We start from the raw sequence: 40,518 nt of genomic DNA, 5'->3' as shown, positions 1-40,518 counted from the left end.
AGACGGTATTTTGGAGACAAACTCTTTGACAGACTAGTAATTGCGAATATAACAGGTGCATAAACGGATAATCAGAAAAAAAATTAACGCAATGAGAAAAACTATTTTTATCGCCATGATCATGGCGTGTATCCTATCATGTAAAAAAAATCTAGACGCTGTTATTGAGGAATCCCCAAAAGATTTGTCTAAGAATGTTGTTCAAAATGTCAAAAGCTTTACAGCTTTCTTGGAGAATAAAAAACAAGAAAACGTTCAAAATAGAAGTGTAAATAACGTTTCAGAGCTTCAAGTTCTTCCAGTTGGGGTTGATCAATATGTCGAAACACTTGATAGTTATTCTAATGAGCAATATCATCAAGTATACGGTGTAGTAAATCAAACTCCTGTTTCGGAGGAACTATTGCAGTATGATGTTGATCCAAATGTAACACCAGAACAGGCTATATTTGAAATTAAAAGTTCGCTTGGCTCTGTTTTAAATATAAATAATTTTACTGATCAACTGCCGTATGATAACTATCAGGTGTCACAAAATCTAGAAGTACTACAAGACAACATATTAAGTATCGCTAATGATGAGTTAGATAAGGTACTTCTACTTGATGAAAACATTAATGAAGATTTAGCTTCTGAGGAAGTTGAAACTAGACTTAGAAACCGTATCATGACTTCAATTAATGATCATGTTAGTTACACAAACTACAATTTAGCGTTAACATCACAGCAAAAAACGTCGATTGCAGTTAGTGCTTTATATGCCATGGAGACACTTAATACGGATAACCTTATGGCAAACATCGGTACAGCAGTTAGAAATTCATTAGATGATGTTATTCAGGTAAGTCTTGAAAAATACAAAGACCGAATGACTGACGGACTATTTAGCAAAATAGGTAATTTTTTGAAAAAGGTTGTTAAATCTGTCGCAGTCGTGGCATGGAGTGCTGTAGTGATCGTGGGTTCTGTAATTGTTGCTACAATTATGGATGATAAGAACACTCCTGAAATGGTGACTAATACACGAGCTGCGTTAGGGCTTCTTGCGGGTGTATCTTATGTCGCTTCACATTCTAAAAAATGGTGGCGATGGGCATTAAGTTAAAATATAGAGACATGAAAAAAAGAAAATTTATTTTAATCTTAGTCCTATTAGTAGTAAATCTGAACTCAACTTTCGCACAAGATGTCAAGTGGAGTAGACCAAATTTAGGCGTTGGTTATAAAATCGGTATTTCGGATGGCTCAACTAGTGGCTATTTTAGCTATCTACATATTATAGAATTACAGAAAAATTTTAACTTGGGAAAACCAATAACGCTTTTTGTTACAGGAAATTTTGTAAGTGCAAACTCTAAAGTAGCTTCAAATTTAAGCTCCGCTTCTTTGGGTGGCGGAATTTCACTTTATCCAATCTATTTTACCAAGGTGATATCAGGTTCTGAATATAATCCTGAAAATGACAATTTTCATGTTGATTTTGGATTTCATGCTCTCTTGGGTAGGTCTGACTTTGATTATTTATATGCACTCGATGTTAATGCATATTCATTTAAATTTAAAAATGGTAATAAGCTTTCTGGTAAATTAGGCTATAATCTTTTGCTTTCAGATGAAAAGGTGAATAAAAATCTATCTTATAAGGATTTAGAATACAATGCGGCTGGATTTTTTACTCTTGGCTTTAATTATTTCTTCTAGTTATATTCAATCAAGTAAAATTGTAGATTTGATTATCGTAGTTTATAGGATACTTATATAAAACCGAAGAAGCTGTATCAAGAATCGTGGTCAGCCTCTGTTTTATTTGATTTAGTAGATATTTGATAAAGATAATTTCGATCTTATCGATGTTCCGTGTCTCATCTTCATTAGTAGCGTAGATTTGGCTAAAATAAACGTATTAGTCGTGAAGCAGTTGTAAGGCTAATAAGTCGACTATAATAAAGCCAATTGACGACAAGGTGCAGAAATAACAACTGTTAGACACATAAGTACGGTACAGTGAATAACAATCTTGAGCATATGTTTACGCATCGATACGTTTAATTAAAACAAAAAAAGGACTGGTATTTAATCAGTCCTTTTTTCGTTTTATCATTTCTTCAGTTTAATAACGCCTTTGAAAGTTGTCTGTGGAACTCCTGTTACAGGATCGGTTGTGTAAAGACTTCCAACCAAAATAAGATTTTTCTCGCTATCTTCTACAATACCATGAGTATCTCCTAGTAGTTTATGACCATCTACAGGAAATGTAAGTTTGCTATTTTCATTCCCTCTTAACGTTGTGTACGCTAATGATGAAGTACGATATAAATCCTTTTTACTTACAGTTATTAGATTGTCCCCTTTTATTACGAACCCTGTTACAACCTCTCCATAATAAACTTTAGGAAACGTATCATCAATTGAACCATCAAGATTAAGACGAACCGCCCCTGAGTATAAATGATCTGTGTTGCCAGTCTTTACAACATTAAATCTTCCTCCAACTAAAATCTTTCCATCATTTTGGATTGCCAATACTGAACCATAAGCCTCAAGATTTACAGTGCCTGCATGGGAAAACAGCGACTTCTTAGAAAAGCTAGCATCTATAGTACCATTTGAATTTAACTTAGTCACTAAGAGAGAACCTATACTATTCACAACCATACCTGTAAAATAAACTTTGTTATCAGTAGATATTTTAATACAACGGATATCAGAAATACCATTGTATACAAAAGAATTATCATAAGCTCCGCTTGAATTTAATCTTACCAAGCTGTAAGCTGTAGTTACATCAAAGCCGTTTGGTGCCGTTGAGATTAGATAACAAAAGTCTCCTCCGATGAGTATCTTACTGTCACTATATACTGCAATTGATTTAATATCTTGTTTTTGTGCTTGGTTTGGCGTGTAAAATGTGGCTTGCGCAAATGTGTTGTCAATAGCTCCATCGGTATTTAGGCGTACAAGATATTTTTTGCTTACTCCATTATAAGACGTAAAGTTGCCACCAACTAATACCTTTCCGTCTGGTTGGATTGCTATGGCATGAAATTCTCCTGCATTAGTACTTCCGACCGCAAAGGTGTTGTCTAAAGAACCATCTTTGTTTAGCCTCGCAACCTGTGTTGCATTCGCAATCACCATTTTCCCGTCAGCTTGTAAAACAATCATGGTGGCAAGAGTTCCAGTTGCTTTAAATTCAGTGTCAAAAACGTAGTTACCGTTAGATGTAGGATTCGTAGGGTTAGTTGGATTTGTAGGATTAGGATTTGGTTTTTCTTCTGGCGTTGCACTTTCTTTTTTCCCACAAGAAGCAATTAAGAATAAGAAGAAAACAAAAGTAAATAAACGGAAGGATTTCATACTTTATTAATGTTACGTGTAAAGATTGAATTTGATAATTATTAGAGTTTAAGTAACCTCTGGTCGAGCGATTTTTCTCTGTCTGCCATTTCAACTAAAGCACTATAAAGTGGATTTCCCGACTGAAATGACATTGCTCTTTTCGCATACTCCTTCGAAAGGTCATACTGTTTTGCAATAAGTAATCCCACTGCGTAATTATAGTAGGCTTTGGCTTTCATATTATCCTTTAAAGAGCCGTTATCTGCTATTTCCTTTAAAATAGCTAAACCTTTTTCATTATCCTCAATTTTAAAAAAGCTAATAGCCTGTGGAAGTTTTTTAAAAGGATTTTTGAAAATCATTGTTGTTAATGGAGGGTCTTCAAACGTAAGTAGCAAATCTTCATTGTATGGGATTATTAGCTTTGCTATCTCGTCCGCTACCAAGGGAATATGTTGTTGAATAAGAATTTCATTATCAAACTTCTTAGTTATCTCACAAACTTTCGTAGAGTAGTTTATTTTTTTTAGTTGAACTGGGTTAGAATAAAGAAGCTTACCCGTCTTTACATCAATAATTTTTAACTGAACAGTGTAATTGGAAGTTGCTTCCCACCAATATCTTTTTGGGCACCCTGCGATACCACTTGGCTCTTCTTTAAGAGATTGTGTTATGATTTCATTTTGTAAGCGACCAGTAATAAGTAAAGCAGAATTAAGTTTTTTACTCAAGGCTGCGGTCGTTGTTTCGTTGATTAACTTGATATCTGTCCTCTTCTGTCCTGCTAATATTTCAACAAGAGCGTTCCTATCAACCACTTCAAAAGTTTGAGCATTAAATAGTTTTGCCGTCAGTTCATCGGATAAAGTCATCGAATTAGCATTTTTAGCTCCTACAGCACCATTTATGTCTCCAATCGCAACCTGTTTGTAAGTCCGAAAATCCATAACAGGACTACGCTTTTTAGTGATGGTTAGGTAAGTTTGGGCATTTAACATTAAGGGATTTAAAACCAATGTCAGCATTAGCAATCTCTTAGACAGTTTCCATTTGTTTACTTTCATATCTTGATATTTCAAATTACACTGGTCACTTAAGTTGTATGTTTAATCTTTTGGAGATTTATTTTTTAAAACATAAAACTGAATTAATATCCTATTGAGATTATAAATTCGTGTTATAGGATATTTTTTAAACAAAAATAAAATTAAAATTACAGGAAAATATAATCCTCAGTAAAATATTTTTATCCTAATATTTTAATTTATTAAATTCAAAAGACAAATTAAGCTCATTATCAGTGTTTTAGCTTTTTCTATCTTTGAAAATAAGAGGATGAAAAAACAGATATACAATAGAATAAAAGCATTTCTTGCACTAAAACATAAGACCAATAAGCAACTTGCCGAACACCTTAATGTTAGTCAACAGACTGTGTCAAAATGGTGTACGAATTATAGCCAACCATCAATTCCAGAACTATACGAAATAGCATCGTATTTAAAAGTGGAATTAAGTGACCTTTTAATTCCAGTAAGTGAAATTGAAAAAACGTCTTAAAGTATCTAGCATATATTTAATTATATTCTTATCTTCATCAGCAAAAATAACTTACTACTAACATCTTCTCAATAGTCACTATTGAGTGTTTTTGTTATCTTATGAAGCAAAACTTAAGCTACTGTGAATTGCTGAGAAAAGCTCAACAATACGAAATTGAGGAGCTTGGGGAGATATTGTCTTACGAGAAGCATAAATTCAATTTACCACAGGACAACTCTATTCCTAGCTATCTTGCGCCAGCATCATATATACTTGACTATACGAAGGGGAAATATGTTTACGCGACAAGTACAGTGAATAAATTCATAGACCATCCTTTAAGCAAATTCTTGGACGGCGGTGTAGAGTTCGGTGTAAGCTTGTTTCATAAACAAGATTTAAACGTTTATAGTAATAAGGTAATGGCTGGAAACTTAGATTTTTTAAATAAAATTCCAGTAGAGCTTCATCAAGATTATCTTTTTACTTGCAATTATAGGGTTATCAATAAACGTGGAGATTATCGAAACGTAGTGCAACGGTCTGTTTTCATAAAGTCCTCTGAAACTGGAATGCCATTAGCTACATTTGGTTTTCTTTTTGATATTACCAATTTTAGGAATGATAATCGTGTATATCATTCTATAGAAAATATTAGTGGCGAAGAAATGGGTAAAACACCATTAATAAGCAATATCTATTTTAATGATGAAAGGGATACACTTTTAAGCAAAAGGGAAATTGAAGTGTTGAAATATATATGTGATGATTTAGAGAGCGAGCAAATCGCTACTAAGCTGTTTATCAGTAGGCACACAGTGGATAATCATCGAAGAAAGCTACTTGAAAAGACTAATAGCCGTAGTTCAGCAGGTCTAGTCGCCTATGCTTTCAACAATGGATACATTTAGAATTTCATAAATAAAATCTGCAAGAAGTAAATTGAATTCTTCTGGTTTATCTAGCACAACTAAATGACCTGCATCTTCTATTAATTGTATTTTATCTCTCCATAAATTAAAATCTGCTCTTTCTAACAACTTAAGAACCCCAACACTATCTTTGCTTCCAAACACAGCCATTATTGGAACGTTGAAACCTTTCAGAATTGCAATCTCATCCGAAAATTTTCCTGATGCAACAGATGCAGGAAAATCAACTCTAAATAAACTATCTACTTTCAAGTAATCCATCATCAAACATCTTTGATTTGATTCGTCTAAATTTAATGAGGATTTTTTCAGATAGTTAGAAATTGAGAGCATCGAAGCGTTATCGGTAAACAAAACTTCTTGTACTAATGGATCGGCTATAACTTCTTCTGGTCGTATATTTTTACCAACTGGATTAGAACTAACTAAACAAATTCCTTTTGGTCTGTTCGTTAATGACGGAAGAATTTCTGCTATTATGTTTCCTCCTAATGAAAGTCCACAAAGCATATATGGCTTTTGTCTGCACACTTTATTAATCCATTTTGCTACTAAGTTGTAGATGCTCGGAAAGTAGTAGTCGCTAAGTGCAGATGATTGCCCATGACCTGGCAAATCCAAAGCTATCATTCTATATTTTTCCCAATCTGGATTGGAAAATTGATTATGCCATAAATTCGCAGAATTAGAATTTCCGTGAATAAATATGATTATTTCTTGGTTTTCTTCGCCTTGTTCTAAGTATGATATAGTTATATCTTCGAGAGTAAGTTCTTTACGTTTCATAAGCGGATTACCATTCTATTTTTAGCATTTCTGGCAGACCTTGTATAATACCAGTAGCGAGATTGTCTGATATTGTTTCAACAATCTGGTATTCAAAATCAATTTCTGGAATTTTCCTGCCGTTAATCCCTAACATGCCTCTACCTTCACCGAAATATTCTATAAGCTCTTTTTTATACGGCTTACTAAATTTTTCTGAGTATAAACTTCTAAAGAACGATAAATCCCACAACGTATTTTCCAATTCGACCCACGCATGACCAGCCCAAAGTTTAAACTTGCTATGGTCTCCATTAGACAGTTCAAAATCCTGTTTAAATATAAAATTCCCCTTGTAGCTTAAATTTCCCGTTACAAGTTTAACATCCAAGTTATAGCTGTCTTTCAAATAGGCATATAGTAAAGCCGACAGAGGCAGGCAAAAAAAAGGACGACTAGGTATACTCTTAAGTATCTCTAATGATACACTTTGTACTATATTCCTATTAGAACTATTCATATTCGAGCTTTATAATTTATTATGCGCAATATAAAATACTTTCAAAGAAAAACGAAAAAGGAGCAGCCGATTTCTCTGCTGCCCCTTTCATCTAAATTAACGCTCTCGCTCAAATTTATAAATAATATCTAAAACTCAGGTAGTATGCTGTAATTTAATATCTAACCGCAAATACCCAAAACAGCATTCAAAGCCTCGTCAACTTTTTTATGTGAAAAGTTTGATTGATATATCATTGTAGTACTCAAACTTTCGTGTCCGTAAAGCTCTTGAACAGTTCTTGGATGAATATCTAATTCTGCTGCCCGTTGAGCGAAACTATGCCTAGAAACGTGAGAAGAAGCTTTCTTATTAATTTCTAACTTCTGAAATACTCGTTCCATTTTTTTGTTTTGCCAATTCACAGCGTGAGAAATTCTCTTCTGTAGATTAAAAAGGTTATCCAGACTGTCTAAGCACTTTAACTCTGGAAATATTAAATCGTGTTTTTGCTCATGTTTTTTATATTGAGCCAATATTTTGTAGAACTTCTGAGGAATGGGGAATGACAAAGGCTTATTGTTTTTAGACATACAGTAATTCAATCTCCCATTTTGAAAATCACTCCATTTCAATAAAAAAACGTCTGTTATTCTCATTCCTGCAAAGTAATACGCAGTAAGCCAAATATTTTTGGCATGATTTAGAGTCTCGCATAATATAAGGTCAGAATTTTCTATCTTTTCTATTTCGCTTGATACCAAACCAACCTTTACCGATTTAGGAAGTTTGATTTGTATCTTACCATCTTCCCCAAACGGATAGTCCTTTGTTTCTGCCGCACCAGATTTTATTGCCCTGTTGTACAGAGTTCTCATAAGCAACAAGTGATTAACAACAGTTCTCTCACTTAGAGTAGACGGAACGCTTGTTTTCTTCTGGTTCTTGTTTTTACACCCTCTTAGATATCTTTGAAACTTTTCTAAAAGTCCAACCGTTATTTCTGCAAATGGAATATTTTTATTTGTAGTAAATTCAATAAATCTTTCTATACGTGGTTTATCCGCATTATAAACGTTATAATGCCCCTGTGCTAATTCCTCTTTCAAATACTGTTGAGCTATATCGTTAAAGTGTTCTGCTTTTTTAGGGTCAATTTTACGCTTGATAGCCCTTGCAGAAGTATCAGTTTTATTAATCTCCATTTGTAATGAAGTTTCTGTTGCTTCGGCAAGCTTTTGTAACAGCAAGCTGTTTAATCGCTTGTGGTTAGGATGTTCCTTTTTAACTCGCTGCGTTGTGTTGTCCCACAAATCACGACTACTCAACACATGGTCAGTAAAAATATAAGACGGGGTATGTCCTTTTTTAGAAATTTTTACTGCGATTGGAAACTGTCCGTCTTTATTTTCCCTAGACCAGACAACTAATTTAATTGAACTCATTTTTCGTGAATTTTAAATTTAAAAAATCAATTATTTCACGAAAGCAAGGTAGAGATTTTGTTAACGTATTGTTAACGAAAATGGCGGTTTGATACGGTTCAAAGTGTTTTCAAATGGGGTAAGAGAAGTATCAAAACATCATTTAAAACCATATTAGACCATATCACTTTTATCCTTTCAGGGTTCATAACCCTGAGGTCGGCAGTTCGATCCTGCTCCCCGCTACTAGGCAAAAGCTCACAGCAATGTGGGCTTTTTGCGTTTGAGACAATGTGATTTTCTCTCTATTTTAATGACAGTTGACTACGTAATTATTTCATTAACGCTAAGCTAACAAAGAAACATTTGGTTGATGACAACATCAATTATAGGGAATATCCATCACTATAAGCCGTTATCATCGTCTCTGTTATCAGCTTTGTCCCCACCAAATTGCTCGTCTACGCCTTCTTCTTGAGCATTATCTTCATGGGTGGAGATCATCTCACGCATGGTATCTTCTGTGTCGACTTCAATATCTTCATGCTGATGGTTGGTATTGATTTGTGCTTCTTCTTGATCTACATGTGCTTGCTGAGCTCTGGTGCTATTTTGAAGATCCATACCTAGACCGTCTTCCCGTTTATTTTTTTCTTGATGATTCATTTCGTTAAAACTTATAAGTAAATAAGTCTTGCAAAACGAAATGGTTTTAAATTGTTTATAAAAACTAGCAATGGGCACAAACTAATTACTTCTAAAAGTAGCCAAGTTGCTCACTGACGAAGGATTTTCTCCATTGCTCTACCTTTGGCCAATTCGTCTATCAATTTATCGAGATAACGCACTTGCTGAATTACTTTGTCTTCTATTTCTTCTACTCGATAACCACAAATTACACCTGTTATTTTTGAAACGTTGGGATGCAGATTAGCTTGAGCGAAAAAATCTTCGAAATTGGTTTTGTTGTCTATATGTTTTTGTAATGCAGCAACATCGTAACCTGTTAGCCAATGTATAATCTCGTCTACTTCTGCTTTTGTGCGTCCTTTTCTTTCTGCCTTAGTGATATAGTGTGGATATACACCAGCAAATGACATTTTATACACTCTTTCGTTGTTGCTCGCTTTCATTATATTGAGGTTTAATTCAAATTTAATGATTAAGCCGTAATTGGACTAAATTAGGCGGGATAATTTTCGGCATCATGCAGGAAACTGTATGGAGTTTTTAGCAGTTTGTTAAGTAATATAAACCCGATTGAAGTGTATGCCTATAATCCGATAGTTATTGGATTATAGGCAGCAGCGGAAAGCGGGACTGCCGCAACCTATGGAATAGGGAAAGTGCTTTTCAAAAAAATCAATTCTTTGATCATTTTTATTTGTATTAAATCTAAATAATATTAATTTTGCATAAACAATTAATAAACTGTGCAAAACACCAAAGAATTATCATTTCCTGTTGCCACATTTGAAGAAGTATTCGCTACGAAAAGCGGTGCTATCTTTCAATCGGACTCGGAGAAATGTTGGTACATTGACTTTGCTGGTAAATTAGCACGTTTTGATTACAGAAATCTTTTAAAGCTTAAAAAAGCTGTTTACAATGTAAATATTGAAGAAAAACTATTGAGCAGCGACAAATCTGCAGATGTAGAAATTATCTTCATTTGTGCTTGCGACCATTCTTACGTGGTTACCTTGCTTGAGCTTATCAAATTAAAAGAGCTACTACAAGGTACGTTTGTAATGTTGGATTTGAACCACATTATTCACGACCGTCTGTTTCGTGTCATTGCATAAACTAAGACTTAGACTCGTTCCGAATTACTAATATTTTCTTTTACAGAACATTATCGCTGTAACTTTGTAGTGTTCAAATAAGAGGAAATAAATCATGAAAGATATAATGAGAGTTAAAAGTTTACTATCAGAAGAGATAGAAACTTTGATTAACCAACAAATAAAAAAAGAAGCACATTCATCATCAATCTATTTATCGATGGCTTCTTGGTGCAATAGAAATGGCTACGATTTTTCTGCTGATTACTTTTTTAAGCAAGCAGAAGAAGAAAGACAACACCAATTAAAATTTTTCAAGTATGTGTTAGACATGGGTGGAAACGCAATTTCTCCAGATGTAACTAACATTAAACAGGAATACAACTCTTTCCGCGAAGTTTTTGAAGAGGCTTTAGAGCAAGAAATTAGCGTAACGCAATCTATTAAAAACATTGCTGCTCGTTGCCACAAAGAGCAAGATTATGTGACTTTAGAATTCTTAAACTGGTTCTTTAGAGAGCAACGCGAAGAAGAGTACAAAGCACGTAGAGCAGTAGAATTGTTCGAAGTAATTGGTGAAGAAGGTACTGGCAGATGGCAAATTGACAAGCACGTTGGCCAAATTTCTTACGACAGCGAAGCGTAAAAAGACAACAAAACAAAACAATAATAGAGAGGTGCGTACAACAAGTATGCGCCTTTTTTGTTTATTTTGAGGTTATAAATAAGCTACAGATGCACAGATAAATATTCTATGTACTGGACAAATCTGTACATCTGTGGCTAAAACATCAATATGTCTAAGAAAGATAAAAAGAAAAAAGGTTCGAAAGAGGATAAGAAGGACAAGAAAAAGAAAAACTGTTGCGAGAAGTACCTAAGAGGCAAAAGATGTAAAAACTGCCCTTTGGGATAAAGCTTCTTGTTCCCTTTGTATTCTTTTAATCTGAGTCATGTGGCGTTCGTTATGGGTTACTAAAAACACAAGTATATCGCCAAGGTTTAACTTGATAAACTTTGCAATCGAAATAGCAATTTTAGTCCTATTCAAATCAACTGTTTCAAAAGCTTTTAAGCATTTCAGCATTCGCTCTTGCTGATTGATAAACTGCGCTACTTCCCAATAAGCGTCCTTTACGCTTGGCTGATGTTGTTTTGCGGCTTTATAGCGTTTACTACTTTTGTTTCCATCCATCATATTCACAAAGTAAGTGCCTAGCCAACTTGGAGAATAGGCTTTTGATGATAATTCATGTGGCTGCTCCAAAACTGCTTCCATTTTTGGCAGGTAATAATTGCCATACGAATTAAGGTGTGAAAGTACCTGAGCAATATTCCAGCTATCGTTACTAGTAGAAAAATTAAGTGAAGCCTCTTCTAAATTCTGAAACTCCTTTACTGCTTTCTCGAGTATAGTTTCAGTTCTTTGGTAAAGGTCGGCGATGAAAGCTTTCTTGTCTATGCTGCTCATGTTACTACGATTTGATGATGCAAACTTAAAGCTAGTTCTTGCGATAAATGTTGGTATTTACCAAGATTAAATTTTTATGCTGTTCATCAACTTGCTGAAATTTGTAGCATCTATACCGAGATAACTGGCTAAATACTTATGCGGAACCAAAGTTAATATATGCGGACTTCTCTTAAGCAAGCTCCTAAACTTCTCTTCGGATGACATCAGTTGCAATTCGACCAACCTTTCTAACAAGCCACCCAAAGCCTGGCTAATTCCTACATTAATCATCTGCGCCACTTCTGTATTTTCCAACATCAACTTCTTCACTTCGGCAATTGGTGCCCGTAAAAAACTGGATGGTGTTAAGGTTTCGTAGTAATATTTAGAGGCTTGGGAAGTCATCATCGCATCCAGCACTCCACCGAAAGATGGTGAATAAGTAAAAACCAATGTTGCTTCCTTACCATCCTGATTTAATGCATAAATACGTTGCACACCTTCAATTATAAAGTAAAGATATTTCTCCTGCCCTCCAGCTTCGGTCAGTATTTCCTTTCTTAAAGCGTTAAAAGGCGACCAAAGTGCAGTAAATTCTTCAGTGCTTTTATCAGATAAAGCGAAGTACTTTTTAACGAATTGCGCTAACTGTTGGAGGCTATCTTCTTGCATAGGTTACTTCAACGCTTCCCACAAAATTTCTACCGGGTGCTTCGCTATTTTTTGCGTACCATCTTTAATCTGATGTCTGCAACTTGTACCCGCAGCAGCAATAATAGTGTCTTCTGCCGCATTTCTCACTGCTGGCAATAAAACCAACTCCCCTACCTGCATCGAAACTTCGTAGTGCTCTTCTTCGTAACCGAAAGAACCAGCCATGCCACAACAACCCGATGGTATCATTTCTACCGTATAGTTTGCAGGCATTCCCAAGATTTTCTCAGTTGGTGTAAGTGCATTTAATGATTTTTGATAGCAATGTCCGTGCAATTTCACCAACTGATAATCTGATGTGAATTGGTCGGTACTGATTTTCTTCGCTTCAAATTCTTGCAATAAAAACTCTTCAATTAAGAACGAATTTTGCGCCAAGTGTTTTGCCTTTTGCACCAAATGCGCATCTACCAATTCAGGATATTCATCTCTAAAAGTAAGCAAAGCTGATGGTTCTACACCCAACAAAGGCGCATCGATATTGACTAAATCAGCCAGTAAAGTCACGTTTTTATTTGCTAAAGCTTTGGCATCACGCAGTAAACCTTTTGATAAATAAGTTCTGCCACTTTCTACGTGTTGAGGAATAACCACTTCATAACCTAACTTTTCTAAAAGTTGGATTGCCGTAGCTCCTATTTCAACATCATTATAATTGGTAAACTCATCACAGAATAGATAAACTTTCTTCTCTTTAGTTTGCGCAGCCTGCCTTTTATCGTATTGTTTTTTCCAGCTACGCAAAGTGGTTTTTCCAACCTTTGGTAAAGAACGGTCTGGCGCAAAGCCAATCACTTTTTTAATTAATTTACTGGTAAAATTGTTTGCTACTAGCGCATTATAAATTGATGGTACGATTGCACCTAAAGCCTGCGATTTGGTGAAATTAGCAATTACTCTAGTACGGAACGGAATGCCATTGGCATCATAATAATGTTGTAAAAATTCTGCCTTCATCTTCGCCACATCTACACTCGATGGACATTCAGATTTACAGGCTTTACAGCTCAAACATAAATCCATCACCTCCTTAATCTCTTTATGATTGAAAGGATTATCGCCTTGCGAATTGGTTAAAAACTGACGTAGAATATTTGCTCTTGCTCTCGTAGTATCTTTTTCTTGTCGCGTTGCCATGTACGACGGACACATGGTACCACCCGCAACATGCGTTCTTCTACAATCGCCGGAACCTGAACATTTTTCAGCCAATCTTAAAATACTTTCGTTCTTCGAAAAATCGAAAATAGTTTTGATTGGCTTGATTTCTTTATCCGCTTCGTAACGTAAAAACTCGTTCATCGGCGGCGTATCTACAATTTTATTGGCGTTGAAAACTCCAAGCGGGTCGAACAGCTGTTTTACTTCCTTTAAAAGTTCGTAAACTTCTGCACCAAGTACATCTTTAATAAACTCACCTCTCAAACGCCCATCGCCATGCTCACCACTTAATGAACCTTGATGTTTCTTCACCAACACTGCCGTTTCCTTCAAAACAGTTCTGAAAAGCTCTTTCCCTTCAGACGTTTTTAGGTTAATCATTGGTTCTACGTGTAGCTCTCCCGCACCGGCATGCGCATAATATGAAGCTTTCAAATTGTGTCTATCCAACAGTTGTTGCAATTCCTCAATGTATGCAGGCAAATCTTCTGGTGCCACCGCACAATCTTCAATTAAATTTACAGGCTGACTGTCTCCTGGCAAGTTCCTGATTAATCCCAAACCTGCTTTACGCACATCCCAGGCTAATTTAGTTTGCGGCCCGTAAACTACCGGATAAGCGTAGCCCAAACCAGCTAGTTTTAAATCCGCTATCAAAGCTGATGTTTTGAAATCTAGTTCTTGCTGCGTTTCTGCGAAAAACTCTACCATCAACAAAGCGTCTGGCTCGCCTTCTATAAAAAAGCGGTTATGCTGATAAACGGAATGCCCTTTGGTAAAGTCCATGATGTATTTATCAACCAATTCCGAAGCCATTGGTTGGTGCTTCAAGATAATAATATTAGCCAAAAGCGACTCCGCCAATGAGCTGAAATGCACACAAACTAAGGCATCTTTTTTAGGAGGCAATGGTAGTAACTTTAGCTTTGCTTCGGTTACAAAAAACAAAGTTCCTTCCGAACCTGCTAGTAATTCGCACATGTTAAAGCTTTCTTTTCCCTCTTGCGGGGTAAGAAAATCTAGTGCGTAACCTGTATTTCTTCTTGTTAACGATTTCTTTGGATAGCCCTTTTCTATGGCTTCGATGTTATTGGGATTGTTCACCATTTCGGAAATCCCTTTGTAAATCACACCTTCCAAGTTGTTTAACTTCGACTTCTCGGCAACCTCTTCAAATGAAAGATTACCGAAAGTTGCCTCTTGCCCATTACTTAAAAAGCCTTTTACCTCTAATAGATTTTGTCTGGTATCTCCCCAAACAATAGAATGCAGACCGCAAGAGTTGTTACCAATCATTCCGCCAATCATTGCTCTATTGGCAGTTGAAGTTTCTGGACCGAACATTAAACCAAATGGACGTAGTGCAAGGTTCAAATCATCTCTAATTACACCTGGTTGCACTCTAACATACTGTTCTTCTTGGTTAATTTCTAGTATCTGATTAAGATATTTTGAAATATCCACGATAAGTCCATTACCAACTACCTGCCCTGCCAATGACGTACCAGCCGCTCTTGGAATAAGCGTTAACTGATGCTTATTTGCAAAATCAATCAGCGTTTTGATATCGTCAGCGGTTTTTGGTACAGCAACAGCCAAAGGCTTTTCCTGATATACCGATGCATCAGTAGAATAAACTAATTTTTGCGCTTCGTGAGCGGCAGAGTTATCGAAAAATAGTTCTCCGTTAAAACCAGAACTTAGGGCTTCGAAAAAGGGTAAAAGGTTGCGATGATTTAACACACAGTAAAAATAATAAAATTACCTGCGTTTTTTAAAAATAAAAACCGCAAAAATCGGCATAAAGCCGAAAGAAAAATTTATCAACACAAACGTTTGTTATCAAAACTAAATAATACATAGTTGATACCACGTTTTAAAGGGTGATTTTGTGTATTCGCATTTTGAAACAACATTCATGACCATCCTAACTGCACGCAAACGTTTGTTCAACGTTAGTTTTAGCAAATACAAATTTGAACTTTTATAATCCAATAAAATTAAGCACCGATAGTGAAAATTGTTTATTATTTTAACACTCAAAATTTATACTTATGAGTGATAGCAAAACTTCTTTCATAGAAAAAATAAGCGCTTCTTATGCGCCTAGCGGTGCCTATATTTATTTGGGTGCAGGAATTTTAAATGGAGAAACTATTGGCGAAGCTGAAGTTAATCTTCCGCTGAAAATGATGAACCGACACGGCTTAATTGCCGGTGCTACAGGAACAGGGAAAACTAGGACACTGCAACTATTAGCAGAACAACTATCTGATGCCGGAGTTCCGGTATTTATGCTAGACGTAAAGGGCGACCTTTCTGGTTTAAACCAAGCTGGCGCAAGTAATCCAAAAATTGAAGAAAGAGCCACGCAGCTTAAAAAACCATTTACGCCAAGCGGTTTTCCAGTAGAGCTATATTCTTTAAGCGGAAAATTAGGTGCGCAAATGCGGGCTACGGTTACAGAATTTGGTCCTGTTCTACTTTCTAAGATATTAGAACTTAACGATACACAATCTGGTGTTTTGGCAGTAATTTTTAAGTATGCCGATGACAACAAAATGCCTGTGGTTGACCTCAACGATTTGAAGAAATTGCTCGGTTATTTATCTGAGGGAGCTGGTGCAGCAGAAATTAAAAGTAGTTACGGCTCAATTTCTACCGCTACTTCGAGTACTATTCTTAGAAAAATTGTAGCCATAGAGCAGCAAGGTTTGGGTAGTATTTTTGGCGAAACTTCTTATGATATCGAAGATTTATTTAACAGAGTAGATGGCAAAGGTGTAATTAGCCTTCTGAATATTTCCGATGTTCAAAGTCAGCCGGTATTGTACTCTACCTTTTTGTTGAGCTTGTTGGCAGAGATTTACCAAACCATGCCAGAAGCAGGCGATTTGGACAAACCTAAACTGGTTTTCTTCTTCGACGAGGCACACTTGTTATTTAAAGATGCACCGAAGGCGTTCTTAGAGCAAATCAATACCATTATCAGGTTAATCCGTTCGAAAGGAATTGGGGTATTTTTCTGTACGCAATCACCAATGGATGTGCCAGAAAGCGTACTCTCTCAACTAGGTAATCGTGTGCAACATGCGCTTAGGGCTTTTACGCCAAATGATGTAGATGCACTGAGAAAAACCGTAAACACCTACCCGAAATCTGATTTTTATGAAATCGACAAAGTGCTTACTTCACTTGGAACGGGACAAGCATTAATTACAGTATTAAACGAAAAAGGAATACCTACAGAAGTTGCAGCAACATTATTAACGCCACCAAGAGCCGTAATGGGCCCAATGGCGGCAATAGATTGCGAAAAACTGATGCAGGGTAGTCCACTATTTACAAAATATAAAGAAACTAAAGACCCAATAAGCGCCTATGAGATATTAACCGATAGAATAAACGATAAACTGGCCGAAGAGCATAAAGTTAAAGCCGAAGAAGAGGAACAAAAAAGAATTGAACAAGAAAGCAAACCAAAACCTGGTGAAAAGAGTTTAGTGGAAGAGATTATGGGCGCTACCATTACCCGCCAAATAGGCAAGGAAATTGTACGCGGCATTTTCGGAATGCTCACTGGTAAAAAAACTCGCTCAACTAAATCAAAAGGTGGCGGATTTTTTGGTTTCTAAAACTTACCTTTGGGAATAACTTAATACTCATTTAAAAACTAAATTTTAATGAAACCAACCTTACTTATTTTGGCAGCCGGTATGGCTAGTCGCTATGGTAGCATGAAACAAATTGATGGTTTTGGGCCAAATGGTGAAACCATTATCGATTATTCTATATACGATGCAATTAAAGCTGGATTTGGAAAAGTTGTATTTATCATCAAAGAAGAATTTGCTGACAACTTCAGAGCGATTTACGACGAGAAGTTAGCTGGTAAAATTGAAGTAGATTACGTATTTCAAAATTTTGACCTTAAACAATTTGGTATTGAGGAAGAGATTTATAGAGAAAAACCTTGGGGTACGGCACACGCCATCCTATCGGGAAGAAAGGTAGTTAAAGAGCCTTTCTGCGTAATTAACGCTGATGATTTTTACGGATACGACGCTTTCAAAAAAATGGCAGATTTTCTAACTTCTGATGTACGCGACGATAACTATTCAATTATCGGGTACAAAATCGGAAAAACTTTATCAGACTTTGGCGCCGTATCAAGAGGTGTTTGCAAAACTGACGAAGCTGGAAATTTGACTGAGATTGTAGAAAGAACAAAAGTTTACAAAAAAGACGATACGATTGTGTACGAAGAAGATGAGCAAGAATTCCCACTTGATTTTGACACACCAGTATCCATGAATTTTTGGGGGTTTACGCCGGCGGTATTTAAACTTACCGAAGACTTGTTCAGAACTTTCGCCATCGAAAACAAAGACAAACCCAAAGCAGAATTTTTTATCCCTTTAGTTGGGGAGCATCTGGTTAATTCTCAAAAAGGTTCTTTTAAAGTAGTACCAACCGACAACCAGTGGTTTGGTGTTACCTACAAAGAAGATAAGCCATTGGTTCAAGCTAGTATTGATGAGCTTATTAAACAAGGGAATTACCCAGAAAAATTATGGAATTAACTATTGATGAAAACGTATTAAAAGCATACAGCTTAACAAGTAAAAACATCAAAATACAACAAATAGGTTCTGGACATATTAACGGAACCTATTTGTTAACTAATCTCGATAGTAACGAGACTTACGTTCTTCAAAACATTAATACCAGTGTTTTTCAGGACCCCGAAGCAATTGCAACGAATATCAAGTTGGTTGCTGATTATCTCCAATCCAATTTTCCTAATTATCTTTTCCCTGCACCTTTACCTGCTGCAGATGGAAACACTATGGTTGAAAGTAACGGCAATTATTGGCGTTTATCTCATTTCGTTAACGATAGCATTGCGCTAGATACACTTAGTTCACCTAAGCAAGCTTTTGAAGCTGCAAAACAATTTGGTAAGCTGAGTAGGCTGTTAGATAGTTTTGACAGCACTCAATTAAAACCTACCATTACAGGTTTCCATGATTTGGCATTGCGTTTTAACCAATTTGAAACTGCCTTGACCGACGCAAACCTAAGCTTTAAAGAAAATGCAATTTCAGAAATTGATACGGCATTAAAATATAAAGGCATTTTAGTTCAATATCTGCAGTTCAGCAGCAAAGCTGATTTCCCTGACAGGGTAATGCACCACGATACTAAAATTAGTAATGTATTATTGGCACAAGGCACTTTTGAGGGTATTTGCGTTATCGACTTAGATACTTTAATGCCCGGTAAATTTATCTCCGACTTAGGTGACATGATGCGCACTTACCTTTGCGAGTTTTCTGAGAATGAGACGGAATTTGCGAAAATCAATATCCGTAAAGAGTATTTCGCTGCTATGATAGAAGGTTACCTTTCTGAAATGGGTGATATTTTGACAGCTACCGAAAAGGATATGATTATTTACAGTGGCAAGTATATCATTTACATGCAGGCTTTGCGCTTTTTAACCGATTATTTAAATGGCAGCATCTACTATCCTACTCATTACCCTGAACAAAATTTAGATAGAGCAAAAAACCAGTTTAAATTATTGGGAGAATTGTTTGCAAATGAAAGTGGGTTGCAAGAAATTGTTGAAGCGAATTTAGTGAGGAAGCAAGTATAGACTTTAGCAACGCTGATAAATTCCTTTACCGCTTTGTACCTACTACATAACATCATTCATTGCCGTCGGCCTTAGCCGACGTTTTTATGCCATTTGTTTTGGGCTTTAGCCACATTGGCTGATAGCTGTATAGGTTTTGGTTAATTAAACCCGACAGTAGCGGATATACTTTTTGTGAGCACATACAGTTCGACTAGTGTCACGCTGAGCTTGTCGAAGCGTTTCTGCTATGAAAATCCTTCGACAGGCTCAGGATGACAAAGCCTGAACAAAAAGATAGTAGCGGATGGCGGGGCTAGAGTTGCCATGGAAGGGTGACATTGGTTTTCTAATTAAAATCCTCCCCCTACCCCCCTCCAAAGGGGGACACATAGTTCAAGCCTACTTATTTTCATAAAAAAGCGTCACTGAAATTAATCAGCAACGCTTTTCATGTTTATTCAATTGAAAACTGAGAATTGTTTATTTCTTCTCGTCGTCTTTTACTTCTTCGTAATCAACATCAGTTACGGTATCGCCACCTTGTTGTGGTTCTGCTTGTCCAGCATCACCTTGTGGTTGCCCATCCTGACCTGCTTTGTACATCTCCTCAGAAGCAGCATTCCAAGCATTTTGTAACTCAGTTTGTGCAGCTTCAATATCAGCGAAATTACGAGCAGCGTGTGCGTCTTTCAGTTTTTTCAAACCATCTTCAATTGGAGCTTTTTTATCAGCAGATAATTTATCGCCAAACTCTTTCAATTGTTTCTCGGTTGAGAAAATTAAAGCATCAGCACTGTTAATTTTATCAGCTTCTTCTTTCGCTTTAGCATCAGCTTCTGCGTTAGCTTCAGCCTCTTGCTTCATTTTTTGGATTTCAGCATCAGTTAAACCAGATGAAGCCTCGATACGGATTTTTTGCTCTTTACCAGTAGCTTTATCTTTAGCGCTTACGTGTAAAATACCGTTCGCATCAATATCAAAAGCAACTTCAATTTGAGGTACACCACGTGGTGCTGGCGGAATTCCATCTAACATGAAACGACCAATTGTACGGTTTTGAGCTGCCATTGGACGCTCACCCTGTAAGATGTGGATTTCTACCGATGGTTGGTTATCAGCCGCAGTAGAGAAAGTTTCTGTTTTCTTAGAAGGAATGGTTGTGTTAGCCTCAATTAATTTAGTCATTACACCGCCCATAGTTTCGATACCTAAAGAAAGTGGCGTAACATCTAATAACAATACGTCTTTAACCTCACCAGTTAATACACCACCTTGAATAGCAGCACCAATTGCTACCACCTCATCAGGGTTTACACCTTTAGAAGGCTCTTTTCCGAAGAAAGCTTTAACTGCATCCTGAATAGCAGGGATACGAGTTGAACCACCTACCAAGATAATTTCGTCGATATCGCCAACTGATAAACCAGCGTTTTTCAAAGCAGATTTACAAGGGTCGATGGTGCGTTTAATCAAGTCAGCAGCTAATTGCTCAAATTTAGCACGGCTTAAAGTGCGTACTAAGTGTTTAGGGCCGCTAGCATCTGCAGTGATGTAAGGCAAGTTAATTTCGGTAGAAGTTGTGCTAGAAAGCTCAATTTTAGCTTTTTCGGCAGCTTCTTTTAAACGTTGTAACGCCATTGGGTCTTTGTGCAAGTCCATACCGTTTTCGCTTTTGAACTCTTCTGCCAACCACTCAATTAATACGTGGTCAAAGTCATCACCACCTAAGTGTGTATCACCGTCGGTAGATTTTACTTCAAATACACCATCACCAAGCTCTAATACAGAAACGTCATGCGTACCACCACCACAGTCAAACACCACAATTTTCATGTCTTTGTGTGCTTTGTCTAAACCGTAAGCCAAAGCAGCAGCAGTAGGCTCGTTAATGATACGTTTTACCTGTAAACCAGCAATTTCACCAGCTTCTTTAGTAGCCTGACGTTGTGCATCGTTAAAGTAAGCAGGCACTGTAATTACAGCTTCTGTTACTTCCTGACCTAAGAAATCTTCAGCAGTTTTTTTCATTTTCTGTAAAACCATTGCCGAAATTTCTTGTGGCGTATATTTTCTATCGTCAATCTCAACACGAGGAGTGTTGTTATCGCCTTTTACCACTTTATAAGGTACTCTTCCAACTTCTCTATCAACCTCACCGAAGCTGCTTCCCATAAAGCGTTTGATAGAGTAGATTGTTTTTGTTGGGTTTGTGATTGCCTGACGTTTCGCAGGCTCGCCAACTTTACGCTCGCCGTTTTCTGTAAAAGCAACAATAGATGGCGTAGTACGTTTACCCTCACTATTTGCAATAACCACAGGCTCGTTACCCTCCATTACCGCAACACAAGAGTTCGTAGTTCCTAAGTCTATACCAATTATTTTTCCCATTTTATTATTTATTTCTTTTGTTATTTTTTAGTTCTACTTCCTATTAACAAGCGATGTGCCAATAGAGTTTTGGCAGAATTTTGTCAAAAAATACTGTTAAAATGTAAAAGAAAACTAAGATTACTGCTGACAGCTTGGCAGAAATGGAGGGATAAGGCAGGAAGGTTGAAGGTAGAGGCCAAAGACTAAAGCTAGTTCAGATGTTTTGAAAATGGATGTCAGTAATTCTTCGCTATTCAGCCCTGCTGTTCGCTACTATACTTTTTGTGTTCCATCACCGTCATTTCGAACGCAGTGAGAAATCTGAAGCCATCCTCCTCCAACTTACAGATTTCTCTCCCGATAAAATCGGGATCGAAATGACGCAACAAAAAGTATATCCGCTACCATCAGGTTTAATTAACAAAAACCTGTAATTCTTGGCTAAAAACGATCTACCAAAACCTTATCTTTAACTATGCTGCATCTCAAATTACTGCTTTTCATTTTACCTTTTTGGTCAACCGAACCAAGCATAAAAACCGATAAACTCTCCGAAGCATTATCCTTTGCTAAGAAGAACAAGTTAGACACTAGCATCTGCATCATGATAGACATGAGCCTACCTTCAGGGAAAAACAGGCTATTTGTGTACGATTTTCAGCAAAAGAAAACCATCATCTCTGGTCTATGTGCCCATGGTGTTGGTGGTGGAAGTACATCAACTAAACCTGTTTTCAGTAACGTTGTTGGTAGCAACTGTACCTCACTTGGAAAGTACAAAGTAAAAAACAGAGCCTACAGTAACTGGGGTATTAACATTCATTACAAAATGTACGGATTGGAAGAAACCAATAACAATGCTTTTAAACGCATCGTGGTTTTACATTCCTATACACCCGTTCCTAATTACGAAATTTATCCTCGAACGCTGTTTGGTATCAGCGCAGGCTGTCCGGTTATTTCAGATGATAAAATGTCTCAAATAGATAGACTGCTGATGAAGAAAAAGAAGGCTGTTTTGCTTTGGATTTATAATTAACAGCAACCTTAATACAGCGGCTTAGTATTTTCGGTGTAATCATAAAAATAAGGCTTCAAGCCAGTCATACCACTAAAAAACCCAATATGGTCGTTTATCAACTCTACATCTTTTGGATTAAAAATATAAAAGAATACCTCTGGCTTATGATTGGGTTCAAAGTTATCTGTCTTTAAAAAACCACCGAAGGGATTTAAGTACCCACCTCTCTTATTGTAATAGTTATCCTGGTCAGGTATCATCTCACAATGTAGCTGAATTGTCCTATCGCTTAGTCGCCAAGTAAATGTGGTAAAACCAGAAGTATGTTGAATAACCACTGGTTTGCCGTGTTCTTTTTTAATTTCTTCTATTAATTTCAATTGCGCCTCAAATCCGCTATGTGCTTCTCCGGAAATCATCATTAAGTTATCATCGGCACCAGCAATAGCCCTTACAATGTTAAACTTTACATTTTTAAGTTTTGCTAGCGGATTGGCAGGTTGCTCAGCATTTACAATGTATTTTACTACTTCTACCGTCTTTTTTTCACTGTCAACTTTAAAAGTCGTATCAACAGACGAATAATAACTTTTTGTATTTTCTTTCTTTAGCTCTGTTTCGTACAGTCGACCAACACTTAAACCAAAAGAAAAATCGTTCAAATCAAAAACTTCTTCTCCTAACCGCTTCGGTTCACAAGAAGAAAGAAGTAAGCATGCTAAAATAGCAATAGGGATTTTCAGGAAGTTTAATTTCATTGTTTTTCAAGGCTTAGTGCTTATAAACTTACTAAATCTCCATCAATCTTTCTAAATGGTGATAACCAATGCCAAAATATGCTTTGGTATCTTTTATTTTCTGTAAGATTTCGTCCTTGTTCCTTGCTCCTTGTTCTTTACTCCTAATACCCACCACCAAAACATTCTTAGGCGTATGCACATCAGACACAAACTCAAACACCTTCGTTTTGTAACCGAAGTATTCCAAGATTAAAGCACGTAAACCATCTGTAACCATTTCCGCTTGGCGCTCCAAGAATATGCCATATTTAGTTAAAAAGTTCAAATCGTTCTGCGCTTTATTTTTTTCAATCTCCCTACGTATTTGCTTATGGCAACATGGAGCAACAACAATCAATTCTGCATTAGCTTTTATTCCCTTGTAAATGGCATCGTCTGTAGCGGTATCGCAGGCGTGCAAAGCAATCAGTAAGTTGATTTTGTCGTTGTTGTAGCTGTCAATCGTTCCTTCCACAAAAGAGAGCTTGTCGAAGTTCGCTTTAGCAGCAATGGCATTACACAAATCCACCATATCTTTCCTAAACTCTACCCCAACTACATTTGCTTTCTGCTGATGGTTCAACAGATAATCGTACAAAGCAAAAGTCAAGTAACCTTTCCCAGAGCCCATATCCACCACGTTATTAATTGTTCCCTCTGGAAATTCCTTAATCAACGAACTCAAAATTTCGATATATTGGTTAATCTGCTTGTATTTATCCTGACCGTTTTTGAAAACTAAACCATCGGCACCTGTCAAACCCAATTCTTGCAAATACACATTATCCTTTGCTAAAATCAAACGTTTCTTTTCTTTATCGTGATTTAAGCTCACTTCTTTTTTCTGGGCTAACGCATTTGTTCTTAGACGAAAAGTACCTTTCGCATTTCTCTCCAAGATATATTCCTCATGGGCTGTAAACAAAGTGGCAATATTAAATCCGTTAGCGATATAATCTTCAATGAGCGAAATACCTTCTTCCTCAGAATAATTCTTGAAAATGTCCCTCGTCTTGTAACGATAATTAAACGCCAACATCTTTTTATTCTTTATAATTACTGGCTTTACGTACAGTTGCTTCAAGCCTTCTTCGTTGCCTTTGTAATTGCCCAATGCCAATTTCACAAAGGTTTCTTTGTTCAAGCTTTCTATCACTTGTGTCGTAAAAATTATATCGTTCTGATTGCTCATCTTATACCGAATTATAGGTTACAAAAGTAACACACTAAACTTAGAAACTATTTAAATTCATAGCTAAAAATAACACGTTGGCGAGGACGCCAACATTAGCCTTTAACATTAGGTCGGCGTTTCATTTTTCTCTCGTTGGCGTCCCCGCCAACGAGTATGCCCCTAAATCCAATCAATAAAATAGCTTATATTTTAAACAGTTTTCTAATAATAGCTACATATCAATCATTTCTTCCCCAACACTTCTATCTTTGAATATCAATAACCATTTTATGAATATCATACTAGCGTCCACATCAACCCTATACGGAGAACAATACTTAGCTTACCTCAAATCCGAAATCATCACCCTGTTTAAAGGAGTTAATGAAATTATCTTCATCCCGTTCGCAAGACCAGGAGGAATATCTCATGAAGAATACACCAAAAAAGCTGCTGAGTTCTTTGCAACCATCAACATCAATGTAAAAGGACTTCACGAATTTGATGATAAGACAACAGCTATTACTAATGCAAAAGGTTTCTTTACGGGCGGAGGAAATACCTTTCTACTCGTAAAAACGCTTCATGAATTAGGCTTGATGAATATCCTCAAACAAAACGTCGAAGAAGACAAACCTTATCTAGGTTGTAGCGCCGGAAGTAACATTGGAGGTATGAACATGAAAACCACTAACGATATGCCAATTGTTTATCCACCAAGTTTCGACTGCATGGGTTTGGTACCTTTCAATATCAATCCACATTATTTGGACCCAACACCGGAAATCAAACATAACGGCGAGACGAGAGAAACTAGAATACTAGAATTTCTAACCCAAAACAACGTTAAAGTAGTAGGTTTACGAGAAGGCAATTGGATTAGGAGGATTGGAAATCAAATTACCGTAGAAGGAACTCAACTCACCAGAATATTTGAACAAGATAAAGCTCCCTACGAAATAGAGCCGAACAGCTCTATATAAGCCCCATTTTCAGCATTAAAAAATCATCCTCAACAAGCCAATCTTTAAAATATGAATATCAACATTCAGCCTCAGCTAGAAAACGAAACGGTAATTCTCTATCCTTTGCAAGAAGCAGATTTTGAAGCATTATATGCCGTGGCCTCAGACCCTAAAATTTGGGAACAACATCCCAATAAAGACCGCTGGAAAAGAGAAGTGTTTGAAATATTTTTTAAAGGGGCTATCGAAAGCAAAGGTGCTTTTAAAATCGTTGATAAAACAACAGGAGATATTATAGGAAGTACTCGTTTCTACGACTACAATGAACTTGAGAATAGCATACTGATTGGTTACACGTTTTATGCAGTAGCTTATTGGGGCAAAGGCATCAACCCAATAGTAAAAACATTAATGCTTAATTATATCTTTCAATTCGTTTCGAAAGTGCATTTTCATGTTGGGGCAAGTAATTTACGCTCACAAATTGCGATTAGCCGCCTTGGTGCAGAGAAGATTGCGGAGCAGGAAGTCACTTATTTTGGCGAAGACCCGAAAATGAATTTCGTTTATGAAATCAAAAAAGAAAATTGGTCAAGTCTTCGCAATTAATCTAAAACAAAAAACCCTCTAGGAAAAATCCCAAAGGGTTAAGCATAACAATAAGTTAGTTAGATTACGCTCTTTCTTCTGCATTGTCAGCAGCTGGTGCTTCAGGAGCAGTTTCTTCAGCAACTGGTGCTTCTGCAACTTCTTCTTTAGCCTCAACAACTGGAGCTGCTTCTTCTTTTACTTCTGCAGCAGGAGCATCAGCTTTCTTAGTAGTAGCTTTGCTTCTTCCTCTACGAGTAGTTTTCTTTTCAGCAGCTGCTGCATCTTTTCCGTATACCTCGTTATAATCTACTAGTTCGATTAAAGCCATTTCAGCATTATCACCTAAACGATTGTTTAATTTGATAATACGAGTGTAACCACCTGGACGGTTAGCAACTTTCGCAGCTACGTCACGGAACAATTCGCTTACTACCTCTTTGTTCTGTAAGTAAGCAAATACTGTACGACGTGAGTGAGTAGTATCGTTTTTAGATTTAGTGATGATTGGCTCTACATAAACACGTAAAGCTTTTGCTTTAGCTAATGTAGTAGTGATTCTCTTGTGAGTGATCAAAGAAGAAGCCATATTTGCCAACATCGCTTTTCTGTGCGAAGTAGTTCTTCCTAAGTGGTTGTGTTTTTTACCGTGTCTCATTTTTTTGTTTATAAAGTGTGTACCGTCTCTTTGAATTTAATCTGAGGGAATTACACACAGTGAATAATATTAATTATCCAAACTCCAATAATCAATTTCCAAGCTGAAAACTGTTTATTGAAAACTGAATTATTCTTCGTCTAACTTGAATTTAGAAAGGTTCATTCCAAACGATAATTGTTTAGATTTTACCAATTCTTGGATTTCGGTTAATGACTTCTTACCAAAGTTTCTGAATTTTAACATATCAGCAACATCATAAGAAACTAGATCAGCTAAAGTACGGATATCAGCTGCTTTTAAGCAGTTTAATGCACGTACAGATAAATCTAAATCAACTAATTCAGTTTTAAGGATTTTACGCATATGTAAAATTTCCTCATCAACTTCTTTAGTTTCTTCTTTAGCTTGAGATTCCAATACTAAGTTCTCATCAGAGAATAACATGAAGTGTTGGATCAAAATCTTAGCTGCTTCTTTCAAAGCTTCTTCTGGGTGGATAGATCCATCAGTAGAAATATCTAAGATTAATTTCTCGTAATCTGTTTTTTGCTCAACACGATAGTTTTCGATCGTGTATTTTACATTTTTCATTGGGGTAAAAATCGAATCGATTGCGATTACACCAACTACGCTATCAGAAACTTTGTTCTCTTCTGCAGGAACATAACCACGTCCTTTATTTACAGTTAATTCAACTTCTAAAGTAACTGATTTTTCCATGTTGCAGATCACCAACTCTGGGTTTAAAACCTCAAAGTTGTTAGAGAATTTAGTAATATCTCCTGCTTGGAATTGATCTTGACCATTTACAATGATAAAGATTTTCTCAGAATCACCAGATTCTCCTACTTTCTTAAATCTTACTTGTTTTAAGTTAAGGATGATTTCCGTTAAATCTTCTACTACACCTTTCATGGTAGAAAACTCATGAGAAACGCCTGAAAAACGAATGCTGGTAATAGCAAAACCTTCTAAAGAAGAAAGTAAAATTCTTCTTAGGGCGTTGCCAATTGTTACACCGAAACCGGGCTCTAAAGGACGAAATTCAAATTGACCATCGAAATCCGTAGATTTCTGCATGATTACCTTATCTGGTTTCTGAAATGCTAAAATTGCCATTTATTAATGTTTTTAGATCGTTTAATATTGTTGAGTAACGTAAAAAAGTTAAAGCCACTAGGGCTTTAACCATTATGTTACTTAGAGTATAACTCGACAATAAGGTTTTCCTTAATGTTTTCAGGAATTTCATCACGATTAGGATATGACAAAAATTTACCTGATAATTCTTTAGCATTCCAATCTAACCAAGAAAACTTGTTGATTGATCTACCAGCTACTGAATTAGAGATAGCCTCAAGAGATTTTGATTTCTCTCTAACTGCCACTACATCACCAGCTCTTAATTGATATGAAGGAATATTTACCAATTCACCGTTTACAGTAATGTGCTTGTGGCTAACTAATTGACGAGCACCTGAACGAGTTGGAGCAATACCTAATCTGTATACTGTATTATCTAAACGTGCCTCTAGCAATTGTAACAAGTTATCACCAGTGATACCTTGACGTGAAGAAGCTTTTGTAAATAAGTTACGGAATTGTTTTTCTAACACACCATAAGTGTATTTTACTTTTTGTTTTTCCATTAACTGTACTGCGTACTCAGATTGCTTTCCTCTTCTTTTAGAAGCGCCATGTTGGCCTGGAGGATAGTTTTTTCTGTCTAGTACTTTATCAGGGCCAAAAATTGGTTCTCTGAACTTACGGGCGATTTTGGACTTTGGTCCGGTGTATCTTGCCATTTTGTTTGTGATTTTAAAGTATCATCCCAACGCATTGGGAGACTCTTAGCTTTAAAAATTAATTGATTAAACTCTTCTTTTCTTTGGAGGACGACATCCATTGTGTGGAAGTGGAGTGATGTCTTTAATAGACAATACTTCAATACCAGCTACTTGTAAAGTTCTGATAGCCGACTCACGACCTGAACCAGGACCTTTAACGAAAACGTCTACTTTACGTAAACCTAAATCGAAAGCAACTTTACCACAGTCTGATGCAGCTTGACCTGCAGCATAAGGTGTGTTCTTTTTAGAACCTTTGAAACCCATTTTACCTGCAGACGACCATGAAATAGTTTGTCCGTTAGTGTTTGTTAAGGTAACAATGATGTTGTTGAACGTAGCATTGATGTGAGCTTGGCCTACCGGCTCAATCACAACAAGACGTTTTTTGGTAACTTTTTTACTCTTAGCCATGTTATTTTTTAACGATTTGACTTACGAACTTGAACTAACTCAGTAATCCCCTACCGTAAATCTGTAATCTAATTATTATTTAGATGCTTTTTTCTTGTTAGCAACTGTTTTTCTCTTTCCTTTACGAGTACGAGAGTTGTTTTTAGTACGTTGACCACGAACAGGTAAACCTTTTCTGTGACGAAGACCTCTGTAGCAACCGATATCCATTAAACGTTTGATGTTCAATTGAACTTCCGAACGTAAAGCACCTTCTACTTTAATCTCATCGTTAATCATTGTACGGATAGCCGATAACTCATCATCAGACCAATCTTGTACTTTTTTGTTAAGGTCGATACCTGCTGTATTCAAGATACGTTGCGCAGTAGTCTTTCCTATTCCATAGATATAGGTAAGTCCTATCTCTCCTCTTTTGTTTCTTGGTAAATCAATACCTGAAATCCTTGCCATATTTGTAATTTGCTTTTAAGTGAACGTCCGAACGGCGGGCCACCGTTGTGCGGGTTTCGTTCTAATGTTTTTAACTATCCCTGACGTTGCTTAAATTTAGGGTTCTTCTTGTTGATCACGTAAAGTTTACCTTTACGACGAATAACCTTACAATCAGCGCTACGTTTTTTGATTGATGATCTAACTTTCATTGCTTTATTTATTTCTCTCTATGGTAATGAAGTCTCACAAGCTATTTCCAAATCTGAAGACGGTGCTCGTGATGCTTTCATTTTATTTGTATCTGTAAGTGATTCTACCTTTCGTTAAATCGTAAGGAGACATCTCTAATTTCACTTTATCTCCAGGTAAAATTTTGATGTAGTGCATCCTCATTTTACCAGAAATGTGCGCAATAATCTCATGGCCATTTTCAAGTTCTACCCTAAACATGGCATTAGATAATGCTTCTCTTATTACTCCGTCTTGTTCAATTGAGGCTTGTTTAGCCATATTCTATTGATTTTTACTTAATTAGCTGCGTATTAAACAGGGTTGCAAAATTAAATATTATTTTCCAATTATTTAAATTTTTCCGATAAAACTTCTTCAATTAGTGAAAAAGTACTTAAAACGTCTGCTTTACCCTTTTTTATGGCAACAGTGTGTTCGAAATGTGCTGAAGGCTTATTGTCTTTCGTAGTAACTGTCCACCCATCAGACCAAAATTTAACCGCTGCAGTACCCGCATTAATCATAGGTTCGATGGCTAAAACCATCCCCTCTTCTAATTTGATACCGCTTCCGCGTTTACCATAATTTGGCACTTCTGGCTTCTCGTGTAACTTAACTCCAACTCCATGGCCTACTAACTCTCTTACTACGCCAAAACCGTTAGATTCTGCATGGAACTGTACAGCATGAGCAATGTCACCTATCCGCATCCCAACTACTGCCTTCTCAATGGCGAAGTTTAAACACTCTTGTGTTACCTTAACCAATTTCTTTTGCTCATCAGAAGTTTCTCCAATAGAAAAAGTATAAGCCGAATCACCAAAATAGTTATTCTTAATTACACCACAATCTACCGAAATCAAATCTCCTTCTTTAATGACATGATCACCCGGAAAGCCGTGTACAACCTGCTCGTTAGGAGAAATGCAAAGAGAATAAGGAAATCCTCCGTAGTTAAGGAAAGCTGGTATTGCACCATTATCCTTAATGAATTCGTATGCCAGCTTATCTAATGCTTTTGTAGTAACACCTGGCGCTATTACCTTGGCTACTTCGGCTAAGGTTTTAGATACCAGTAACGAGCTCTCTCTAATCAATTCAACCTCTTCAAGAGATTTATAGTGAATTTTAGACATGCTATCTAATTTTGGAGGACTAAATAAAAAAATGATAGCATAGTATCTATTGCCAACGGCAATTCAACTACGCTATCATTCAATAATTCAATCATCTTTATAATGCAGCTCCGCTAGTTGATGTAGCAGCTGGAATACCAGAACGTCCCGTTACTCTACCTGTTTTCATCAAACCATCGTAATGGCGCATTAATAAATAACTTTCAATTTGTTGCAAAGTATCCAATACTACACCTACCAAGATCAACAAAGAGGTACCACCAAAAAACTGGGCAAACTCTTGTTGAATACCAACCTTAACAGCTAATGAAGGAAGAATAGCGATAGCAGCTAGGAACAAAGATCCCGGAAAAGTAATCTTCGAAACAACATCATCGATAAAACTAGAAGTAGCCAAGCCTGGTTTAATACCCGGGATGAAACCTCCGTTTTTCTTCATGTCATCAGACATTTGAGTTGGGTTAACGGTAATTGCAGTGTAGAAGAATGTAAATGCAATAATTAGGAACGCAAATGTTAAACTATAAGTTAACGATGTAATATCCGAATATTGGTGCAACCAGCTCTCTTGAAGGTTAGGGAACAAACCAATTAAAGCACTTGGCACAAACATCAATGCCTGAGCAAAGATGATAGGCATAACACCTGCTGCATTTACTTTTAATGGAATGTACTGTCTAACACCACCAACTTGCTTATTGCCTACAATTCTTTTCGCATATTGTACAGGTACTTTACGCACACCTTGTACAATTAAAATGGTGAACATGATAATTGCATAAAGTGCAACGATCTCTAATACCAATCTAATTAAACCACCGTCATTACCTGCAAAAACAGAGCTAATCTCTTGGCTTACTGCAATTGGCAAGCGAGCAATAATACCCACCATAATGATTAAAGATGTACCGTTACCAATACCTTTATCAGTGATTTTTTCACCTAACCACATTACAAATAACGTACCTGCTGTTAAAATAACCGCCGATAAGAAATAGAACAAAGTATGATTAATTACAATAGCTTCCTGAGGAACCTGCGTTTTAACATAGCCTATTGCTTGTACAATAGTAATGGCAACTGTTAGGTAACGAGTATACTGCGTTAACTTTTTACGTCCGCTTTCACCTTCTTTCTGCATTTTTTGGAACGTAGGAACCGCAATACCCAATAACTGCACCACAATAGAGGCAGAAATGTAAGGCATTACACCTAACGCAACGATTGAAGCCTTAGAAAAGGCACCACCGGCAAACATGTCTAATAGACCTAAAAGACCTGATTTTTGTGCGTTTGATAATTGCGCAGGATCAACACCTGGCAATACCACTTGGCACACAAGTCTATAGATAATAAGAATCATAAGCGTAAATAATATACGCTCCTTTAATTCTTGGATTTTCCAAATATTACTTAAAGTAGTAAATAGCTTCTTCATTTTATAATTTTACGATTGAGCCTCCAGCAGCTTCGATTGCTTTTTGTGCACTTGCAGAAAAAGCATGAGCTGTAACTTCCAATTTAGCTTTAACTTCACCACGACCTAAGATTTTTACTAAGTCGTTTTTAGAAGCTAAACCATGTTCTTGCAATGTAGCAAAATTTACAGTAGTTAAGCTAAATTTTTCAGCCAATCCTTGCAATACGTCTAAGTTCACACCTACGTACTCTGTACGGTTAATTGGTTTGAAACCAACTTTAGGCACACGACGTTGTAAAGGCATTTGACCACCTTCGAAACCAACTTTTGTAGAGTGACCAGAACGTGAGCCAGCACCTTTGTGTCCACGTGTTGATGTACCACCACGACCAGAACCTTGACCACGACCAATTCTCTTACTTGTTTTTACAGCACCTTTTGCAGGTTTTAAATTACTTAAGTTCATTATAAACTTTATTATGTTGCCCCTTCGCTTTCACTAATCAGGAAACAACGATTAAACAAAAAAAATTTGCCTAAGATATATAAATCTTAAGCAAATTCTAATAATAATATTATATAGCTTCGATAGCTACTAAGTGATTAACTTTTCTAACCATGCCGATGATTGCAGCATTCGCTTCAACCTCAACACTTTGGTTTAATTTTGATAAACCTAAAGCTTTCATGGTTCTCTTTTGGCGCTCGCTTCTGTCGATAACGCTTTTTACTTGAGTGATTTTAATTTTCGCCATGATCTTATCCGTTAAAAACTTTGTTTAAATCTACACCACGGTTTTGAGCCACTGTATAAGCATCACGCATTTTTGTTAATGCATCAACTGTAGCTTTTACCACGTTGTGAGGATTTGATGAACCTTTTGATTTAGCCAATACGTTGTGGATACCAGCACTTTCTAGCACGGCACGCATAGCACCACCAGCAATTACTCCAGTACCTACAGCAGCAGGCTTAATTAATACAAAACCTCCAGAATATTTACCGATTTGCTCGTGAGGTACAGTACCGTTTAACAAAGGAACTTTTACCAAGTTTTTCTTTGCATCGTCTACACCTTTAGCGATAGCTTCAGTAACCTCTTTAGCTTTGCCTAATCCGTAACCTACAACGCCGTTCTCATCACCTACAACTACGATAGCTGAAAAGCTGAAAGTACGACCACCTTTGGTTACTTTAGCAACACGTTGGATGCTCACTAAACGATCTTTTAACTCAATCTCGCTAGTTTTTACTCTTTTTATATTGATAGTTGACATTATCTCTTATTTAATGATTAAAATACTAGACCACCTTCGCGAGCACCTTCTGCTAACGATTTTACACGTCCATGGTATAAGTAACCATTTCTGTCGAAAACAACTTCTTTAAGACCTGCTGCAACTGCTTTTTCGGCAACTAATTTACCTACTGCTGCTGATTGATCAGATTTGTTTCCTGAAGCATTGAAATCTTTAGATAAAGATGATGCTGCAACTAAAGTTTGACCAGTTTCATCGTTAATGATTTGAGCATAAATACCTTTATTGCTTCTATAAACTGATAAACGTGGACGGCTCTCAGATCCAGTAAGTCTTTTTCTGATACCTTTTTTAATACGCTCTCTGCGTGATAATTTTTTTCCTGCCATTTTAATTATTTTTTAGAAGCCGATTTACCTGCTTTTCTTCTTAACACTTCACCAACAAACTTGATACCTTTACCTTTGTAAGGCTCTGGAGCACGTAACGAACGGATTTTCGCCGCTACTTGACCAATTAATTGTTTATCGATACTTTCTAAAATAATTTTAGGAGTTTGTCCTTTTTCTGATGTGGTAGTTACTTTAATTTCTGCTGGTAACTGGAACACATAGTGGTGAGAATAACCTAAAACTAAATCTAATGTATTGCCTTGGTTGCTGGCACGGTAACCCACACCAACTAATTCTTGTTCTAATTTATAACCTTCTGTTACACCTACAACCATATTGTTGATTAGTGAACGGTACAAACCGTGTAAAGCTCTGTGTCTTTTGTGGTCTGTTGGGCGTTGTACAGTTAAAACACCATCTTCTTGAGAAATAGTGATATCTGTATCTACAGCTTGAACTAATTCGCCTTTAGGACCTTTTACAGTTACTACGTTATCTTTACCTACTGTAATGGTTACTCCTGCTGGTACGCTAATTGGGGCTTTTCCTATTCTTGACATTGTACTGATCTCCTTTAATTAATAAACGTGACACAATACCTCACCACCAATATTCAATTTGGCTGCTTCTTTATCAGTCATTACACCTTTAGAAGTAGATAAGATTGCGATACCTAAACCATTTAATACTCTTGGCATATTTTCAACGCCTGCATACTGTCTCAAACCTGGTTTGCTGATACGGGTTAACGTACGGATTGCAGGGATTTTAGAGATAGCGTTATACTTTAACGCAATTTTGATTACTCCTTGAGCAGTTGTGTCTTCAAACTTGTAGTTTGCGATGTAACCTTTGTCAAAAAGTACTTTAGTAATTTCCTTTTTTAGGTTAGAAGCGGGAATTTCTACAATTCTGTGATTTGCTTTGATAGCATTTCTTAATCTTGTAAGATAATCCGCTATTGGATCTGTATTCATTATTATGAAATTGTGATAATGGTTTCCGTACGCGTCACCCGACTTCTGGACCTATTATCGGTTAATATTCTATTAAAATAGCTTATATGCTAATGAGCCATAAGCTGTAAGGGCTGCAAAAATACAACTTACAACTTATAACTCAAAAACTTATATAACTTTTTGTGCTTACCAGCTAGCTTTTGTTACTCCTGGTATTTTACCATCTAAAGCCATTTCGCGGAAAGTTACCCTTGAAATACCGAAGGTACGCATGTAACCACGAGGACGACCAGTTAACTTACAACGGTTGTGTAAACGCACAGCCGAAGAGTTTTTTGGTAATTTGTCTAATGCTGCGTAATCGCCAGCTGCTTTTAATGCTGCACGTTTCTCAGCATATCTAGCTACTAATTTTTGGCGTTTAACTTCGCGAGCTTTTACTCCTTCTTTTGCCATTATTCTGCAGTTTTTTGATTTTTAAATGGTAATCCAAATTGTTTTAAAAGTTCCAATGCTTCAACATCAGTAGTGGCAGTAGTTACGAAAGTAATGTCCATACCTAAAATCTTGTTGATTTTGTCGATGTTGATCTCTGGGAAGATGATTTGCTCAGTAACACCTAAAGTGTAGTTACCTCTTCCATCAAATCCTTTATCATTGATACCTTTGAAATCACGGATACGAGGCAAAGCTACTGAAATTAATCTATCTAAGAACTCGAACATGTTATTGTCACGTAAAGTTACTCTTACGCCAATTGGCATACCTTTACGTAATTTAAAGTTTGAGATATCTTTTTTAGATTTAGCAGCTACCGCTTGTTGACCAGAAATGGTAGATAATTCTAAGATAGAGCTATCAATTACTTTCTTATCAGCTACCGAGTAACGGCCAACACCTTGGTTGATTGAAATTTTCAACAACTTAGGAACTTGCATTACGCTTTTGTATTGGAACTTATCTTTTAGAGCTCCTACAATTTCCTCTTTATATTTGCTTTTTAATCTTGGTACGTATGCCATTATTTGATTTCCTCCCCTGAAATTTTAGCAACTCTAACTAATTTTCCATCGGCGTTTAATTTACGACCAACACGAGTAGTTTTACCAGATTTTGGATCAACTAACTGAACGTTAGAAATATGAAGAGCAGCCTCTTTTTTAATTATGCCACCATTTGGAGTAGCAGCGCTTGGCTTAGTGTGCTTAGATACAAGGTTTACACCTTCTACTACCACTCTGCTTTTAGATATAAGTACTTCTTGTACTTTACCTTGTTGTCCTTTAGAATCTCCTGCAATAACTTTTACAAGGTCACCTTTACGGATCTTTAATTTTGCCGGTTTGTTAACTTTGTTTCCCATTTTATAATACCTCCGGTGCTAATGATACAATTTTCATGAATTGTTTTTCACGCAGTTCTCTTGCTACTGGGCCAAAGATACGTGTGCCACGAGGCTCATCTTGGTTGTTTAACAATACGGCTGCATTGTCGTCAAAACGGATATAAGAACCATCTTTACGACGGATTTCTTTTTTAGTTCTAACTACAACTGCTTTAGAAACAGTTCCTTTTTTGATATTGCCTGAAGGCAAAGCACTTTTAACTGTTACAACAACTTTATCGCCAATTGATGCATAACGTTTACCAGTACCACCAAGTACACGGATAACCAATACTTGTTTTGCGCCGCTATTATCGGCTACGTTTAATCTTGATTCCTGTTGTACCATCTTATTTAGCTTTTTCTAAAATTTGTACCAATCTCCAGTTCTTGTTTTTGCTCAACGGACGAGTTTCCATGATTTCAACTGTATCGCCGATACCACACTCGTTTTTCTCATCGTGAGCCATAAATTTGGTAGTTGTTTTAACGAACTTACCATAGATTGGGTGTTTCACTTTACGCTCAACGGCAACTACTACAGATTTCTCCATTTTGTTGCTTACTACCAACCCGATTCTTGTTTTTCTTAAATTTCTTTCCATTGGGCTCTAAAATTATTTAGTTTCTGTAGCTACTGCCGCTTTTTTAACAGCAGACAATTCAGTGTTTAAACGGGCTATGTTTTTTCTAGCCGCAGTAATACGGTTAGGATTTTCGATAGCCGAAATTGTATGCGCAAATTTCAACTTTGTTAAGTTTTGCTTTTCTTCCGCAATCTTAGCTACTAATTCTTCTTGAGAAAGCCCTTTGATTTCTGAGTTTTTCATTTTACTTATTTTAATGCAGTGGGTCTAGCGGTTATAATAACAAGTTACTTACAACATTGATCCCACTTGGCTTTTTATGCTTCTACGTAATCTCTACGTACTACAAATTTTGTTTGAACAGGTAATTTCTGTGCAGCAAGTCTTAATGCTTCTTTAGCAATTTCCATTGGTACACCTTCTGCTTCGAAAAGGATACGTCCCGGTCTTACTACTGCTACCCAATACTCAGGAGCACCCTTACCTTTACCCATACGTACCTCAGCTGGTTTCTTAGTTACCGGTTTATCCGGGAAAACTCTAATCCAAACCTGACCTTCACGTTTCATGTAACGAGTTACTGCGATACGGGCTGCTTCTATTTGGCGACTTGTGATCCAAGTTGCCTCTAGAGATTTAATCCCGAAAGATCCGAATGATAATTCAGCACCACGAGTTGCTAAACCTTTCATTCTGCCTTTTTGCATCTTTCTGAACTTCGTTCTTTTTGGCTGTAACATTTTATTTTAATATTATCGTTAAACGATCTGTTGACTATTTGCGTGGGCCTCTGTTAGCACCACCACCTCTGTTATCTCTTCCGCCTTGGCCTTGACCACCTGGACGATTTCCGCCACCGCGTTTATCGTTTCTTCTGTCGCCACCGCCTCTGTTATCTCTTCCGCCATCGCGACCACCGAAGTTACCTTCTGGACGACCACCTTTACCAGGTGCGTTGTTTGTAGCGCCGATGTTTGGAGAAAGATCACGTTTGCCGTAAACTTCACCTTTACAGATCCAAACTTTGATACCTATTTTACCATAAGTAGTTAAAGCTTCTGCTAAAGCGTAGTCAATATCAGCACGGAAAGTATGCAAAGGAATTCTTCCTTCTTTGTACTGTTCTGTACGAGCCATCTCAGCACCACCTAAACGACCAGAAGTCATAATTTTGATACCTTCTGCTCCCATTCTCATGGTTGACGCGATAGATGATTTCATTGCTCTACGGAACGAGATCCTAGCTTCTAGTTGTTTTGCAACACCTTCTGCTACTAGTTGAGCATCTAACTCAGGACGTTTAATTTCAAAGATGTTAATTTGAATTTCCTTTTTAGTCAATTTCTTTAACTCTTCTTTGATTTTATCAACCTCAGCACCTGCTTTACCGATTACAATACCTGGACGTGCTGTGTGGATAGTTACTGTGATACGTTTTAACGTACGCTCAATTACTACTTTAGAAACACCGCCCTTTGCAATACGAGCTGAAAGGTATTTTCTTATTTTTTCGTCTTCAACTAATTTATCAGCATAGTTGTTGCCTCCGAACCAATTAGAATCCCATCCTCTGATGATTCCTAATCTAGCACCTATTGGATTTGCTTTTTGTCCCATTTCTGTTAATTAGTTTTAGTTTCAACGTTTATACTATCTACTACAAGAGTTACGTGGTTAGAACGCTTACGAATTCTGTAACCGCGACCTTGAGGTGCTGGTCTTAATCTTTTTAATTGACGACCACCGTCTACCATTACCGATTTAACGACTAATTGGCTTTCTTCAGGGCGAGAACCAGAGTTTTTTTGCTCCCAATTGTTGATGGCAGACAATAAAAGTTTTTCAACTCTTATAGCAGCTTCTTTATTGGTGTACTTCAAAATCTGTAATGCTTTCTCAACACGCTCACCTCTGATAAGATCCACAACTAAACGCATCTTACGCGGTGAAGTTGGGCAATTGTTTAATTTCGCTACTGCTTCCATCTTTTAATTATTTTTTCTTTTCAGAGTGGCCTCTAAAGGTTCTAGTTGGAGCGAACTCCCCTAGTTTATGGCCAACCATGTTTTCTGTTACGTATACTGGTATAAATTTATTGCCATTGTGCACAGCAAATGTGTGACCAACGAAATCTGGTGAGATCATTGATCTACGTGACCAAGTTTTGATTACAGTCCTTTTGCCTGAATCATTCATAGAGTTTACTTTACGCTCTACGTTATGGTCAATATAAGGTCCTTTTTTAATTGAACGAGCCATTATTTCTTCCTTTTCTCTATGATGAAACGATTTGAGTATTTTTTCTTAGAACGAGTTTTAAATCCTTTAGATAAAACACCGTTTCTTGAACGAGGGTGACCACCTGATGATCTACCTTCACCACCACCCATTGGGTGATCTACAGGGTTCATCGCTACTGGACGTGTACGAGGACGACGACCGATCCAACGAGCACGACCTGCTTTACCCAATACTTCATTTGCATGATCAGAGTTAGAAACTGTACCAATAGTGGCTAAACAAGTAACTAAGATAGATCTTACCTCACCTGAAGGTAATTTAATAGTAGCGTATTTACCGTCTCTTGCAGCTAATTGTGCATAAGAACCTGCGCTACGTGCTAATTGAGCACCTTTACCAGGGTGAAGCTCTAAATTGTGGATAATAGAACCTAGAGGGATATTAGCTAATTTCAAAGTATTACCTACTTCTGGAGTAGCTTTATCACCCGAAAGCACTGTTTGTCCAACTTGCAACCCTTCAGGTGCAATGATATAACGCTTCTCACCATCTGCATAGTTTAACAATGCGATACGTGCTGTACGGTTCGGATCGTACTCAATAGTAGCTACAACAGCAGGAATATCAAATTTATCACGTTTAAAATCAATTAAACGGTAAGATTTTTTGTGACCACCGCCAATATAGCGCATAGTCATCTTTCCTGTATTGTTACGACCTCCCGATTTCTTAGAAGATACAACCAATGATTTTTCGGGCTTGGTTGCTGTAATCTCCGTAAAACTAGCACCTACTCTAAAGCGGGTACCCGGAGTGACTGGTTTAAATTTTCTTAAGCCCATAGTTATTAATTATTCAATTTTTATATTAAATATTCGCGTAATAATCTATTGTTTCGCCATCTTTCAATGTAACAACAGCTTTTTTGTATTTAGGGCTACGTCCAGTTACTAAACCTGCTTTAGTATTTCTAGATTTTGCCTTACCTTGTACTACCATTGTATTAACCGCAACGATAGTTACGCCATACATTTGCTCGATAGCACTTTTAATCTGCAATTTATTAGCTCTGTGATCTACTTTAAAAGTAAAACGGTTAGCTTTTTCAGTTAATGCAGATGCTTTTTCGGTTAAAATTGGTCTTTGTAAGATTTCCATATTACTTGGCAAATGCCTCCTCCAATGTTTTAAGCGAATTAGCAGTTAACAAAAGTTTACCAGCGTTTAATACATCGTAAGTATTTAAGTCGCCAGCAACAATAACTTTAGCTTTCTGGATATTTCTGCTTGATAAATAAATATTGTTGTTTTGTTCTGGTAACACTAACAAAGTTTTCTCGTTAGATAAGTTTAACGCGTTAACTAAGTTGATATAGTTTTTAGTTTTGATGCTATCA

54 protein-coding genes (1 of these 54 only partly in view) are annotated in these 40,518 nt (G+C 36.8%); 13 read left to right on the top strand and 41 right to left on the bottom strand.

Going from position 1 to position 40,518, the window contains the following annotated elements; all coding sequences use genetic code 11:
- The first annotated feature begins 91 nt into the window (after positions 1-91).
- Positions 92-1,105 (top strand): hypothetical protein, encoded by a 1,014-nt coding sequence (locus tag AC23ME_RS16605; RefSeq protein WP_487728885.1) that lies wholly within the window; start codon positions 92-94, stop codon positions 1,103-1,105.
- 11 nt (positions 1,106-1,116) lie between these two features.
- Entirely contained in the window at positions 1,117-1,701 is a 585-nt protein-coding gene (locus tag AC23ME_RS16600) for a hypothetical protein (RefSeq protein ID WP_487728884.1), read from the top strand.
- A 396-nt stretch (positions 1,702-2,097) separates the two neighbouring features.
- On the opposite strand, the gene AC23ME_RS16595 is transcribed toward AC23ME_RS16600, so the two are convergent.
- The gene (locus AC23ME_RS16595) at positions 2,098-3,357 is read right to left on the bottom strand and encodes a delta-60 repeat domain-containing protein (protein WP_487728883.1); all 1,260 of its coding nucleotides are present in this window, start codon (positions 3,355-3,357) and stop codon (positions 2,098-2,100) included.
- Positions 3,358-3,398: 41 nt separating this feature from the next.
- Positions 3,399-4,403, bottom strand: coding sequence for a CsgG/HfaB family protein (locus tag AC23ME_RS16590; RefSeq protein ID WP_487728882.1), 1,005 nt, complete (start codon positions 4,401-4,403; stop codon positions 3,399-3,401).
- Positions 4,404-4,674: 271 nt separating this feature from the next.
- Between AC23ME_RS16590 and AC23ME_RS16585 the strand changes: the two genes are divergently transcribed.
- Positions 4,675-4,899, top strand: coding sequence for a helix-turn-helix transcriptional regulator (locus AC23ME_RS16585; protein WP_487728881.1), 225 nt, complete (start codon positions 4,675-4,677; stop codon positions 4,897-4,899).
- Positions 4,900-5,000: 101 nt separating this feature from the next.
- Positions 5,001-5,792, top strand: a complete 792-nt coding sequence (locus AC23ME_RS16580) for a response regulator transcription factor (protein WP_487728880.1) — start codon at positions 5,001-5,003, stop codon at positions 5,790-5,792.
- Here the strand turns inward: AC23ME_RS16580 and AC23ME_RS16575 are convergent.
- The 5 genes from AC23ME_RS16575 to AC23ME_RS16555 all read right to left on the bottom strand — a co-directional run bounded on the left by AC23ME_RS16575 (position 5,757) and on the right by AC23ME_RS16555 (position 9,634).
- Complete coding sequence (locus tag AC23ME_RS16575) at positions 5,757-6,599, bottom strand: alpha/beta fold hydrolase (protein WP_487728879.1); 843 nt, start codon at positions 6,597-6,599, stop codon at positions 5,757-5,759. The genes AC23ME_RS16580 and AC23ME_RS16575 overlap by 36 nt on opposite strands.
- Before the next feature lie 7 nt (positions 6,600-6,606).
- A complete protein-coding gene (locus tag AC23ME_RS16570; RefSeq protein WP_487728878.1) occupies positions 6,607-7,098 on the bottom strand; it encodes a hypothetical protein in 492 nt (163 codons plus the stop codon).
- A gap of 161 nt (positions 7,099-7,259) precedes the next feature.
- Positions 7,260-8,522, bottom strand: coding sequence for a tyrosine-type recombinase/integrase (locus AC23ME_RS16565; RefSeq protein ID WP_487728877.1), 1,263 nt, complete (start codon positions 8,520-8,522; stop codon positions 7,260-7,262).
- Positions 8,523-8,906: 384 nt separating this feature from the next.
- Entirely contained in the window at positions 8,907-9,125 is a 219-nt protein-coding gene (locus AC23ME_RS16560) for a hypothetical protein (protein WP_487728876.1), read from the bottom strand.
- Between the two features lie 152 nt (positions 9,126-9,277).
- Entirely contained in the window at positions 9,278-9,634 is a 357-nt protein-coding gene (locus tag AC23ME_RS16555; RefSeq protein ID WP_487728875.1) for a DUF2200 domain-containing protein, read from the bottom strand.
- 300 nt (positions 9,635-9,934) lie between these two features.
- Here AC23ME_RS16555 and AC23ME_RS16550 point away from each other — a divergent pair, with 300 nt between their 5' ends.
- The gene (locus AC23ME_RS16550; protein ID WP_487728874.1) at positions 9,935-10,306 is read left to right on the top strand and encodes a hypothetical protein; all 372 of its coding nucleotides are present in this window, start codon (positions 9,935-9,937) and stop codon (positions 10,304-10,306) included.
- A gap of 94 nt (positions 10,307-10,400) precedes the next feature.
- Entirely contained in the window at positions 10,401-10,931 is a 531-nt protein-coding gene (locus AC23ME_RS16545; RefSeq protein ID WP_487728873.1) for a ferritin, read from the top strand.
- Positions 10,932-11,162: 231 nt separating this feature from the next.
- Here the strand turns inward: AC23ME_RS16545 and AC23ME_RS16540 are convergent, their stop codons facing one another.
- The 3 genes from AC23ME_RS16540 to AC23ME_RS16530 form a co-directional block, all read right to left on the bottom strand.
- Positions 11,163-11,756 (bottom strand): DinB family protein, encoded by a 594-nt coding sequence (locus AC23ME_RS16540; protein ID WP_487728872.1) that lies wholly within the window; start codon positions 11,754-11,756, stop codon positions 11,163-11,165.
- A gap of 66 nt (positions 11,757-11,822) precedes the next feature.
- Positions 11,823-12,410 carry a Crp/Fnr family transcriptional regulator gene (locus AC23ME_RS16535; RefSeq protein WP_487728871.1) on the bottom strand — a complete coding sequence of 196 codons (588 nt, stop codon included), beginning with the start codon at positions 12,408-12,410 and terminating at the stop codon, positions 11,823-11,825.
- A 3-nt stretch (positions 12,411-12,413) separates the two neighbouring features.
- The gene (locus AC23ME_RS16530; protein ID WP_487728870.1) at positions 12,414-15,356 is read right to left on the bottom strand and encodes an FAD-binding and (Fe-S)-binding domain-containing protein; all 2,943 of its coding nucleotides are present in this window, start codon (positions 15,354-15,356) and stop codon (positions 12,414-12,416) included.
- Positions 15,357-15,667: 311 nt separating this feature from the next.
- On the opposite strand from AC23ME_RS16530, the gene AC23ME_RS16525 reads away from it, so the two are divergent.
- From AC23ME_RS16525 to AC23ME_RS16515, 3 genes are read left to right on the top strand one after another with little or no spacing between them, the layout of a single operon-like run.
- A complete protein-coding gene (locus AC23ME_RS16525; protein ID WP_487728869.1) occupies positions 15,668-17,248 on the top strand; it encodes a helicase HerA-like domain-containing protein in 1,581 nt (526 codons plus the stop codon).
- Between the two features lie 48 nt (positions 17,249-17,296).
- On the top strand, positions 17,297-18,196 hold the full coding sequence (locus AC23ME_RS16520) for a nucleotidyltransferase family protein (RefSeq protein ID WP_487728868.1): 900 nt from the start codon (positions 17,297-17,299) through the stop codon (positions 18,194-18,196).
- Positions 18,187-19,275: a phosphotransferase enzyme family protein gene (locus tag AC23ME_RS16515; RefSeq protein ID WP_487728867.1), complete on the top strand. Its 1,089-nt coding sequence runs from the start codon at positions 18,187-18,189 to the stop codon at positions 19,273-19,275. The genes AC23ME_RS16520 and AC23ME_RS16515 overlap by 10 nt, the downstream gene beginning before the upstream one ends.
- A 462-nt stretch (positions 19,276-19,737) precedes the next feature.
- Here the strand turns inward: AC23ME_RS16515 and dnaK are convergent, their stop codons facing one another.
- Positions 19,738-21,645 carry a molecular chaperone DnaK gene (gene dnaK, locus AC23ME_RS16510; RefSeq protein WP_487728866.1) on the bottom strand — a complete coding sequence of 636 codons (1,908 nt, stop codon included), beginning with the start codon at positions 21,643-21,645 and terminating at the stop codon, positions 19,738-19,740.
- 215 nt (positions 21,646-21,860) lie between these two features.
- Between dnaK and AC23ME_RS16505 the strand changes: the two genes are divergently transcribed.
- Both AC23ME_RS16505 and AC23ME_RS16500 read left to right on the top strand, forming a co-directional pair.
- Positions 21,861-22,061 (top strand): hypothetical protein, encoded by a 201-nt coding sequence (locus AC23ME_RS16505; protein ID WP_487728865.1) that lies wholly within the window; start codon positions 21,861-21,863, stop codon positions 22,059-22,061.
- Between the two features lie 41 nt (positions 22,062-22,102).
- A complete protein-coding gene (locus AC23ME_RS16500; RefSeq protein ID WP_487728864.1) occupies positions 22,103-22,666 on the top strand; it encodes a murein L,D-transpeptidase catalytic domain-containing protein in 564 nt (187 codons plus the stop codon).
- A gap of 8 nt (positions 22,667-22,674) precedes the next feature.
- Here the strand turns inward: AC23ME_RS16500 and AC23ME_RS16495 are convergent, their stop codons facing one another.
- Positions 22,675-23,406 carry a hypothetical protein gene (locus AC23ME_RS16495; protein ID WP_487728863.1) on the bottom strand — a complete coding sequence of 244 codons (732 nt, stop codon included), beginning with the start codon at positions 23,404-23,406 and terminating at the stop codon, positions 22,675-22,677.
- A 31-nt stretch (positions 23,407-23,437) separates the two neighbouring features.
- Entirely contained in the window at positions 23,438-24,619 is a 1,182-nt protein-coding gene (locus AC23ME_RS16490) for a class I SAM-dependent methyltransferase (protein ID WP_487728862.1), read from the bottom strand.
- A 272-nt stretch (positions 24,620-24,891) separates the two neighbouring features.
- Here AC23ME_RS16490 and pepE point away from each other — a divergent pair, with 272 nt between their 5' ends.
- Together pepE and AC23ME_RS16480 are read left to right on the top strand one after the other, a co-directional pair.
- A complete protein-coding gene (pepE, locus tag AC23ME_RS16485) occupies positions 24,892-25,584 on the top strand; it encodes a dipeptidase PepE (protein WP_487728861.1) in 693 nt (230 codons plus the stop codon).
- Positions 25,585-25,635: 51 nt separating this feature from the next.
- The gene (locus tag AC23ME_RS16480; RefSeq protein ID WP_487728860.1) at positions 25,636-26,175 is read left to right on the top strand and encodes a GNAT family N-acetyltransferase; all 540 of its coding nucleotides are present in this window, start codon (positions 25,636-25,638) and stop codon (positions 26,173-26,175) included.
- A gap of 64 nt (positions 26,176-26,239) precedes the next feature.
- On the opposite strand, the gene rplQ is transcribed toward AC23ME_RS16480, so the two are convergent.
- From rplQ to rplD, 28 genes are all read right to left on the bottom strand, one after another.
- Positions 26,240-26,812: a 50S ribosomal protein L17 gene (rplQ, locus tag AC23ME_RS16475; RefSeq protein ID WP_487728859.1), complete on the bottom strand. Its 573-nt coding sequence runs from the start codon at positions 26,810-26,812 to the stop codon at positions 26,240-26,242.
- 129 nt (positions 26,813-26,941) lie between these two features.
- Positions 26,942-27,934, bottom strand: a complete 993-nt coding sequence (locus AC23ME_RS16470; protein ID WP_308851512.1) for a DNA-directed RNA polymerase subunit alpha — start codon at positions 27,932-27,934, stop codon at positions 26,942-26,944.
- 77 nt (positions 27,935-28,011) lie between these two features.
- On the bottom strand, positions 28,012-28,620 hold the full coding sequence (gene rpsD / locus AC23ME_RS16465) for a 30S ribosomal protein S4 (RefSeq protein WP_308851511.1): 609 nt from the start codon (positions 28,618-28,620) through the stop codon (positions 28,012-28,014).
- Between the two features lie 66 nt (positions 28,621-28,686).
- On the bottom strand, positions 28,687-29,076 hold the full coding sequence (rpsK, locus tag AC23ME_RS16460; RefSeq protein ID WP_138721993.1) for a 30S ribosomal protein S11: 390 nt from the start codon (positions 29,074-29,076) through the stop codon (positions 28,687-28,689).
- Positions 29,077-29,151: 75 nt separating this feature from the next.
- Entirely contained in the window at positions 29,152-29,529 is a 378-nt protein-coding gene (rpsM, locus tag AC23ME_RS16455) for a 30S ribosomal protein S13 (protein ID WP_308851510.1), read from the bottom strand.
- A gap of 74 nt (positions 29,530-29,603) precedes the next feature.
- Positions 29,604-29,720: a type B 50S ribosomal protein L36 gene (ykgO, locus tag AC23ME_RS16450; RefSeq protein WP_008244551.1), complete on the bottom strand. Its 117-nt coding sequence runs from the start codon at positions 29,718-29,720 to the stop codon at positions 29,604-29,606.
- Positions 29,721-29,802: 82 nt separating this feature from the next.
- Positions 29,803-30,021, bottom strand: a complete 219-nt coding sequence (gene infA, locus AC23ME_RS16445) for a translation initiation factor IF-1 (RefSeq protein ID WP_010599888.1) — start codon at positions 30,019-30,021, stop codon at positions 29,803-29,805.
- A 68-nt stretch (positions 30,022-30,089) separates the two neighbouring features.
- Positions 30,090-30,878, bottom strand: a complete 789-nt coding sequence (gene map / locus AC23ME_RS16440; RefSeq protein ID WP_487728858.1) for a type I methionyl aminopeptidase — start codon at positions 30,876-30,878, stop codon at positions 30,090-30,092.
- A gap of 97 nt (positions 30,879-30,975) precedes the next feature.
- Complete coding sequence (gene secY, locus AC23ME_RS16435; protein ID WP_487728857.1) at positions 30,976-32,316, bottom strand: preprotein translocase subunit SecY; 1,341 nt, start codon at positions 32,314-32,316, stop codon at positions 30,976-30,978.
- 1 nt (position 32,317) lies between these two features.
- A complete protein-coding gene (gene rplO / locus AC23ME_RS16430; protein WP_097132833.1) occupies positions 32,318-32,764 on the bottom strand; it encodes a 50S ribosomal protein L15 in 447 nt (148 codons plus the stop codon).
- Between the two features lie 109 nt (positions 32,765-32,873).
- Positions 32,874-33,053 (bottom strand): 50S ribosomal protein L30, encoded by a 180-nt coding sequence (rpmD, locus tag AC23ME_RS16425; RefSeq protein WP_097132832.1) that lies wholly within the window; start codon positions 33,051-33,053, stop codon positions 32,874-32,876.
- Positions 33,054-33,057: 4 nt separating this feature from the next.
- Complete coding sequence (gene rpsE / locus AC23ME_RS16420) at positions 33,058-33,576, bottom strand: 30S ribosomal protein S5 (protein ID WP_097132831.1); 519 nt, start codon at positions 33,574-33,576, stop codon at positions 33,058-33,060.
- A 17-nt stretch (positions 33,577-33,593) separates the two neighbouring features.
- Positions 33,594-33,947, bottom strand: a complete 354-nt coding sequence (rplR, locus tag AC23ME_RS16415; RefSeq protein WP_487728856.1) for a 50S ribosomal protein L18 — start codon at positions 33,945-33,947, stop codon at positions 33,594-33,596.
- 5 nt (positions 33,948-33,952) lie between these two features.
- Complete coding sequence (gene rplF / locus AC23ME_RS16410; protein WP_487728855.1) at positions 33,953-34,510, bottom strand: 50S ribosomal protein L6; 558 nt, start codon at positions 34,508-34,510, stop codon at positions 33,953-33,955.
- Positions 34,511-34,528: 18 nt separating this feature from the next.
- Positions 34,529-34,927 carry a 30S ribosomal protein S8 gene (gene rpsH / locus AC23ME_RS16405; RefSeq protein WP_097132828.1) on the bottom strand — a complete coding sequence of 133 codons (399 nt, stop codon included), beginning with the start codon at positions 34,925-34,927 and terminating at the stop codon, positions 34,529-34,531.
- Between the two features lie 168 nt (positions 34,928-35,095).
- On the bottom strand, positions 35,096-35,365 hold the full coding sequence (rpsN, locus tag AC23ME_RS16400; RefSeq protein ID WP_487728854.1) for a 30S ribosomal protein S14: 270 nt from the start codon (positions 35,363-35,365) through the stop codon (positions 35,096-35,098).
- A complete protein-coding gene (rplE, locus tag AC23ME_RS16395; RefSeq protein WP_487728853.1) occupies positions 35,365-35,931 on the bottom strand; it encodes a 50S ribosomal protein L5 in 567 nt (188 codons plus the stop codon). Before rplE ends, rpsN begins: the two co-directional genes overlap by 1 nt.
- Positions 35,931-36,272, bottom strand: coding sequence for a 50S ribosomal protein L24 (gene rplX, locus AC23ME_RS16390; RefSeq protein ID WP_487728852.1), 342 nt, complete (start codon positions 36,270-36,272; stop codon positions 35,931-35,933). The genes rplE and rplX overlap by 1 nt, the downstream gene beginning before the upstream one ends.
- A 1-nt stretch (position 36,273) precedes the next feature.
- The gene (gene rplN / locus AC23ME_RS16385; RefSeq protein ID WP_199132375.1) at positions 36,274-36,642 is read right to left on the bottom strand and encodes a 50S ribosomal protein L14; all 369 of its coding nucleotides are present in this window, start codon (positions 36,640-36,642) and stop codon (positions 36,274-36,276) included.
- Between the two features lies 1 nt (position 36,643).
- Positions 36,644-36,898, bottom strand: a complete 255-nt coding sequence (rpsQ, locus tag AC23ME_RS16380; protein WP_487728851.1) for a 30S ribosomal protein S17 — start codon at positions 36,896-36,898, stop codon at positions 36,644-36,646.
- A 12-nt stretch (positions 36,899-36,910) separates the two neighbouring features.
- The gene (gene rpmC, locus AC23ME_RS16375; protein WP_487728850.1) at positions 36,911-37,123 is read right to left on the bottom strand and encodes a 50S ribosomal protein L29; all 213 of its coding nucleotides are present in this window, start codon (positions 37,121-37,123) and stop codon (positions 36,911-36,913) included.
- 74 nt (positions 37,124-37,197) lie between these two features.
- The gene (rplP, locus tag AC23ME_RS16370) at positions 37,198-37,620 is read right to left on the bottom strand and encodes a 50S ribosomal protein L16 (RefSeq protein ID WP_097132822.1); all 423 of its coding nucleotides are present in this window, start codon (positions 37,618-37,620) and stop codon (positions 37,198-37,200) included.
- Positions 37,621-37,654: 34 nt separating this feature from the next.
- Positions 37,655-38,497: a 30S ribosomal protein S3 gene (rpsC, locus tag AC23ME_RS16365; RefSeq protein WP_487728849.1), complete on the bottom strand. Its 843-nt coding sequence runs from the start codon at positions 38,495-38,497 to the stop codon at positions 37,655-37,657.
- 5 nt (positions 38,498-38,502) lie between these two features.
- Positions 38,503-38,865 (bottom strand): 50S ribosomal protein L22, encoded by a 363-nt coding sequence (gene rplV / locus AC23ME_RS16360; protein ID WP_487728848.1) that lies wholly within the window; start codon positions 38,863-38,865, stop codon positions 38,503-38,505.
- A 7-nt stretch (positions 38,866-38,872) separates the two neighbouring features.
- Entirely contained in the window at positions 38,873-39,139 is a 267-nt protein-coding gene (gene rpsS, locus AC23ME_RS16355) for a 30S ribosomal protein S19 (RefSeq protein WP_113649308.1), read from the bottom strand.
- Positions 39,139-39,963 carry a 50S ribosomal protein L2 gene (gene rplB, locus AC23ME_RS16350; RefSeq protein WP_487728847.1) on the bottom strand — a complete coding sequence of 275 codons (825 nt, stop codon included), beginning with the start codon at positions 39,961-39,963 and terminating at the stop codon, positions 39,139-39,141. Before rplB ends, rpsS begins: the two co-directional genes overlap by 1 nt.
- A 25-nt stretch (positions 39,964-39,988) precedes the next feature.
- Positions 39,989-40,279, bottom strand: coding sequence for a 50S ribosomal protein L23 (gene rplW / locus AC23ME_RS16345; RefSeq protein ID WP_487728846.1), 291 nt, complete (start codon positions 40,277-40,279; stop codon positions 39,989-39,991).
- Between the two features lies 1 nt (position 40,280).
- Positions 40,281-40,518: the 3' end of a 50S ribosomal protein L4 gene (rplD, locus tag AC23ME_RS16340; RefSeq protein WP_487728845.1), read on the bottom strand. Its footprint extends 392 nt past the window's final position; 238 of the gene's 630 nt are visible here — the last part of the coding sequence; its start codon lies off the right edge, out of view — the gene reads right to left on this strand; the stop codon is at positions 40,281-40,283.

The sequence above is a fragment of the Pedobacter sp. T50_32 genome (assembly GCF_057652195.1).
This window is presented reverse-complemented; position numbering and strand designations above follow the sequence as displayed.

Excerpts from the sequence above, each read along its gene's own strand:
- AC23ME_RS16605 (WP_487728885.1), top strand. The coding sequence starts at position 92 with ATGAGAAAAACTATTTTTATCGCCATGATCATGGCGTGTATCCTATCA.
- AC23ME_RS16600 (WP_487728884.1), top strand. The coding sequence starts at position 1,117 with ATGAAAAAAAGAAAATTTATTTTAATCTTAGTCCTATTAGTAGTAAAT.
- AC23ME_RS16595 (WP_487728883.1), bottom strand. The coding sequence starts at position 3,357 with ATGAAATCCTTCCGTTTATTTACTTTTGTTTTCTTCTTATTCTTAATT.
- AC23ME_RS16590 (WP_487728882.1), bottom strand. The coding sequence starts at position 4,403 with ATGAAAGTAAACAAATGGAAACTGTCTAAGAGATTGCTAATGCTGACA.
- AC23ME_RS16585 (WP_487728881.1), top strand. The coding sequence starts at position 4,675 with ATGAAAAAACAGATATACAATAGAATAAAAGCATTTCTTGCACTAAAA.
- AC23ME_RS16580 (WP_487728880.1), top strand. The coding sequence starts at position 5,001 with ATGAAGCAAAACTTAAGCTACTGTGAATTGCTGAGAAAAGCTCAACAA.
- AC23ME_RS16575 (WP_487728879.1), bottom strand. The coding sequence starts at position 6,599 with ATGAAACGTAAAGAACTTACTCTCGAAGATATAACTATATCATACTTA.
- AC23ME_RS16570 (WP_487728878.1), bottom strand. The coding sequence starts at position 7,098 with ATGAATAGTTCTAATAGGAATATAGTACAAAGTGTATCATTAGAGATA.
- AC23ME_RS16565 (WP_487728877.1), bottom strand. The coding sequence starts at position 8,522 with ATGAGTTCAATTAAATTAGTTGTCTGGTCTAGGGAAAATAAAGACGGA.
- AC23ME_RS16560 (WP_487728876.1), bottom strand. The coding sequence starts at position 9,125 with ATGGATCTTCAAAATAGCACCAGAGCTCAGCAAGCACATGTAGATCAA.
- AC23ME_RS16555 (WP_487728875.1), bottom strand. The coding sequence starts at position 9,634 with ATGAAAGCGAGCAACAACGAAAGAGTGTATAAAATGTCATTTGCTGGT.
- AC23ME_RS16545 (WP_487728873.1), top strand. The coding sequence starts at position 10,401 with ATGAAAGATATAATGAGAGTTAAAAGTTTACTATCAGAAGAGATAGAA.
- AC23ME_RS16540 (WP_487728872.1), bottom strand. The coding sequence starts at position 11,756 with ATGAGCAGCATAGACAAGAAAGCTTTCATCGCCGACCTTTACCAAAGA.
- AC23ME_RS16535 (WP_487728871.1), bottom strand. The coding sequence starts at position 12,410 with ATGCAAGAAGATAGCCTCCAACAGTTAGCGCAATTCGTTAAAAAGTAC.
- AC23ME_RS16525 (WP_487728869.1), top strand. The coding sequence starts at position 15,668 with ATGAGTGATAGCAAAACTTCTTTCATAGAAAAAATAAGCGCTTCTTAT.
- AC23ME_RS16520 (WP_487728868.1), top strand. The coding sequence starts at position 17,297 with ATGAAACCAACCTTACTTATTTTGGCAGCCGGTATGGCTAGTCGCTAT.
- AC23ME_RS16515 (WP_487728867.1), top strand. The coding sequence starts at position 18,187 with ATGGAATTAACTATTGATGAAAACGTATTAAAAGCATACAGCTTAACA.
- dnaK (WP_487728866.1), bottom strand. The coding sequence starts at position 21,645 with ATGGGAAAAATAATTGGTATAGACTTAGGAACTACGAACTCTTGTGTT.
- AC23ME_RS16505 (WP_487728865.1), top strand. The coding sequence starts at position 21,861 with ATGTCAGTAATTCTTCGCTATTCAGCCCTGCTGTTCGCTACTATACTT.
- AC23ME_RS16500 (WP_487728864.1), top strand. The coding sequence starts at position 22,103 with ATGCTGCATCTCAAATTACTGCTTTTCATTTTACCTTTTTGGTCAACC.
- AC23ME_RS16495 (WP_487728863.1), bottom strand. The coding sequence starts at position 23,406 with ATGAAATTAAACTTCCTGAAAATCCCTATTGCTATTTTAGCATGCTTA.
- AC23ME_RS16490 (WP_487728862.1), bottom strand. The coding sequence starts at position 24,619 with ATGAGCAATCAGAACGATATAATTTTTACGACACAAGTGATAGAAAGC.
- pepE (WP_487728861.1), top strand. The coding sequence starts at position 24,892 with ATGAATATCATACTAGCGTCCACATCAACCCTATACGGAGAACAATAC.
- AC23ME_RS16480 (WP_487728860.1), top strand. The coding sequence starts at position 25,636 with ATGAATATCAACATTCAGCCTCAGCTAGAAAACGAAACGGTAATTCTC.
- rplQ (WP_487728859.1), bottom strand. The coding sequence starts at position 26,812 with ATGAGACACGGTAAAAAACACAACCACTTAGGAAGAACTACTTCGCAC.
- AC23ME_RS16470 (WP_308851512.1), bottom strand. The coding sequence starts at position 27,934 with ATGGCAATTTTAGCATTTCAGAAACCAGATAAGGTAATCATGCAGAAA.
- rpsD (WP_308851511.1), bottom strand. The coding sequence starts at position 28,620 with ATGGCAAGATACACCGGACCAAAGTCCAAAATCGCCCGTAAGTTCAGA.
- rpsK (WP_138721993.1), bottom strand. The coding sequence starts at position 29,076 with ATGGCTAAGAGTAAAAAAGTTACCAAAAAACGTCTTGTTGTGATTGAG.
- rpsM (WP_308851510.1), bottom strand. The coding sequence starts at position 29,529 with ATGGCAAGGATTTCAGGTATTGATTTACCAAGAAACAAAAGAGGAGAG.
- ykgO (WP_008244551.1), bottom strand. The coding sequence starts at position 29,720 with ATGAAAGTTAGATCATCAATCAAAAAACGTAGCGCTGATTGTAAGGTT.
- infA (WP_010599888.1), bottom strand. The coding sequence starts at position 30,021 with ATGGCTAAACAAGCCTCAATTGAACAAGACGGAGTAATAAGAGAAGCA.
- map (WP_487728858.1), bottom strand. The coding sequence starts at position 30,878 with ATGTCTAAAATTCACTATAAATCTCTTGAAGAGGTTGAATTGATTAGA.
- secY (WP_487728857.1), bottom strand. The coding sequence starts at position 32,316 with ATGAAGAAGCTATTTACTACTTTAAGTAATATTTGGAAAATCCAAGAA.
- rplO (WP_097132833.1), bottom strand. The coding sequence starts at position 32,764 with ATGAACTTAAGTAATTTAAAACCTGCAAAAGGTGCTGTAAAAACAAGT.
- rpmD (WP_097132832.1), bottom strand. The coding sequence starts at position 33,053 with ATGGCGAAAATTAAAATCACTCAAGTAAAAAGCGTTATCGACAGAAGC.
- rpsE (WP_097132831.1), bottom strand. The coding sequence starts at position 33,576 with ATGTCAACTATCAATATAAAAAGAGTAAAAACTAGCGAGATTGAGTTA.
- rplR (WP_487728856.1), bottom strand. The coding sequence starts at position 33,947 with ATGGCAGGAAAAAAATTATCACGCAGAGAGCGTATTAAAAAAGGTATC.
- rplF (WP_487728855.1), bottom strand. The coding sequence starts at position 34,510 with ATGTCAAGAATAGGAAAAGCCCCAATTAGCGTACCAGCAGGAGTAACC.
- rpsH (WP_097132828.1), bottom strand. The coding sequence starts at position 34,927 with ATGAATACAGATCCAATAGCGGATTATCTTACAAGATTAAGAAATGCT.
- rpsN (WP_487728854.1), bottom strand. The coding sequence starts at position 35,365 with ATGGCAAAAGAAGGAGTAAAAGCTCGCGAAGTTAAACGCCAAAAATTA.
- rplE (WP_487728853.1), bottom strand. The coding sequence starts at position 35,931 with ATGGCATACGTACCAAGATTAAAAAGCAAATATAAAGAGGAAATTGTA.
- rplX (WP_487728852.1), bottom strand. The coding sequence starts at position 36,272 with ATGGGAAACAAAGTTAACAAACCGGCAAAATTAAAGATCCGTAAAGGT.
- rplN (WP_199132375.1), bottom strand. The coding sequence starts at position 36,642 with ATGGTACAACAGGAATCAAGATTAAACGTAGCCGATAATAGCGGCGCA.
- rpsQ (WP_487728851.1), bottom strand. The coding sequence starts at position 36,898 with ATGGAAAGAAATTTAAGAAAAACAAGAATCGGGTTGGTAGTAAGCAAC.
- rpmC (WP_487728850.1), bottom strand. The coding sequence starts at position 37,123 with ATGAAAAACTCAGAAATCAAAGGGCTTTCTCAAGAAGAATTAGTAGCT.
- rplP (WP_097132822.1), bottom strand. The coding sequence starts at position 37,620 with ATGTTACAGCCAAAAAGAACGAAGTTCAGAAAGATGCAAAAAGGCAGA.
- rpsC (WP_487728849.1), bottom strand. The coding sequence starts at position 38,497 with ATGGGACAAAAAGCAAATCCAATAGGTGCTAGATTAGGAATCATCAGA.
- rplV (WP_487728848.1), bottom strand. The coding sequence starts at position 38,865 with ATGGAAGCAGTAGCGAAATTAAACAATTGCCCAACTTCACCGCGTAAG.
- rpsS (WP_113649308.1), bottom strand. The coding sequence starts at position 39,139 with ATGGCTCGTTCAATTAAAAAAGGACCTTATATTGACCATAACGTAGAG.
- rplB (WP_487728847.1), bottom strand. The coding sequence starts at position 39,963 with ATGGGCTTAAGAAAATTTAAACCAGTCACTCCGGGTACCCGCTTTAGA.
- rplW (WP_487728846.1), bottom strand. The coding sequence starts at position 40,279 with ATGGAAATCTTACAAAGACCAATTTTAACCGAAAAAGCATCTGCATTA.